Origin of the sequence: Candidatus Accumulibacter sp. ACC012 (assembly GCF_907163155.1) — a bacterium.
In the GTDB taxonomy this organism is placed as follows: Bacteria; Pseudomonadota; Gammaproteobacteria; order Burkholderiales; family Rhodocyclaceae; genus Accumulibacter; species Accumulibacter delftensis.
Genome location: NZ_CAJQUC010000002.1, coordinates 630966 through 674330, shown reverse-complemented (window position 1 = coordinate 674330; position 43365 = coordinate 630966). Strand labels below are relative to the sequence as shown.

Sequence of the window (43365 nt, the reverse complement as noted above, 5' to 3'; positions counted from 1 at the left end):
GTCTATAGGCTCTCACTCGCCGAACGGCACGCCCGCTATGCGGATCGCCGATGATCAGCGCCTCGCCCATCTTGATCCGCGGCAATTTTCTGCCGGCGACGGCAAAGCAGCGCGAGGATGGCACCCGATTGCCGCGTCGGCTGCGCCTCCTCGCAATGACGGTGTCGGTCGATGTGACGACGTCGGTCACTGTGACGCTGTCGGTCAATAAGGGCGGGCGGGGACGACTGGGTGTGGCGATGAGGGCAGGGCTGCGGCTGGCGCGGTGTGGTACTTGGCACCCGCCAGGCTCGCTGTCGAGGTCATCAGCTTCCGCTTCGGCCAGGGTATCGCGGCCATCCGGCGATTGATCATTTGCCCCGACAGCAGCCGTTAGGCTACCTAGGCCACCTGCGGCGATGCCATGCCTGCTGGCATCCTGTCGATATCGACCGCTGGACGCCAGGGCGCCGCGAATATTCATGCCAGGTTTGTGCGCTTTTACGCAGCAGTCAAGCGCCAACGGTGAGATGCTGAAGGCCTCCAAAATAGCCCAAGTGAGCGGCGTCGTGAAAATCCTTACCACCCTCGTCATGTCTGCTTCGCTGCTGTTGGCCGGGTGTTCAACGAATCAGGCCGGTTCGGAAAAACAGGCGAGTCAAGTTTCTGTGACCTATCGCTCGGACCCTCCGGGGGCGACCTTGACGCAGGTTGACGGCAGGGTTTTTGGCCAGATGCCGGTAACTTTGAGCTACCAGGTATCGGATGCAGATAGAGCCAGGGGCGAGGCGACATTTCTCGGCCTCACTGCGCACTGGCCGAGCGGCGCTAAAGACGCTTACCCAAAAATGACACTCCCGACCGGCAAACTATCGTCTGACATCGCCCGCACTGCTTTCACTTTCAAGCGGCCGCAAGATGCTCCCTATCTGATGACGGACCTCAACCATGCACGCAGCCTGCCGCCGCAAGCGGAACAGCTTGCCGCAGAGCAGGAGGTTTCTGAGGCACACCGCGCGCAGCAACAAGGTGAAGCGCGTGTCGCAAAGCAGGCGGCCGCCAAGGAACATAGCCGGCCGCCACAGGCGGAACCGGGCGTCGCAGGGCAGGATGCTTCTGCGTTAGAAGGGCGCGCCGCCGTTCTCCTTGCGCTTCTGAGCAGCCTGCAGCAACACGCGGAACAGCGTGCTGGAGAGCAGGAGACTTCTGGGTCCACAGGGGGCGGGTCAGATCTTCTCGCCCTCGTGAATAAGCTGGCGGGTGTGTATCTGGAGGCGGCGAAGGCGGTTCAGCCGCAAATCGCGGCGACGAACTGCTCAGCCTCGTCTGGCGGCGTGATCACCGACCCTGGATGTGCGCCCCGGTGATGATGGCGGTATCGCCCTGCGCTTGTTGTGCGGGGTAGGTGTGTCGCCGTCAGCCGCCGCCCGGAAACGCAAACCTTGGCCAGCGCCACGGCCCGTGTAGTGCCGTAGGCGCCGCTGGTGTCGTGTTGCTGGCAGGGTGGAGCGAATGAATCTCAGCTAGCGCATGGGTTGCGCGCTGCTTGCTGGAATGCTGAAAGTATCGTCATCAAACGAGCGCTACAGCCGCCCCCACGTCATTGCGAGGAGGCGCAGCCGACGTGGCAATCCAGTTCCATGCTCTTACTATTTCCCACCGCATTGACATGCGTGGCAAGGCGAAAAGCCAAACCTCTGGATTGCCGCGTCGGCTACGCTTCCTCGCAATGACGGAGGCTGGGAGATGCTTGCCGAAAGTCTCATCACGAGTGCAGCACTACACTAGAATGCTCCGTTGCCAGCCAAAGACGGCGGTGGCTTCTGGAGAAGGCGATCAATCTGCAGACATTCGATCTGAACGACATCACCCGTGAGCCCTCCGATGAACAACTCGATGCCTTGATGGAAGCCGTTGCCACCGAAGCACGCAGGCACTCGCAGATGGCGCGCGAACAATGGCTGATTCGCCTGCGCGCCGAGATCGCGGCGATAGAAAGGCATTCCGGCAAGAGCGCGTGACCGAAGGCGACAAGCCGGGCGAGTTGCCGCTGGGCAAACGCTGCGATGAAGGCAATCGTGAAAGTTGCCGATCGCGAGCGGCATGTCAGGACGCTTGGTTGCCTGGAACGGCAGCGCGAATTGCCGATTGTCTGACAGTGACATCGGCCGACTATGCGCCTGTTTTCGTGCCTCGAAGACGACCGAAAATTCGGCGCCATCTGGTTTTTTCTTTTCCGACAATCACCTTAAACCCCGGGCTTTCCCCGGGGATGCTTACTGGTTCAAGCGCGCCTTGACATGACTATCTGGTTCGTCTCCCGCCACCCGGGTGCCGTCGCCTGGGCAAAGCGGCAGGGCATCGCCGTTGATCGGCAGCTCGCCCATCTCGACCCGCAACAGGTTGCTGCAGGTGACACGGTTATCGGCACCCTGCCGATCAATCTTGCCGCCGAGGTTTGCGCGCGCGGAGCCCGTTACTACCATCTCACGCTGCGCCTGCCGTCCGCACTGCGTGGTACGGAACTCGATGCCGACCAGCTTGAGCAGCTCGGTGCCTGCATCGAAGCCTACCTTGTCGAACGCCGCAGCCCCTGAAGTGCCGCCGGCGCCGCGCGTGTGCTGTTGCGGGCCGGGTGGAGCGTAGGCATTCCAGCTACCGCACGGGGTTCGCGCTGCCTGCGGGCTTGCGCAAAGCGTGGTCATGAAAGAAGCACTACCGCAACTCGCAGGTCATTGCGAGGAAGCGAAGCCGACGCGCCAATCCAGAGGTTTGGCTCTTCGTGTGGTTGATGCGGCCGAAGGGCAGCGAGAGGTGGCACCGGATTGCCAGCTCGGTTGCGCCTCCTCGCAATGACGGTGTCGGTCACGGTGACGGTGACAGAGTTGGTCAATAGCGGCGTGCGGGATGGAGCCGGGCGTGGCGTGGCGATGCCGGCCGCGCTGCGGCTGGCACGGCCTGGCGCCTGGCAGCCTGCAGGCTTGCCGCTCAGGCGATTGCCGCGGGCAGCCCGGTCCACACGATTCCCTCCGGCAAGCTGGCGCGCCCGATGCGGCCCTGAAAGCCGCGCGTGGGCAGCGGGTAGCAGCGCACGTCGTCGTCGGCAAGTTCCATCAGCTCGGCAATCTCGTCCAGGCAGCGCTCCTTGTCGGCTTCGCTGCCGACCAGCAGAAAGATGCTGTACTCGAGCGGCGCCGCGTGCTTGCACATCTCGCGATGGATGCGCTGCAAGCGGCGCGGGTTGCTGATGTCGTAGCCGATCACGAAGGCCTGCAAACTATTCGTCGAAGTCATCATCTTCGCCTTCGGCCAGCGTATCGAGGCCATCCGTAGCGAGTGCCGGCAGCAGCGCATGCGTATCCTTGCGCTGCGCGGGCGGCGCATCGACGGAACCCGATTGGGTGATCGCTGCCGCCACGTCGGACACGCTTTCGGTGAGCAGTTTGCGCAGCCGCCCGGCCAGCGGCTCCCACTCGGCGTAGTAGCGGGCGCGTCCCGCCTTGCCGAGGAGGCAGCCGCCGTCGGTCTGTGAAAAATCGTCGGCGCGCAGTTTCTCCGAGCGAAAGAGCATCAGGGTGTGCTGATCGATCTCGACGCGCAGTGGTTCGACCAGATCACAGGCGAGCGACTCGCGGCCGAAATCCAGCGCATGATAGAAACCGACGAAAGGATCGAGCCCGGCGCCGTACAAGGCCAGGACTGCCTCAGCGTGCAGCAGCGTGTACGAGAGCGAGAGCACCGCGTTCACCGGGTCTCGCGGCGGCCGGCGGTTGCGGCCGGCAAACTTCAGGCGCTCGGGCAGCAGGTCGGCGAAGCCCTCGAAGTAGGCCGCGGCACCGGCGCCTTCGAGGCCGCGCAGCGAAGCAAGCGAATGCTGCTCGTCCACCGCCCCGATGCAGCTGGCGAGTTGCCGCAGGGACAGCGTCAGCAGATAGCGTGAACGCGGTTCGCTGTCGCGGCGGAGGGTGAGGAAGTCTGCCTGTGCGCGCAGCTTGGCTTCGACGATGGCCCGCGAAAAACGCAGGCAGAAGTCGGCGTCGAGCGACAGCCGGTACTGCGCCACTCGCCGCGCCGCGTCATTGTGCGGACGACCGAGCAGCATCGTCGGCAGCGCCTTGCGCCCGGAGAGAACGACCACCCCGATTCCACGCTCGCCGAGTTTGCCGAGCAGCGACGACGACAGCGTCACGTCGCCGCGGATGAAGACCCGCGATAAGGGCGCCAGCGGTACCGTGCCGATGCGCTCGCCGTTCTCGTAGAACACCAGCGCCTCGCCGTCCGCCTTCAGCGTCACGCAGCGCCGGTCAACATACAGACTGGTCATCGTTTCTCCCCCCTCAAACGATCAGAAAAACATCCGTCACCGGCTGCGTCGCCCGGCCCAACATGTCGCGCCGCATGCGCGGATCGAGCTGGAAGATGTGTGCCCGGTCTTCACTTAAAGCGAGCAATTCGGCCAGCGTGTTGCGCACTTCACGAAGTTCAGCCGCGGTCAGCCAGCACTCGAAGAACGATTTTTGACCACCGACCTTGTAGCCCATCAAATACCGGTGCACCCGCCGCAGCCGCTTCGGCTCGCAGATGTCGTAGCAGACCAGGTACAGCGTTCGCGCCACATCGTTCATGTCGCCACGATAGGCCTCCGTGGCACTCCTGTCAGGTCCGGCAAGCTTGCCGAAAATCACTGATCGATACAGGCGGAAAAATGCAGCGGCGGCAATCGTCCGTCAATCCCTTTGATTTCAGGGCTGGTTACTGACCTTGACGAGTGCTGTACAGTCGTCAATGAAGGGCTGTCTCAATCCCTTTGATTTCAGGGCTGGTTACTGACTCTTCTATTGTTGCACATGAATCTACCTGCAAAGTCTCAATCCCTTTGATTTCAGGGCTGGTTACTGACTCAATTCTGCGTATGCGTCCGTCCGGTCGCTTGTCTCAATCCCTTTGATTTCAGGGCTGGTTACTGACGGACTACGACGAAGTGTGCGTCGTAAGCCGCAAGTCTCAATCCCTTTGATTTCAGGGCTGGTTACTGACCGCTTTTTCGCTGCGCATTGGTCGTGGCCAACAAGTCTCAATCCCTTTGATTTCAGGGCTGGTTACTGACTCGTGGTAGATCGAGCGGTGCAGTAACCTTGATCCGTCTCAATCCCTTTGATTTCAGGGCTGGTTACTGACGACCAAAATTACCTTATTTACCGATGCCATTTGTCTCAATCCCTTTGATTTCAGGGCTGGTTACTGACGGATCGAAATTTCACATTCAGGGTGACGTACTTGTCTCAATCCCTTTGATTTCAGGGCTGGTTACTGACCTGACGACGAAGCAACATTCGACATGTGCGGCGGTCTCAATCCCTTTGATTTCAGGGCTGGTTACTGACTGCAGCTGCAGTGCGACATCCGCATTGCCCTGTATGTGTCTCAATCCCTTTGATTTCAGGGCTGGTTACTGACGTTGGTGTCGGCTTAATTCCGACGTGCTGCTGACGTCTCAATCCCTTTGATTTCAGGGCTGGTTACTGACCTTGTAGCTGAATACAATGATTGGATGATTGAGTCTCAATCCCTTTGATTTCAGGGCTGGTTACTGACCGCGCTTTAAGCGCACTGATAGCCGCATGCCCGTCTCAATCCCTTTGATTTCAGGGCTGGTTACTGACGCGGCAAACCGCGCCATTGGGCAAGGCGCACTTGTCTCAATCCCTTTGATTTCAGGGCTGGTTACTGACAAAAGCTCGACGAAACATTCCGTGTCGCAAATCCGTCTCAATCCCTTTGATTTCAGGGCTGGTTACTGACTCGCAGTCATTCCGCCAGTACAGGATCTAAAGCTGTCTCAATCCCTTTGATTTCAGGGCTGGTTACTGACGCTGCAGGCATTGCACGCAATGCTCGGCGATGAAGTCTCAATCCCTTTGATTTCAGGGCTGGTTACTGACGTCGCGGCCGGCGTTATCGACCTTCCCCCAGCAGGTCTCAATCCCTTTGATTTCAGGGCTGGTTACTGACCGTCATCGAATGGGAAATAAGCCATTACGAGATGTCTCAATCCCTTTGATTTCAGGGCTGGTTACTGACGTCGATCGGGATACGTAGAGCTGCGGCAAGCTGTCTCAATCCCTTTGATTTCAGGGCTGGTTACTGACCCGTAGCAATCAAGGCGTGCCAAGAGAAATGGCGGTCTCAATCCCTTTGATTTCAGGGCTGGTTACTGACCATGATGACCGTTGCAAATGTGTTTCTCGCGTTTCGTCTCAATCCCTTTGATTTCAGGGCTGGTTACTGACAAAAGCTTGTCATACGGTTGGCGAATTGCCAGGTCTCAATCCCTTTGATTTCAGGGCTGGTTACTGACGGTCATTGGCTGCTAACCACTACCTCCACTTTACGTCTCAATCCCTTTGATTTCAGGGCTGGTTACTGACGCAGAAATAGCCAACGTAAGCAGGTTTCCAAGGGTCTCAATCCCTTTGATTTCAGGGCTGGTTACTGACGCAGAAAGTTGCCGATGGGTGGAAATACGGCCCGGGTCTCAATCCCTTTGATTTCAGGGCTGGTTACTGACGGTATTACCATTGCGCAGTCGGTATCCGCAGGCGGTCTCAATCCCTTTGATTTCAGGGCTGGTTACTGACGTAGACGCCCTTCTGGAAGCAGGCCAATCGCGGCCTGTCTCAATCCCTTTGATTTCAGGGCTGGTTACTGACTGCACCTACAGATTTAATTCTTGTGTTTCAGACACTTGGCGCTGGCAGTCGCGGGGTTTGTCGAGGCTGTCAGAGGTGTCTTCGTGGCGGTCCCGGGCCAACTGGTATTGGCCGAGCCCGAAGCTTGCTTCCTTGCCGACATGCAGCCATTCTCCGAGTTGCAGGAAAGGGGCGAACGGTGCCAGGGGACCTTCGAGTCGCCAGGTGCCGATGACGCCACCGAGACTCATTTTCTGCTTTTGCCGGGACGAAAAGCGGGTCCAGTCAAGCCAGGTCAGACGCTTCTCTTCGCGGATCAGTGCAGCGGCAGTGCTGAGCGTCGCAAAGTCACTGGCCAGCGGGCCGTGAGCATGGAATTCGGCGAGCAGGCTCGCACGCCGGGTCAAGGCCATGAGCAGCGTGCGCGCCTGCAGTTTGTCGGGGGGCAGCGCGCGGCCGTTGTGCTGCAGGCGCAGCGGTGTTTCAAAGTGGAGCACGGCGGCGCCGGGCGTCGCGCTGTCGTCCGTGCCTTTCAGGACAACCGTCTGCGCATGCGTAGCGATCGTTCCGATTTCAGGGCGGTGAATCTCGTGCTCGCCGGCATCACCGCAATGGATGACGCGGCGCAGATCCGCCGTTCCGTCGCCGGCGCCGACGCCGCGCGCGAACGCGCGTCGCCAGGCCAGGATGATCAGCGGCAGTTCCTGCAGCGCCTTGCCGATCAGCACCTGGTGGAAGATCAGCGTTTCCCCTTCGGCGAGCACGCGGCTGCCCCATGCCGGCGGTTCGATGACGTAGGGCACCGGAAGCTGCGAGAACTGCTGCAGGCGGTGACTGGTCGGCGGGGGCGGCGCGAAGACGGCTGGATACGGGCAGGAAGCGATCAGCGGGCAAGCGGCGCAATCCTTCTGCCGGGTCATGCACGCAAGTTGGCGCAGCGAGTGGCCGAAAGCGCCACGCAGCATCGAGCCGGCGTAGTCAGGCAGACGAATCGGCTGCCTGACCTCGAATTCGAATCGGTAGCGGGCGACCGGGAAAGAGCTTGTCGTGTTCATGGCGCACGCAATGCCGACAATTTGAGTTTCTTGCGCTCGTCCTTGAGCTCGACCTTGACCACTTTCGGCAGCCATTGTTCGATCGCGTCGGCGACCGCCATTCGCTCCTCATGGGTCCAGGCGACGGCATCCCGCGCGAGTGTCCTCGCCGCGTTGTGGCACACGGCGTTGGCGTTTTCCTTGTTGCCGCGCAGTTGCTCGGCACGCGCGGCGAAATCGGCAATGAATTCTTCGACACGGCGGCGATTCGGGCTCATCTCGGCCAAAGCGCGAGCGTGGGCTTGCCGAGCTTCTACCTCGGCGCGGGCCGCCGCTTCCTCGGTTCGCTTGCGGCTGGCGAGCACGGCTGCGGCGGCAGCCCGCCGTTCGGCCTTCTCCTCAAGTAGCAGCAGGCGTTCCTGGTGTGCTTCGCGCAGCGGCCGGCTGTGCGCCGCGAGCCTCTGGCGGACGGCATCGGAAAGGTGGCGATGGGGGGCGTCGCAGGCGTCGACCCACAGCCAGCCAAAAGGCAGCAAGCCGTGGTCACCGGCCCTTGTGAGGCTGGCGTAGCGTTTTTCGGTACTATTCGCGCGAAAGTCGAACTGTTGCTTGCCGTCGACGCGTGCACCGAGAATCTTGATGCTGCGCACGCCGCCAAGGGTGACTGATTCAGCGCCCGAGTGACGGCCGACACGGAGCAGGAAGCCCTGCCGTGCCTTGATCAGGTCGCCGAGCTCTTCGCCGAGCAGGTGACTGATCATTTGTCGCCACTGCTGGTCGAGTCGCTGGCTGAGCACAGGATGATCCAGTTCTTCCTCCAGCTGCGGCCGGTAGAAGCCGTTGCAGGCATCGCACAGGGCATCCCACAGAATCGTCGCCCCAGGAGCAAAACGCATCTCGCCGAGGAAAGCGGCGGGCAGCGCCTCGGGGATCGTTTCGAGAAACACTTTCAGTTCTGGCGAAGGGCGTTCATCGGCACGGGGCGGGCGCTTCTTTTTGCTGATCGCGTAGAGAACACGTGTTGGCGGTGGCGTGCTCTCTTCCGCGGGGTGGGCATCAGCGAGGGCCAGCTTGCGAAAGGGGTCATTTTCGAACTTGCCGGCAGCGTACTTCAGCAGACGCTGTTCGAGGTTCTGCGATGCGCGTCGCTTGTCTGCCTTTTCTGCGGAGTTGAGCGGCAAGTCGGCGTTCAAGTGGTTAAGCCAGGCGGTGCGAATACTGCCTTTGAGCGAACTGCCAGGCAGGTAGGGCGTACCGTCCACCGGTCTGAAGGCGGTACGGGCCAGCTGAAAACTGTTGTACGTCGCTTCGCCGCTTGGGTCGCGTTGTGTCGGCCGACCTGCTTTTTCTGCGTATTCGCGGGCGAGCGCCTCGGCCACCACCACTTGCTGGCGTGACAGGTCGGCAAAGCGAGCCGCCGAGTCACGGAAAAAGCGCTGGATGGCGCCGACCGGCTCGTGCTGCTGCTCGGCCAGCGCGGCAAGCCGTTTGTGCTCGGCGTCGCTCAGCGCGAGCGACAGGTCGGCGGGTTCGAGGACATGCAGCAGACCCGCGTGGATGACGAAGCCACTCGGCTCATAGACATCGCCGCAACCGATATGGAGCGGCGATAGCGTCGAGATTGCCAGCGTGCGGCGATCGTTGCGTACCTGGGTAGTCACGGGGCAGGCTCCAGAGCAAGGGGGACAGTGGGGGCATAAGCCTGATGTACGGTGGCGGCTTCGGCCTTCGACAGTAGCCCCGCGCCACCGATGCCCTGGCCGATAAACAAACGTGCAGCAGCAAGACCGCCAGTGGGAACCAGAACGGCGCCGGTGGCGGCCAGAAGTACCGGTGTCTTGAACGGATGGGCGCTGAGCGCCAGCGCGTTGCCATGGCGACCGAAGCGCGTGAGTACGCGCCAGTAGCTCTCGCTGCCGACAAAGCCCTGACCTTGCGGCGCACACGGTGCCAGCGTCCACCAGGCATTCGCAGCGGCGGGGGCGGTGAAGGCCGCCGCTTCAATGTTTTGCAAGCTGAACTTGCCGAGGCCGACACTGGCATCGCGGCCAAAGCCGCCGCTGCCGAGCGCGGTCAGCAGCGAGCCCGCCTCGTCGGCGCTGACGCGCTCGCTGTCGAGGACCAGGTAGACGTCGATGCGCTGCTCCTTGGCGTGGAAGGTCTGGGCCACAGAGTAGGGTGCGAAAGCTCCTTCACCGGTGGTGCCGCTCAGACGGTTGAGCGTGTTGTGTGCCTGCACGCTTTGCTGTGGCGGCTTGCCGGCGTAGGCTTGCTGGTCATTGACGGCGCCTGCCAGTTGCTCGGCGAGAGCTTTGCCGGTTCGGTCGACGGGTAGCCAGTGCCGCTTCCTTGCCGCCTTGCGCTGGGCTGGATCGGCAACGGGCGCTGAAAAATGCTGCGGCAAGGTTGGTCGCGGCAGGTAGCCCGCCGGGAAGCCGTCGGAGACTACCAGCCAGGGACGGCCGCTGGTATAGCCGTCCAGGCGGCGGCCAAGTTCGGCCTCGCCGGCGGCTTCGCGCAGCGCCCAGCAGAGCTGACCGAACAGCGTGTCACCGGCCAGGGGCGTGCCGAGCGCCGTGTGCAGCGCCAGTGTGGCGCGATGAAGGGTGTGCGACATGACTCAGGCAGCCGTGGCGAAGGGTTGCAGAGTATCGAAGTCGGCCTGGATCGACTGCCCGTCGAGCGCCAGCCCGCTGAGAGCAAGCTTGCCGTAGCCGCGCGAGCCGGAGCCACCCAGGCTGTCCAGTTCGAGCAGTTTCAGTCCACGCAGCAGCAGCGGCAGCAGGTCCTCGTTGTCGATCACTTTCAGCGACAAGCGGAAGTCGAACTCGGCGCCAGCGATTACGCGCTCGGTGAAGCGTGGGTTTTCGGCAACACCGGCGATGCGGTTGATCGAGTTCTCGCTCTTGGCTTCGGTGCTCAGGAGGTTGCGGGCACGGATTCCTTCCACCCAGTCACCGTTCAGCGCGCAGTCCCAGAACGCACTGCGTGTCGGGCCGATCTGCTTGACCAGATCGTCGACCTCGCCGCCCGGCGCGCCACCGAACAAGCGCAGCAGATCGCGCGCCTCGGGTCTGTCGTGTTTGGCGAGGTGTTGAAACGAGAACGGATATCCGTTCGCTGGCGTCACCAGTCCGAGCTGCCATTCGAGCAGCGAGCGGATCTTGCCTTTCAGGGACGAGCCGGGGATGTAGGGCTGACCGTTAAGCGGGCTCTTGACGACCGGATTGTCGGTGCCGCCGATGCGCATTTCGGTGTCGCCGGCGCCAATATGCAGACCGGTCTTGAGGATCAGAGTGGCGGTGATTTGCTTGATTCGGGTGAGTTGCATGGTTTGTGCTCCGTGGCAGGTCAGGGACGAAGTGCCTTGAGAAATCCGAGGACGGCTTCGAAGTGAAGGCGAAAGTGGTCGAGGGCCCTGGCGCTGGTCGTGGCCTTGAGACATCCGCGAAACCACGTCTCGAATTCGCCATCGACCAGACCGCGCCCCTTGGCGTAGGCAACCTTGGCGTTGAGCATTCGAATGAAGGCGAGGTATTGCTCAAACTTGCCGTCGTCACCGGCGATACGTTCCTGCCAGCCGACCAGCTCGTCATAGAAGCGGCGAATCTGCGTCGATTTGTTCAGATGGCGAGCGGCCTGAGCGAGCCGGTTGGCGACCCGCTCGGCCTCTTCATTGAAGAGCTCGGCATCGGGTGGAAAGCTGGCCAGATTGATGGACATCGTTGCTTCTCCTTTTTGGTATCGTGTGTCATGTGCATTTCATTGTCAGCTGCGGCAAGCTTGCCGTAGCCGCTTGCCGATTACTCGCGCTGCCGGTAGAGCAGTACCGACAGCGGCAGGCGGTAGGCGCCCTTGTGCGTGCCCAGGGCGCCGCCGATTTCGCGGATGGCGTCCCGCAGTAGCTGTTCGCGGCGCGTGCGCGCGGCCTCGTCGCCCTTGACCCGGTCGCGAAAGAAGCGCGTCAGGCGGTAATGAAGCTGCGAGCGCCAGATGGCGTCTTCCGGCCGCGTGCTTTCGGCGCGGTCGGCCAATTGCAACAGTGCGTAGGCCAGGCCGCTGGAGAAGGTCGCACCGTGACTGTCGGCTCGCGCCATCAGATCTTCAAGGGCGGCCCGACGCTCTACCATCAGTGTCTGCCAGTCCGCCCAGCCGACGCTGCGCTGCCAGAGACTCACCGCGTTCTTGCCGGGACGGGCCTTGGCAGCGCTTAGTGCCGTTGCGGTGGAACGGCCGAGCTGGCGGATCGGCGTCTTTGGCTGCGTCATGGACAGCCCGGCCGAGAAGCTGATGTGCGGGTTGGCGACGTAGGCTGCGAACTTCTCGCGCAAGATGGTTGCGAGCGCGAGGGTCGACTCCCAGGGGCCGATCAGGAAGAAATCGTCGCCACCGGCAAAGACGGTGTAGGTATTGCGGTAGCGCGGGACGCCGTTCTCGTCATGGCCGTGCTCGCAGAACCACGGCAGCCAGAGGGCGAAGAAAGCGTTGATCTGCCGCGAAAGAGAGGCCATCTTGGCGAAGGTCGGCTTCTCGAGGCCGCGCTGGAAGAGGCTGCCCAGGTCATCGATGTCGCCCTTGATGGTGACCAGGGCGATCTCTCCCTGCCAACGTTCCCCAGCAGTCAGGCGGCGATCCTCGCAGGCGATGTGATGCAGCGTCTTGATGGTGGCAGAACGCAGCGGGTCGCCGTCGGTTTCGCGCGCGAAATCCTCTTCACCCTGCCACTTGCCGTACTTGCCGGCGGTCTGGACATCGCTGGCGGCGAAGCGCGGCACGTAGCTGTTGACGAAGCGTCGGGCATAGCCGCGCCAGAGCGTGCCGTCGGCTTCGGCGGCGTCGAAGTCCCAGACGCGCAACAGCGTCCCGTTGCGCGCGAGTTCGCCGTACTTGCCCGATTCCTCGCCGCTGCGGACGATCGCCAGGCGATAGCCGAAATAGTCGAGGCCGAGGACCGGCAGCGTGCTGGCGTCGCGGGCGACGAGCAGCCGCGCGTCGCGAGTCAGTTGCTCGCCAATCCGAATCTGGTCGTCAGCAAGCTTCGACAAGGAATAGCCGCGCTTAGCCGATGCCTCGCCATCGGCCGGGTGACGGCCGTTAATGGCGCAGACGCCGAGCGTATTGTCGAAGCTGTCGAGAAAACCGTCGAAAGCTGTCGTCGCCTTGTCGGCGCAGAGATCGAAGCGCTGGTGTTTGGCGGTGTCGAGCGCTGCGAACAGACGTTTGGTCAGGTCGCCGAAGCGACCGCTCGCGAAGTCGTTGCACGAAGCCGGCGTGCTGGCGAGGCCGACGCCGATCTCGCCGTAGGTGTGCGCCAGGCACCAATCGTTGAGCTCCTGCCGACAGTGGCTGACGGCAGCATGTGCTGTGGCGGTGTTCGGCGCGACGATCAGGAACTTGCCGGCGGCATTGATGATCTGCGCCGTCGGGGGTAGTTCGAGTGCTTCGAGCAGCTTCAAGGCGGCGCATTCGGCGAGCAGGGAAACCTGGAAGGAACGGCCACGCAGCAACTTGTGGGCGTTCTTCTGCGTTGCGCCGCCTTCGGCAAAGATGAAGTCCTGGATGCCGAAGAAGTCACCCTGGACGAGCAGGAACTTCGCGGCGGACCAGCCGTCGCGCAACGCACGCACGCTGCGCAGCTCTTCATCACTCTGCTCGTGGTGCCAGCGCCAGAGCGCCGTGGCCAGCGCGGCGGTGGCCTTGCTGTGATCGTAGAGCGAGACTTCCGGCTTGGTACCGAAAGCGGTTGCCGCGGGGATGGCGTGCGTGATCGTCAGCCACAGGCTGTCGAAGTGGTCCAACCACAAGGGCAGGGTGCTGACGTGAGCTTTTGGGATGTGGCGAATTCCGGCGAGTAGCGCTTCCCACAGCGTCAGGTACTCGGCGCGCGCAGCGGCGTTGTCGCGCGGGGTGCACGCGTCGGCGCGCTGCGGAAAGATGCTCGCCGGCGCCAGCGGCCGCAGCGCGTAGCGCCATTCGAGCTCGCCTTCAATGATCGGGCCGCGGCCGATCTGCTCGAAGAGTGTCAGCAGACGCGCGCGGTAGTGGTTCTCGCGTTCTTTCTTGTTGTTGTACTCGCTATCAAACTTGTCGCGTTCGAAGCCCGAGGCCACGCGATCTGCGGTGGCGACGATCCACTGCAGGAAGGTGTCCGGCCGATGGTGCGCGCTGGCGGCGTTGACCGCCGAGTCGGTGGCGTTGTCGTCGGTCGACGTCGAGAATGGCGGCGCGTCGCGGCGAAGATCGGGGAAATGTCCCGTCGCTTCGAGTTCGTCCCAGGCGAGGCCGGTGTAGGCGGCGTGGATATGGCTGTGATAGCCACGCCGCGGGTCGCTGCCCTCCTGGTGCCAGGGGCAATAGAGCGTGCGATGCGCATCGAGGCGACCGTGATGATCGATGCCGGCGCGCTCGGCGAGCTTGCCGACGTCGTGCAGGAAGGCGGCCAAGGCGACGCGTGCGGATTGTTCGAGAAGCTTCATGAGGGTCGGGGCTCCTGGTCAGGGCTGGAAGAGGTCTTTGCGCAGAGACTTGAGTGCGGCGCGCAGAGCACTCTCGTCGTCGAGCGTCCGCGCTTCCTGCCCAGCACGCGGGCGAACGCCGTGCGCCATGGCGTTGCGCAGGTTTTCGAGTTCCCTGAACGCCGGCTGCGCCTCCCTGGCGCTGCTCCTGGCCTCATCACGTTCCCTGAACTCGTTGGGGTTGACGCGGCGTACATTGCATGCCCCGGTGACAAAAGCCTCGTACATGAAGGTGGCCGCGCGCAGGTAATCGCCGCGCTCACGGTAGGCGTCGGCAAGCGTCAGCTCCCAATCGTTGCGCATCGGCGCACGAAACCAGCTGATGCGTTTGGCGAGCGTCTCGCCGAACAGCTCGCCGAGGGGACCGCGATGCGCTTCGACCGAGGGAAAAACGCTGTTCAGCTTTTCGCGCGCTTTCACCGGGTTGTTGGTTCGTTCAAAATAGGCGGCGCGTGCCAGCAGGTCGGCGCGACCTTTTTCCATGCCATCGGCGGCGAGCAGTGGCGAGAAGGCGCCGTAGTCGCCGTCCTTGTCGTAGCTGGCCAGGGCATCCACCCAGTCGAGCATCGCCAGCAGGCCGCCGAGCCGCAGCACCGGCGTTTCGCCTTCCGGCGTCGTCATCTCAAAGGCGCCGTAATAGAGTTCCTGGACCTTGACGCCGACGACGCGGGCCAGGTAGCGTGCGGCGACCAGCGCGAGCATCGGCAGGTGGCGAAAGCCGTGCGTGACGTCGATGTACAGCTCTTCTGCGGGGGGCACGACAGCGGCCAGCAGGCGCAGGATCCCGGCCTGTTCGGCGGCGTCTCGCGCATAGGGAATAAGCAGGCAGTCGACCGCTACGCCGAGGCGTTCACTGAGTTGCCGGCGCGGTAGCTCCAGCATGTCTTGGTCGACCTCACCGGTTTCGACAGCCGCCATCAGTTGCAGCACGGCCTCGTCGTCGGCACCCTCGCGATGAAAGAAGACGTCCCACATGCTGCTCGCCGTGCCGACGAGCACCAGGCGATCGGGCTTGAGGTATTCGGCCAGGGCCAGGCCAAAGAAGGGCACGCGGCGCGAAAAGCCATCGTCGAAACGATAGTTGGCCGTGCGGTAGCCGGTCTGCGGGTCAGCCTGGCCTTTCCCGAGAAAACTGATCAGTGTGCTCATGTCGGCATCCGGGCAGGGTGGCGGGCGGTGCTGGTGGTGGCGTTCATCTTCGTTTTCCTTGCTATTCCGGATGGCAGTTTATGCCAGATCCCATTCGACATTAGGGGAGTTTTCGATCTTGCCGTAACTGACCGCCGTCGGACGCAGGCCGAGGCTGTAGCGACGTGGACGGCTGCCACCGTCGCTGATCAGGTAGGCCTCGGCGGCGGGGCCGAGCTCGCGCCTGAGGATCTTCTTGAGTTTCGACAGGTGCGCCGAGAAGTAACCACCGTCCATGCCTTTGCGCAGGGCGCGTTCGGTCTCGTCGAGGTCTTTCATCGGCCCGGCGATCCAGCGCAACTCAACCAGATAGCGATTTTTCCAGTCGCTGTCGGGGAGTTCCTTGGCCGGCGCCGGCAATGGCTCTTCGCCGTGCTGCGCGCGACGGGCGAAGACGCTGAGCAGGGCGAGTTCGGCCGGCGGCAAGGAAAAGACTTTGCCGCCGGCCGCGACGCGGCGTGTCGCCAGGTCAATCTGCAGTCGTGCCGGCGCGAGGGCGCTGCGGGCTGCTGCGACGGTTTCGTTGTAGCTGGCGAGGCCAGTGAGCAGCGCTTCGGGCAGGCCGTGGCGCAGGCTGACGAAAGGCAGTTCGGCGAGGGTCACTTGCGCCTGTGCGCTGTCGACCAGGCGGCCACCGGGCATTTCAATGACCCGGCTCGATGGCGTCGGGTAGTAGAAGCCAATGCTGGACTCGAAAGGCTCGGAGACCAGGACATGTGACAACTGGTCCTGCGGGCGGCCGTAGAGCGACAGCGCATAGCCGACAAAAAAGCCCATGGTCTTGCGCCCGCCGGCGATCGACACGTGCAGCGCGCAGTCGGGGTCGGCGGTGAACTGGCGGATGAGGGCGGTGATGCCGTCGGCGGCGCGGCGGTTGTCGGCCGGCGAGCGGATGTCGTCGAGTGGCTTGCCGTCAGCGCCTTCCAGAACATGGATGGTGTCGCGAGTGAAGTGGATCGCCGGTAGCGCGTAGTCGTGGCAGAGGCGGTGGAACCAGCCCGGTTCGTCGGAGAGCAGTGCCAGGCGTGCTTTCTCGGCGCCGCTGCGCGTGGTGATCAGATGCACTTCGGTGGGGATGAACGCGGCGCCCGATGGCGCAACGGCGAGCGCGTACAGGGTCTCGGTGACAATTTGTGGCGAGAGGCCGGTGACGGCGACGAGAATGCGGCGTGGGTATGCGTGGGGGCTTTCGGTGGTCGTGAGCATGGCTTCGGCTGGGCGGTGGTTGGACTGGCGACCATTGTGCGTGCTTCTGTCTGCTCGGCGGCGGATGGCAAGCTTGCGATGCGGCGAGGATCGCCTCTGACGGGCGGCACTGCAGGGCTACCGGCCCTCCATTCATCGGCCCTCGATCCATCGGCCTTCCATTCCTGTCTGCGTTGCCGAAAGTCTCGTCAATAATGCAGCAGCGCTACAGCCGCCGACGCGTCATTGCGTCATTGCGCGGAGGTGTCGCCAACGGGCTCTGCGGAGGTTTGGCTCTGCGGCTTGTCGAGGCGACGGAAAGGCAGTGAGAGGATGGCACTGGATTGCCGCGTCGGCTGCGCCTCCTCGCAATGACGGTGGGTGTGGGAGGGGGGCCGGGACGGGAATAGGGAGGCCGGTAACGTGAGCCAGGCAAGCATCGGCCGTGCTGCACGTTCACCTTGCAGACAAGGGCTTACGCGGCCGCTCCTCTAGTCAAGGGTCGTTCTGTCATCGCCATTCCTGGACCTGCCCACCGCGGCTGCCCTGCGAAACACGGCAAGCATGGAAGGGCACGGCCTGCGCTCGACGCTTTCACGGCCGCAGCAGCTTTTCTCGCAGCCACCTGCCAAGGCGTGACGGGTGGAGGGTGGAACGGACAAGCCGGGTGCTCGGGTGCTTGGGGTCGATTTCGCACATCAGATCATAGGATTCTTGCGCCAGCTCCTGCTTGCCCTGGGCATGAAAGTAGCGCGCGAGAATACTCTGGAAGCCCAAGACCTCGGACAGGTGGAAGCGCACACGATCGGGGTAGAGCAGTCGTAGATCGAGTTTGTGCTCGAAGATCTCGGCGATCCTGGCCGTTTCGCCGCGACTCAGGCAGTCCTCGGCCCAGGCGATGCGGCCGAACAGGTAATCGGGGAAACGCTGCACCGTCTCCTCCCTGACGCGCGCGGCTTCGGCGTGCTCGCCCATGTTGTGGCAAGCGGCGTACAGGTAGTTGTACAGCTGGGCAATGTCGGGATACTGCTCGATGAGGACGCGCACCTCGGCCAGCGCTTCCCGTGGTCGGCTCTTCAATACTTTCGGGTAGAGGGCGTTGATCCGTTCCTGCACCTCGGCGGGCAGTTGGTCGAAGGCGGCGTCGGGGATGGGCTGGTCGGTGATTTCGTAGCTGCACACGGTCAGCGGCCCTGTCACTTCGCCGCTAAGGCCCGCGTGCTGGGGGTCGCCAGCGGTCAGGAAGTGGAAGCCCTTGGTTCCCAGGCGGCGGGTCAGGGTTTCCAGGATGTGCCGCGACTGCGCTGGCGTGTCTTCAGGCCCGCTGACGTACAGTGGCTTGTCGTCCTTGCCGTAGGTGTAGCGCTGCGCACACGTGGCGGCGTCGATGTTCCCGAAGAGGGCGGCGGCACGGGCGTAGTCGGCATGCGGGGCGAAGCCCAGATCGCGGGCGTAGGCGACCGCGCCCTCGATCAGCTTGCGCAGGCAGCCGGGATCGATCGCTTCGAGGTCGAGGCGCTGCGCGAAGGCCGCCCATTCGTCTGCTGAGAGGATGCCGGAGCGGGCCCTCTTGACGCCCAGGCAGTAGACGTCCACCACAAACGTGGCCATGGCCACCTGGCCGTTGGGCAGCTTGCGCGCCAGGGCGAGCATGCCGATGCCCTTGGCGAACAGGTTTTTGGTCGCCAGAGCCGCATGGATCGGCAGCAGCGGCGCCGGCGGCAGCGGCTGGGCGTTGCGCGGCTGCTGCGGCACAGGCTTGCGGGCGGCGTGGCTTTTGCGCTTCCTGGCGAGCATTTTCTGCCGGCGTTTTTCGTCGACGGTCATCGTCTTATCGCTCGCCGGCACGCGTTGCCGGGCAGGCCGGAATGCGCACAGCGTGCTGCGCACTGTCAGTGCGAGGGGCCAAGCCTAGCACCCTAGCCCGGATGTTGCACAAACGCTGCCCTGTGCCTCCCCCGGGGCTTGACTACGCATTTTTCGATTTCCAGGCGATAGTTCCCCCGACCCCGCAAGCGGGGAGAAGCGTGAGAAGTGGTTGATGGTCAGGGTGGGTGGCTGCCTCTCGTGGGCCAGACGTGGCGTGTTCATGGCGAAGCCGGCATGGGGCGCATCCGCTTGGCGGGGTAAAGCCTCTTGCAGAGCTGTGCCAGCAGCCCCTTGAGCGGGCAACTGCTGGGTAGCTGCAGCAGCACCCGGTCCTTGTACTGTTTGACGCGGACGGCGATCTTGAACAGCGCGAGGATGACGGTCTTGGGCTGTGCCGTCGCCAACGGCGTGCCTTGCAGCCCCAGGTGGCGCAGTTGCTGATGCAGAACGTAGGCCGCGGCGCTCAGCAGCAGGCGAGCGAAGTTGGCGAGGAAGGACGAAGCGGATGTCCGATCCGATTTCAGATCGCTTTTCACTTGCTTGATCAAATTCTCAGCCTGGCCGCGGCCACAGTAGTCCTGTTGGTAAAGCGTCCGCGGCGAGGGGCCACGCAAGGAGGTGACCACGTAGCGCTGATTGTCCTTGGCAGGCGTGATCGCGCTACCGGTCAGGACTTCGGCCTTGAGCACCACCCGGAAGGCGCGCGGCCAGGAGCGCGCCTGGTAGTCGAATTCACCGAAATGGCGCACCGCCGCGGCGGCCGGGCGCAGGCCCCGGGCGGCCAGCGCCCGATTCAAGGCGGCGTGTGCGCGCACGTTCTTCATCAAGCCCTCGGCCTGGCGCGTGAGGACCGGGTTGCCGGCCAGGCCGAAGATGAAATCTGCATTGCCATCGGCCTGAATCAACGCCATCAACTCGGGATTGGAGAAATGGCCGTCGCCACGTAGCAGGATATGGGTCTGCGGCCAGTGGCGCCGCAACACGGTGAGCACCCGCTTCATGATCATGGCGTTCTCGGCGCCGGTCGGGCGTTTGCCGGGGCGCAGGACGGCGCTCACCAGAGCGCCGGAGTGGGCCTCGAACACCAACAAGGGCAGGTAACAGTGGTGGCCGTAGTGGTGATTGTAGAAAGACAGGGCCTGCTGGCCATAGGTGGCATCGTCGGTGTGATCCAGATCCAGCGTGATCGTGCGCGGCGCTTCGGCGTAGCCAGCGATGAATTGCTCGACCAGAGCCTGCGCCAGTCGGTAGATGTCGCTTCGTCGCACGGCGCCCTCCAGACGCGAGAAGGTGGCACCGCTGGCCAGCGCCTGCTCGGCATCGAGCGGTGCCCGCCCGGCTGCCAGCTTGAACAGCGGGTCATGACGCAGGGCGTTGGCGTCGTTGCCGTCCTCATAGCCGCAGGCAATCTGAAAGACGCGCTGCGTCAGCAAATCGCGCAGCGGGTGGGTGATGTAACGAGGATCGCGGGAATCGGCAATCGCCCCGGTCAGGCGATCGATCAGGCCGATGCGACGATCGACGGCGCTCAGCACCAAGGCGCCCAGGTCCGAGGACACCTCACCGGCGCTGAAATCGGCGCGAACCGTGAAGCCCGCAGCGGGCGGGAGGTGGAGTTGTTCCGGGGTAAAATCCAAGGCTGGGCGAGTAGTGGTAGGCATTTTTTACGAACTGGTTTCTATAGAACTCCAATTGTATCAAATGTTTACGTGCTTACTCGCCCTCTTTATGCAACATCCAGGCTAGTACACGTTGAGCACACGCATGCCGAACTGCTTGCCGCCGGGGTGATCGAGGATGCGGATGCTTGCCTGGCGCGGGACGAAGCCGCGCGGCATCGGCAGGCTGCCGTGGGCGATTTCGTAGTCGCCGACTTTGATGGCAACCGGATCGAGCGCAATCGTCGTTTCGGTACCGCCGGCCGTTTTGCCGGCGATGTGCAATTGCATCACGCCGGCAAAGGGGGCGCCTTTCGCTTTGGTCCGTGTGAATACCATGTCATAGCCGAGCTGGTCTTCGTCGACCGTGAAGCGTGCGGCACGAATCCCGACAATGCCGTCGCGCGGGTCAGACGGCAGCGCGGCGAGCAAAGCCTCGACATGCTCACGCTGCTTGCCAAGATCGGCATGGTTGGCAGCGAGTTCGCCAGCCATGCGCGTCTGCGTGGCAAGGGCGTCTTCAAGCTGCTTATTGGCCTGCGCCAGTTCGGCGGCGAGACGCGAACGCTCCTGTTCTGCGGTATCCATGGCCGCGCGCAGCTGACTGGCCTCGGCGGCTGAGAGCTGCGGCGGCAGCAGTTGGTGCTGCGCGTAGAACAAAGCGCCGGCGCCGATCGCGATGCCGAAAAGCAGCAGCCACAGCCAGTTCGGGATCAGCTTGCGCGAGCGGCGCGATTCATAGCGATCGAAGACAACGGGTTTGGATCGTCCGAACATTGATTCTCGAATTCTCGAATTCTTGCATTCTTGCGTTAATGTGAAAGTCGCGCCAGCGACTCACGAAACTCCCTTCTCCCCTTGCGGGAGAAGGGGCAGGGGAAGAGGGAAACGGTCATGACTTTCATGATTTGGGGTGTCTCCACGTGTCATGACCGTTAATGTGAAAGTGGCATAGGCGCCTCAGGGAACTCCTGTCTCCCCTTGCGCCAGCAGGGCCAGGGCGCGCACCACGGTGCCCCGCAGACCCTGCCGATGAACCCGCTATCGATCACTTCCCGGGCCTCGAAGGACTTGAAATCCAACAAAACCGACGAGAGTGTATGAGCTTCGACCAAGAGGCGTCAATCTCTCGGATATGTAAAGTGGCCGCGGCGGATGATCCAGAGGTTTGGCTTTTTGTGTTGTCACCATGTCCATGCGGCGGGAAATGGTGAGACGATGGAACTGGATTGCTGCCACGTCGGCTGCGCCTCCTCGCCATGACCTGCGGGCTGGTGTGGCGGCGCATACGGTCCGCTTGCGCTTGTCGTGGCGGGTTTCGGCCGATTACATTGATGACCAGCACCAAAACTGCCAGGGCTGCCATGACCATTCTTCCCGTTAGCATCATCGGCGTTCCCACCGACGTCGGCGCCGGAACGCCGGGGGCCCGCATGGGGCCGGAAGCCTTGCGCGTTGCCGGCATTGTCGCGGCCATCGCCCACTTTGGTGTCGAGGTCAGGGACTGCGGCAACTTGGGCGGCCCAAGCAATCCCGATCTGCCGGCGGTCAATGGCTTCCGCCACATGCACGAAGTCGTGGCCTGGAACCGCAGCGTGCACGCTGCGGTTTACGCCGAGCTGCAGGACGGGCGGCTGCCGATCATGCTCGGCGGCGACCACTGTCTGGCCATCGGTTCGATCAGCGCCGTCGCCCGGCATTGCCGCGAGAATGGACGCCAGCTGCGGGTGCTGTGGTTCGACGCGCACGCCGATTTCAACACCGCCATCATGACTCCCAGCGGCAACCTTCACGGCATGCCGGGCGCTTTCCTGTGTGGTTACGGTCCATCGCCACTGACCGAAATCGGCGGCCAGGTACCGGCCCTGTTGCCGCGAGACATTCGCCAGATCGGCATCCGTAGTGTCGACGACGGTGAAAAGCGTTTCCTGGCTGAAATCGGGATTGAGGTCTTCGACATGCGCTATGTCGACGAGGTCGGCATGCGCGAAACCATGGAGCAGGCGCTCGCGGGCGTTGGTTCGGAAACGCACCTGCATGTCAGCCTCGACGTCGATTTCCTCGACCCTGAAATTGCGCCGGGAGTGGGTACCACGGTACGCGGTGGTCCGACCTATCGCGAGGCGCAGCTGTGCATGGAAATGATTGCCGATACCGGGCGGCTTCGCTCGCTCGATATTGTTGAACTCAACCCGGCGCTCGACCTGCGCAACATGACCGCAGAACTGGCCGTCGATCTGGTCGAGAGCCTGTTTGGCAAGAGCACCCTGATGCGCCTGCACCGGTAGCTCAGGGGCGGGAGGAGGGCGTTGCCGGCGGGAATCTGTCGCGCGGGGGCGGTGTTTCGCTCGGCTGGCTCGGGTCGCTTGTCTTGACAGTGGTGCTGGCACAGCAAAGGAGAAGACAGATGAATACGAAGACGAGATCTCGAAATCCTGGCCTGCTGCGGGCCTCCGTGACTTTCTCAGCGGCCTGCACAGGGCGGCAGCTGCTCGACTGGATTGAGTTGTAAGAAGTGAAGATCTCACGCGACTGTTACAAGTATCCCGGCCATGCCTTGCCGTCGGGACATTTTTTCCACCAATTGGGCGATTGCTGGGCGGCGATCGTTTTCGCTGCTGACCGGGCGAGCGTGATCGTCGCTGGAGCGGGCCGGCAACGGGTGAAATGACGGATAATCGTGAGCTTTCCGGCGGAGCTTGGTCGCCTTGCTGCCTGCGCTTCTCCTGAGTTCAAGGCTTTCCAATGGCGTCGCGTGCGAGCGCGCAACGCCTGACAACTAACGACGCTTCGGAGAACATACATGTTGACTTGCCGGGAGGTCACCCAATTGCTGTCCGAAGGGCAGGAGCGCCAGCTGACGGTCGGCGAAGGCCTGCGCCTGCGGGTGCATCTGGTGATGTGCCAGGGTTGCGCCAATTTCAAGAAGCAGATGAGCTTCTTGCATGCGGCCTGCCGTCGATTCGTCGTCGAGCCGGCAAGCAAAGAGCGTGGCGAGTAGTTTCCGACGGCTCTGCCGCTCTTGGAGTGACGAGTGATGAGTGATGGTTGCGCCCGCACCCCCTTGCTGTCGCTGATTCTGCCGGTGCTCAACGAAGCGACGACGGTCGTCGCGCAATTGACGAAGCTGCAGGCGCTGCGTGCCCGCGGTGCCGAGCTGCTGGTGGTCGATGGTGGCAGCAACGATGGCACGGTGGTGCTGGCGGCGGCCGGCGCCGACCGGCTCCTCGACGCGCCGCGCGGGCGAGCGCTGCAGATGAACGCCGGCGCGCGGGCCAGTCGCGGCGAAGTGCTGCTCTTCGTGCATGCCGATACGACGCTACCGCCTGACGCCGACGCGCTGATTCGCGCGGCGATTGCCGGCGGCGCGGTGTGGGGACGCTTCGACGTTTCTATCGATAGCCGCCATCCCCTGCTGCCGCTCGTCGCGGCGATGATGAACTGGCGCTCACGCTGGACCGGGATCGCCACCGGCGATCAGGCGATGTTCGTCCGCCGCGATGCTTTCCTGGCGGTTGGCGCTTTTCCGGAAGTCGCGTTGATGGAGGACATCGCGCTTTCCAGGCGGCTCAAAGCTATCGCCCCACCGGCGTGTTTGCGCGCCCGCGTGCGTACCTCCGGGCGGCGCTGGGAGCAGCATGGCGTGCTGCGCACCATCGTCCTGATGTGGCGATTGCGGGCGAGCTATTTTTTTGGCGCCGACCCGCAGCAGTTGGCCGTTCGCTATGGCTATTCTCCGCGCCAGCCCTGAGCTGCCGGCGCTGGCCGTTTTTGCGCGTGCACCGCAGGCTGGCGCCGCCAAGACGCGGCTGATTCCGGCCCTCGGCGCCGCCGGTGCGGCACGCTTGCAGCGCCGGCTGACCCTGCACGCGCTGGCGGTGGCCAGGCGTGCGGCCTTGGGTGGCGTCAGCTTGTGGGTTGCACCGGACGGCGAGCACCGCTTTTTTCGTGCCCTTCGTCGGTGCTGTGGAATCGAGTGTCGGGAGCAGTTCGGCGACGACCTCGGCGCTCGCATGGCGGCGGCTTTTGCCGCCCACGCCGGGCCGCTGTTATTGATCGGAACAGACTGTCCGGCACTGCAGTCGGAGCATCTCGCGGCGGCGGCCAGGGCGCTGAGTGACGAGCAGGCTGGCGGCAATGATGCCGTCTTCATTCCGGCTGAAGACGGCGGCTACGTGCTGCTTGGCTTGCGTTGCCCGCAGCCCGGGCTCTTTGAAGGCGTCGATTGGGGCAGCGAACGGGTCATGGCCCAGACGCGGCAGCGCCTGTTGGCGCTGGGCCTGCGCTGGTGCGAGCTGCCGGCTCTCTGGGACGTCGATCGGCCGGCCGATCTGACACGGCTGGCGACGCTTCCAGGTTTCGGGGCCAACAAAACTGATCGCCGCGCTGACCGCTGACGCCAGGCGCCAGCAACAACAGTTACCTGCTGCTGCTGGCGGTCGGGCGTCAGATCACCCGCTATTGCACCTGTTGAATACCGGCCAGTAGCCAGCCGCCCTTGCCTTGCCGCGGCTTGACGAGATGCCATACCTCGTCGATGGGCTCGGCGGCCGCGTCCTGCTCTTCACGAATCAGGCCGGAGAAACGGACGCTGACCACGTAGCGGTTGGCCTCTTCTGCGACGTCGAGCACTTCGGCTTCGATGGTCACCACGTCGGTTTCCTGCGGTTCGTTACCGCGCTCGGCGATGGTCATGCTGATCTCGGCAAACATTTCGGGAGTGGTGAACTCGCGGATGTCGTCGAGGTTGGCGGCATCATTGGCGGCCTGCAGTCGAATGAAGCTGACTTTGGCGTTGCGCACGAAGCCGGCGGCGTCGAAGTCAAGCGGGATGTTGCCACTGCTCGCGACGGGCGCTGCCGCTGCCGAAGCGGAGGCTGCACCAGCGAGAGCCGTTGCTACAGGCGTAGCTGGGGCGGCAGAGCTGCCGGAAAAGGATGCGTCGGTCGCCGCGGCGGGCTGCAGCGGTGATTCGCTGCGGCTGCGATTGGTCGCCCCGCTGGCGGGGCCGGCCGCAGCGTATTGCAGGCCGCCCGGAGCACCCAAGCCGGCCTGTCGGGCGGCGGCGCGGCGACGCATGATGAAGCCGATGACCAGTACCACGGCCATCACCAGCAGGCCCATCATCAGCATTGAGGCCATTTCCTCGCCGAAGCCGAGGTGCGAAGCCAGGGCCGCGAGTCCGAGGCCGGCGGCGAGACCGGCGAGCGGACCCATCCACGAACGTTTGGGTTGTGCAGCCGCCGCTGCCGTGGCATTGGCCGCGCCCGGTGCTGCGGCGGCAGACTTGTTGGTGGTCGTCGAGTCGCGCTGCATGCCCGAGGATTTGCCAGCGCCGAGGCGCTTGCCAGCGGCGTCGGCATCGCCGACGGTCAGTGTCAAGCCGAGAGCCAGAACGGCTGCCAGCAAGGAGAAGGTTTTCATGGTCGTCCTCTGAAGTCCCGATTGGAGAGCGGCAAGCATAGACCGACGAAATTCTGCAGAAAAGCAGAAATCTTTATAAAGATACATCGAAAATCCCGAAGTGTTCGCGCACCCGGCCGTGTTTGCCGACGGCGCCCGGCGAGGTAGCAGCGCCCGCTTGTTGGCGAGGCTCAGGAGGCATCCCCGGACGACCGTGGGCGTGCCCGTGAGGGTGCCGGTTGAACGGGCGTCTCGGCGGCAGCTTTACTACTGGTTTTTGCGGAGCGCCGTGGGGCGCGTTTGATGGCGCCGAAAACCTTGTCGCGCGCCTCCTGAATGACGGCGACGATTGCCGGATGACTCAGGCGCCGCTCGGTAGTGATCGCGAACAGCTGTTCGGCGATCGAGTCGATACGACCGATGGCCTGCACGCGATACTGATCGCTGACGTAGGCGGCGATCGCCGTCGGTGCGACGAAGAGACCGGCTCCGGCCTGGCCGAATGACTTGAGCAGCGCGCTGTCGTCGAATTCGCCGACGATGTGCGGGTGCAGGCGGCTGGCTTCGAACCACTGTTCAAGGCGCAAGCGGATCGCCACGTCGTCGCCGGGCATCAGAAAGGGCGCGCCGTTGAGCAATGCCGGAAAGCTGCCATTCAGGGTGTCGAGCAAGCCGGGTGCGGCGAAGACGGTGAGGTCGCTTTCGCCGAGTGGGTGGCTGTAGCCGCGCACGTTCAGGTTCGCCGGCATTGGTCGGTCGGCGATCACCATGTCCAGGCGATGCACGGCGAGGTCGGCGAGCAATCCGGTCAGGCGTCCTTCACGACAGATCAGGCGTACTGCCTCCGGCAGGTGCAGCACCGGTTCCACGAGCCGCAGGGCGACCGACTTGGCCACCGAATCGGCAATTCCCACGGCGAAGGGCAGGCTCTGGGTCATCGTCTGGTCACGAGCAACCTCCAGCAACTCATCACCAATGGCGAATATCTCTTCGGCGTAGCTGAGGATGCGCCGCCCGGCGCCGGTGAGTTCCAGGCCGCGGCCGACGCGGCGAAACAACTCGACGCCGAGTGATCCTTCCAGCTCGCGCAACTGGCCGCTGACTGCCTGCGGCGTCAGGTGCAGTTGTTCGCAGGCGCGAGCGATGGCGCCGCACTTGGCGACCATCCAAAAGTAACGCAGGTGCTTGTAATTGAGCGAAGCCATGAGTGTCCGTAAAAAATAGGCAGGCAAGACGGGCAAGAAAAACAGGCAAGATAAAATGATCTATCGAGACAGTATATTCGATTGGTCGGATGTCTCGGCATATCCTAGACTGCCTCTTCCGATCAACGCAAGAGAGGAGACAAGCATGCATATCGACACCCAAGCCAGGGGCTTCGAGCTCAGCCCGGAAGTGCGCGATCACGTCCAGCGGCGCCTGGGCTTCTCGATCGACTGGGCATACGACCGCGTCAATAGTGTCTTGGTTGTTCTATCCGATATCAACGGGCCGCGCGGCGGCAAGGACAAACGCTGCCGCATTCAGGTCGCCGTTGCCGGCGCGGCCGACGTGCGCATCGATGACACCCAGGCCGATCTCTACCTGGCCATCGATCGCGCTGTCGATCGTGCCGGGCGGGCGCTGGCCCGCCAGGTAGCGCGGCAACGCCAGCGGCAGCCTGGCCGCAGCAGGGACGCCCGCGCGGCTTTGGCCGTGGGTGTGCCGCCGGCAGAGGCCACTACAACGACCGTTTGAGCCGCCTGCGGCGTACCCGCAGCGGCTTGAAATCTTTTCCCAACAGGAGTTCAGAATGAGTACCTTCAATATCCAACCTGCGGCCCGTACCGCAACGAGCAGTGGCCAGTCGGTCATGGCCACCAATACGGTGATTCGCAACACCTACCTGCTGCTGTCGATGACGCTGCTGTTCGCTGCGCTCACCGCCGGCGTCTCGGTGGCCCTGAAGCTGCCGCATCCCGGGTTGATCGTCACCCTGGTCGGCTACTTTGCTCTGCTCTTCCTCACCAACCGGCTGCGCGACAGTGGCTGGGGCGTAGCCTCGGTGTTCGCCCTGACCGGCTTCATGGGTTACACCCTGGGGCCGATCATCGGTCATTACCTCGGCCTGGCCAATGGCGGCCAGACGGTGATGATGGCCATGGCCGGCACGGCGACGATCTTCGTCGGTCTGTCGGGCTATGCGCTGACGACGCGCAAGGACTTCAGCTTCATGGGCGGGTTCCTGATGGTCGGCGTACTGCTCGCTTTCCTGGCCGGGCTGGGGGCCATCTTCTTCGAGATTCCGGCCCTGTCGCTGACCGTCTCGGCGGCCTTCGTGTTGTTGATGTCGGGTCTGATCCTCTACGAAACCTCGAACATCATCCACGGTGGCGAAACCAACTACGTAATGGCCACGGTGACCTTGTTCGTCGCCATCTTCAACCTCTTCACCAGCCTGCTGCACCTGCTGGGTTTCATGAACGGTGACGATTGAGTCGGTCGCCGGTTTTGACCTGCGCTGTGACTGACTGAAGAGGCTTTGCTAGCGCTTTTTGGTAGCGTTTCTCGACGGCGGCAACAGCGCTGCATTGCCGTCCGGCAGGGCCGGTGGTCACCGGCCCTGCCGCCTGGCTGGCCATCATGGGCGGCCAGCCAGGCGGCCACGAGTGCGTTGGGGTGGGGCAAAGTTCGCTATAATCCGCTGCGAACCGTTCTCATCTTCACCTCTTCACGCTACCACAGGCAGGCCCCAGGGAGCCTCTCCCATGCGCAACGAATCGCTGACCCCGGAGGCCATTCCGGATTCGCTGGTCGGCTTCACTCCGCCGACTTCACCGGCCAGCTCGCGGCATGCCGACGGAACGCTGGTGGACAAGTACGGCCGGCACGTGACCTATGTTCGCCTGTCGATTACCGACCGTTGCGACTTCCGTTGCTGCTACTGCATGGCCGAGGAAATGACTTTCCTGCCGCGGGCGCAGGTGCTGACGCTCGAGGAATGCCTGCGCCTGGCCAGTACTTTTGTCGATCTCGGCGTGACCAAACTGCGCGTCACCGGCGGTGAGCCGCTGGTTCGTCAGAACGTCGTCTGGTTGCTCGAACGACTCGCCGTGCTGCCCGGTTTGAAGGAGCTGGTGATGACCACCAACGGCTCGCAGCTCGATCGCTTTGCGCCGGCCCTGCTGGCCGCAGGCGTGAAACGCCTCAACATCAGTCTCGACACCCTGCGTGCCGAGCGCTTCAAGGCGATCACGCGCGTCGGCGAGCTGGCCAAGGTGCTGCGCGGTCTCGATGCTGCGCAGGCGGCCGGTTTCCAGCGCCTCAAGCTGAACACGGTGATGATGCGTGGCACCAACGACGATGAGTTCCCGGAGATGGTCGAGTTTGCCGTCGCGCGGGAGATCGATATTTCCTTCATCGAGGAAATGCCGCTCGGCGAAATCGGCCATGGTCGCCAATCGACCTACATCAGCAGCGAGGAAGCAATGGCGCAACTGGCGGAGCGTTTCGTGCTGCTGCCGTCGACCGAAAGCTCGGGTGGACCGGCGCGCTACTGGCGCATTCCGGGAAGCTCGACGCGCGTCGGCTTCATCTCCCCGCACAGCCACAATTTCTGCGACAGCTGCAACCGCGTGCGCATTACCGCGCGCGGCGAACTCTACCCCTGCCTGGGCAACAACGACGCCAGCCATTTGCTGCCGCTGCTGCGCGCGCATCCGACCGACGACCGCCCGCTGCGCGCGGCGATCGTCCAGAGCATGGGTATCAAGGCCAAAGGCCACGACTTCAGCAATCAGATGAACGCCCCGCAGGTGGTGCGCTTCATGTCCATGACCGGTGGCTGAGCGCTGCTGGCTGAAGGAAGTCTGCGTAGTCCGTAGTCCGTATGGAGCCATCGCTGCTCGCCAACCCGTCACTTCTCACCCTCTTTCAAGGCGAGTCGCCATGAGTCTCACTGCCCGTTTCAGCTGCCTGAGCGATTACGATCCCGACGCGCTGTCGGTCGAGCAGGCGCGTGCCTTCATTCGCAGCCAGCTCACCCCGGTGCGTACCCAGGAGCGAGTGGCGCTACGCAGCGCCCTGGGTCGCGTGCTGGCCAGCGACGTGATCGCGCCTTTCAATGTCCCGGTCCACGACAACTCGGCAATGGACGGTTACGCGCTGCGCCACGCCGATCTCGCGGGCAGCGGCGAGACGCGCCTGCGCGTGATCGGCACGGCGCTGGCCGGCAAGGTTTTCGCGGGCTCCGTCGGCACCGCTGAATGCGTGCGCATCATGACCGGCGCGCTGCCGCCGGCAGGATGCGACACCGTCGTCATCCAGGAGGTGGTCAAGCTCGACGGCGATCAGGTCATCGTCCCGGCCGGGCAGCGCGCCGGACAGAATATCCGCCTGGCGGGCGAGGACCTGGCTGCCGGCAAGCCGGCGCTCGCCGCCGGGCGCTTGATCCGCCCGGCAGAACTCGGCCTGATGGCGTCGCTCGGCTGTGCCGAGGTCAGTGTTTACCGCCGTCTGCGCGTCGCTTTCTTCTCGACCGGCGACGAGCTGTGCTCGATCGGTACGCCGCTCGCCGACGGCGAAATCTATGACAGCAACCGCTACACGATTTTCGGCATGCTCACTCGCCTCGGCTGCGAGGTGCTCGACCTCGGTGTCGTCGGCGACGATCCCGCGACTCTCGAAGCAGCCTTCCGCGACGCCGCCGCCGCGGCCGACGTGGTCATCACCAGCGGTGGCGTTTCGGTCGGCGAGGCCGATTTCGTCAAGCCGCTGATGGCGCAGCTCGGCGAAGTGCTGTTCTGGAAGATCGCCATGAAACCCGGCCGCCCGATGGCTTTCGGCCGCCTCGGCTCGCGCGGCGGCGGCGGTGATGGTGGTGATGGCGGTGATGAGCACGCGGCCTGGCTGTTCGGCCTGCCGGGTAATCCGGTCGCGGTGATGGCGGCTTTCTACCAGTTCGTCCGCGACGCGCTGCAGGCGCTGATGGGCGCCGATCCGCTGCCCGGCGTGCCGCTGCTGCCGGCGGTGAGCAGTGTGGCGATGAAAAAAGCCCCTGGTCGCACCGAGTTCCAGCGTGGCGTTCTCGGCCACGCGGATGGGAAATGGAGCGTCCGCCCGGCCGGTGCCCAGGGCTCCGGCGTCCTGCGCTCGATGTCCGAAGCCAATTGCTTCATCGTCCTCGAGCATGAGCGGGGCTCGGTCGCTGTCGGTGATGCGGTGCACGTGCAGCTCTTTGACGGGCTGGTCTGAAGCGCGCCGTCCCTGCTGAGCTTCCCGGGAAACCGGACACCGGGAAATCGGGGAGAGTGAAGTACAGGCTTTCGCCTGCCCTCCACTCTCCCCTATTCTCCTCACTTCCTCGCCTGGCTGAGGGGGCCGCGGTCTGGCGGGGATGATTCGCGGCAGGCTTCAATTTCTGGCGATTTTGTGACCACGTGGCGCTCTCCCGACTTTTTATCGCGCACCCCGATGGCCGTGCATTCCTCCATCCGCAGATGCGTCATGACCATGACGATACTCTCGAGATCTCAAGGCGTGCACAGCACCAGACGAAGATCCACCGTGCCGCGGTCGGCTCCGGCCGTCAGCTTGAAGCCAAGGTCCTGGGCCAGGTGCTGCATGCGCAGGTTGCCTTCCAGGGTTTCGCCGCGCAGTTCGCCGATGCCGCGGCTGCGCGAGCAGGTGATGAGGCTCTGCAATAGCAGGCGCCCGAGCCCCTTGCCCTTGCATCCCGAACTGACGACGATGGCAAAATCCGCGACGGCGTGGTCGGGATGGGACACGGCACGGATTTCTCCCAGTGAACGCTCGACACCGTCGCTGCCGCGCTCGATGGCCACCAGCGCCATCTCGCGATCGTAGTCAATCTGGGTGAAGCGAGCGAGCTGGGAGCGGGGCAGATGGCGCATCGCGGCAAAGAAGCGCATGCGTGCATCCTCTGGATCAAGGGAGCGAATGAGATTGCCGAGTGCGATTTCGTCCTCCGGTCGGATCGGACGGATCAACAGCTGCCGACCGTTCCAGTCCACTTGCTGCTCCAGTTCTTGCGGATAGGGGCGAATCGCAAAGCGTCGCAGGCCGTGCTTGCGGCCGCTTTTTTCGATGCGGATGCGGGTGTTCAAGGCAAGCACACCGGAGGTTTCGACATGCAGCGGATTGAGTTCGACGCCAAGCACCTCGTCGATATCGCTGAGCAGTTGTGACAAGCGCACCAGCGCCGTGCGCAGCGCTGATTCCAGCGCCGCACGCTCATTACCGCCAAGCTCCTCGGCAAAATGGCTGCGCGCCAGCAGGTCCTGGGCCAGGGTCGGGTTGAGCGGCGGCAGGGCGACGACGAAAGCGCCTTCGCCGGATCTTTTTGCAGCTGCGGCGGGACCAAGGAAAATCACCGGACCGAACACCGGATCGTCGGCAACGCCGAGACGCAGGGCAGGGGCGCCACTGCGTGCGGCGCTGGGTCGCAAGAGGTAGTTGCTGACGCGCTGCCCCGGGTGTTGAGTCTTGGCAATGCGGCGCAGGTCGCGAACGGCGGCATGGATGTCGGCCGGCGAGCGGAGTCCGGAGGCGAGCGCTGCAAACGGCAGGGCGTTGGCCAGGACCAGGCCGAGATCGACCGGATAGCCGATATCGTCAGCGCTGCGGATCGCCGCATCGATGTTGCGCGCCAGCTGATACTCGGCAGAGTCGATGCCGTAGGCGTGCAACAGGCGGCGCGCCTGGACCGGCGTCAGCGTCTCCATGCCGGCCGCGATCGCTTCAGCGACCACTGTACGGGCGGCAGTGGTGTCGGGGGAGAAGCCATCCGTCTGCGACGGCGGCATCTGCATCAGCAAGCGCCGATTGCGCTGGTAATCGACGATGCCGAGAAAAACGGCGATGGCCTTGCCCGGTGAGTCGTGGCTCAGGACCCCGTGCGCCGCCGCAATGCGCTGCGCCTCGAGCATTGCCGTACCGCCGACCCAGCAGGTGAACACGTTGCGCCCGCTGTCCTTGATCACTTTGCACAAGGCCGCGGCGATCGCCGTGCTTTGCGCAAACGGCGACGGCGAACAGACGGTGAGCACGCTGTCGGTGTCGCGGTCGTCGAGCACCGCAGCCAGCGCCGCCGCCCAGTTTTCCGCCGAAATGTTCGCCGGCAAGGCGAGCGGATTGCTCGCCGTCAAGCGCATCTGCAGGCGTTCGCCGAGGCGCTTCAGGGTGTCCTTGGAAAGTGTTGCCAGCTGGCCGCCGGAAGCTAGCAGCGTGTCAGCGGCAATCCGCCCGAGACCGTGACCGTTGGCCAGAATGGTCAGCCGTTCGACGCGCAGCGAACGCACCCGCGCCATCGCCTCGGCAGCTTCGAACAAGTCTCCCAGAGTGTCGATGCGCACCCAGCCGGCGCGGCGCAGCGCCGCCGCGTAGACCTCGCTGGCGGTAAACGGCTCGCTTGCTGGCTGCCTGCTCGCCATCCGTCCGCTGCGTAAGTAGACGACCGGCTTATTGCGCGCCGCGGCGCGCGCTGCGGACATGAATTTGCGTCCGCCGGTGATGGCATCGAACTGCACCAGGATCGACCCGGTATCCGGATCTGCCGCCAGCCAGTCGAGAGCGTCGGCGAGATCGATGTCGATGCTGGCACCCAGGTGCAACACCAATGAGAAGCCGATGCCCTTGCTGTCGGCGCGATCAAGAACGGCGGCGGTAATTGAAGCCGACTGGGTGAGCAGGGCGATTTTTCCGGGCCGGGCGACGATCGGGGCAACGCTGGCGTTGAGAGCATTCGGTGGCACGAGGAGACCGCCGCTCCCCGGTCCGAGGACGCGTAGCAGGTACGGTTGTGCCGCAGCGAGGATGGCCTTGTGAGCCGCCACGATCTGGCGGCTGTTCATCCTGTCGCGCAGCGACATGCCAACGATCACCGCCCGTGTACCGCGTGCCCCGAGTTGGCTGATGATCTGCGGGACGTGATCCGGCGCTGCGCAGACGACCGCCAGATCAGGCACCACATCCAGCCCGTCAAGACGCACATGGGTGCCGATCGCGAAGCGCCAGGCTTTCCTGGCGGTGACGGAAATGAGCGGCCCGGAAAATCCACCGGCGCCGAGATTGCGCAGCACCACCTCGGCGTAGCGGCTCGGCTCGTCGGGTTCGGCAACAATGGCCACCGACCGGGGACGAAAGAGGAATTCCAGATTCCGGATAGTCATTGGAAAGGTGCTGTGTTCTTTGCCAGAAATTGCTTTGCTGGCCGCAGGATGACGGCGCTCGGCAGCCGGCCATCAGCATACCTTCATCAACACCGAAGTTGAGAAACTGAATGCCGCCTGGGGTTCGTACTGGCGAGCTTCGTAAGGCGATTGCTCGAGCGCTGGCCAATAGCCATGTGCTGGCCGACAAGCAGCCGACAAGCAGCCGACAAGCAGCCGACAAGCAGCCGACAATCAGCGCGGCCGTTCTTGCAAATAGGCTTCAAGTGCAGGTTTCAGCTGGCCCGGCTTGAGCAACTTCTCGGTGAGCGCCAGCGCCTTCTTGACATCGTCCAGCGACATCTGGTTGGCCAGCACCTGACGGTTCTGCGCCGCCTGTGTTTTGCCCTTGCCGGCATAGGCCACCGAGACGTTGTACAGCGCCATGGCCAGGATCTTGTCCTGCGCCACGCCCTTGCCGCCCTGGTAGAGCACGCCCAGGTTGCTCAGCGCATCGATGTCACCCATCTCGGCGGCCGGACGATACCAGCGCGCTGCCTCGGGATAGTTCACCGCCATGCCGACACCGTGCTCGTACATCGCGCCGAGGTTGTACTGGGCATCGCTGTTGCCCTGCTTCGCGGCTTTCAGGTACCAGGCCGCCGCCAGTTTCAGGTCTTTCGTCACTCCGTAGCCGTTTTCATAGAATACGCCCATGCCGTACTCGCCACGCGCATCGCCGCTTTCAGCCAGCGGACGGGTTTCCTGCAGCGCCTTGGCGTAATCGCCGGCCGCGAAAGCCGCGGCGGCTTCGTCGAAGCCGGCCTGCGCCGGCGGTACGGTCAGTGCCAGGCTCGAACAGAGCAGCAGGCGCACGGCAGTCGTGCACGCTGCGCGAAGCAAGGAGGTGTCAATCATTTTCATGGCTGTCTGTCTTGATGTGGCATGTGCCATTTCATTTATGAATTCCAAAAAAAGCGCGGGGCGTTCGCTGAGGAAAGATGGAAACACCCCGCGTGCTTGATCGTTTCGGCGAATTACATCGGCGCGGCGCGCGCGCCGTGTTGGCGAACGGCGATCAGTCGGCGATGGCCTTGACCTTCATCGCCGTTTCCAACTTCTTGATGTCTTCCGGGGACAATTGCGGCCGGTCGATCTTGATCGTCAGTTTGTTGAACTTGGCGGTCAGCGGGAAGGGCGGCTTGTAGTCGGCGTCGTTGATGCCGGTGATGGTGTCCGAGCCGATGTCGAAGCTCTCGTCCCACTGCAGGATGACCGGAAGCGTTTTTTCCATCGTTTTGCTGGCCACCACCTTGCCGTCCACCTTCAAGGTACCGGTGCCACTCTTGCCGATGCCGGAGAAGTTGTTGAAGGCCATCGTGCCGACACCGAGTCCGTCATACTTGAAGTCGAATTCCAGAATGTGCTGACCGGGAGCGAGCGCCTGCGGGCCTTCCCAGGTGATCGATTCAAGCGCGAGCAGGTTCCAGCAGAACACCGGCTTGCCCTTGAGCAGGTAGAAACCCCAGCCCGCAAAACGCCCGCCGGAAGTCGCGATCATGCCCTCGGCCCCGCCTTCCGGCACGGTGATGTCCGCCGTCAGGGTGTAGGAGGTGTTGAGCAGGTAGGGCGCATCACCTTGCGGAACGCCGGTCATCGGCCGCGTGTAAACCAACTCGGAGAGACCCGCGGTGAGGCTCGGACGGGGAGACGCGACGCGGGCGCCGACCGACGCATCGAGCGGGAAGACCTGGTACTTGTTCGCTTCCGCGACGAACATCTGGCGCATCTCCTTGACCTTGTCCGGATGCTGCGCGGCGATATCGGCGGACTGGTTGAAGTTCGTGCTCAGGTCATAGAGTTGGAAGACCTGGTTGTTGAGCGGATCCGGGTTGGCGGCACTGAAAGCGTCCCAGGGCGCACGGTCGACCTTGGTGCTCAGCAGCCAGCCTTCGTTGTAAAGAGCCCACTGGCCCATCATCTCGAAGTACTGGATCTTGTGGCGAGATGGCTCCTTGGCGTTGGCGGCATCGAAGGTGTAGGCAAAGCTGGTGCCCTCGATGGGCTTCTGCTTGATGCCGTCCACGTACTCGGGCGCGGCGATGCCGGTGACTTCGAGCAGCGTGGGCACCACGTCGATGACGTGCATGAACTGCTCGCGCAGGCCGCCCTTGTCCTTGATGCGCGCCGGCCATGAGATGACCATGTTCTGGTTGATGCCGCCGAGCCGGGAGGCGTTCTGCTTGAACCAGTCGAAGGGTGTGTCAAAGGCCCAGGACCAGCCCGCCGACATGTGGTTGTAGGCGAATTCGGTGCCCCAGGCGTCGTAGAATTTCATCTGCATTTCCACCGGCGGGCGCACGCCGTTGAAGAACGCGACTTCGCTGAAAGTCCCTTCTGGTCCGCCCTCGGCGCTGGTGCCGTTGTCACCGTTCTGGTAGATGATCAGCGTGTTGTCGAGCTTGCCGAGGTCCTTGAAGCCCTGGATCACGCGGCCGATCTCGTGGTCGCTGTAGGCCACATAGGCAGCGAACACCTCGACCTGACGGATATAAAGCTTCTTCGCCTCGGGGGTGAGCTTGTCCCACGGGGTAAGGACGTCATTGGGCCAGGGGCTTAACTGTTCGTCCTGCGGAATGACGCCCAGCTTCTTCTGGTTGGCAAAAATGCGCTCGCGCAACTTCTCGTAACCGTCGTCGAAGAGATGCATGGCGTGGATCTTGTCCACCCACTCCCGGGTCGGGTGATGCGGCGCGTGCGTGGCGCCGGGCACGTAGTATAGAAAGATCGGCTGCGTGGGGTCGGTCTGGTGAATCCGATACATCCAGTCAAGGGCGTCGTCGGCCATGGCGGTGACCAGGTTCCAGGAGGGCTCCTTGCCGGTGACCGGCCAGATCGCGGCCTTTGCATCCGAGCGATCCATCTTCAGGCTTCCCTCATGACCCAGCCACGGGTAAATCTGCGTCGTGTTGCGGAAGAGGTTCGGCCCCCACTGGTTGGCGTCGCCGCCGACGAAGCCGTAGAAGTAGTCGAAGCCCATGCCCGTCGGCCACTGGGTGAAGGGCCCGACCTGGCTGGCCTGATAGGTCGGCGTGTTGTGGTCCTTGCCAAACCAGCTCGTGGCGTAGCCGTTGTCGCGCAGAATACGGCCGATGGTGGCATTTTCCGGGCCGATGATGCTGTCGTAGCCGGGGAAACCGGTGGCCTGCTCGGCAATCACGCCGAAGCCAACCGAGTGATGGTTGCGCCCGGTAATGAGCGCGGCACGCGTCGGCGAGCAGAGCGCGGTGGAGAAGATGCGGTTGTAGCGCAGCCCGTTGGCCGCGATGCTGTCCATGGTCGGTGTCGGGATGACGCCGCCGAAAGTGCTCGGCACGGCGAATCCGGCATCGTCGGTCATGATCAGCAGGACATTGGGCGCGCCTTTGGGCGGCACCACACGCGGCGGCCACCAGGGTTTGGACTGCAGGGCGTCATCCTTGATTACACCGCCGAAGGCCGGTTCTGGCGCCGGCAGTTGCTTGCCGCTGATGGTGGTGGTGGCACTGGGTGAACCCAGCGTGCCGGTAAGTTCCTGAGCCAGTGCGCTGCCGCTTAGGGCCGCCAGACTGAGCACGCAGGCGAGCACTTGGGCCCGGCGTTTAGTTTTGCGCATGTTTTTCTCCGTCAAAAAGGTTATGCATAGTAGCTTATCACTGGGGTAATGAAGGGCGATTGGCCCGGCATTGTCACCCACGCGTATTACAGCAGACTGACGCCAGGGGCAAGGGACGGGCTGTACGCCGAGAATTATTGCCGGCAAAGCGTGTTCAGAGTGCATTGGCGATGGCAGCAATGGCCCGCGCGACATCTTTGGCGTCGGTCGCGCAGCCACAGACCGAAACCCGCATGCGGCGTCGCCCGCGCCTGGTGGTCGCCCCGCGTTTGGCCACCTCGCGTGTAGTCGCCAATAGTCACCGTCGCCTTGCAGTCCCAGACAAAGAATCGCCCAGTTGGCGGCAAGTTATCGGACGGCGGGCAGGGTCGGCGGCACGATGCGCAGATAGCTTGGGCCGCCGCTGGCGTCGTCCCTGATCAGCTCGAAACGCGCCGGGCGGCTGCTTTCCGGTATGTGCTGGCGCAGGGTTTCAAGCCAGCGATCGAGTTCAGGCTGGTCGATGTGGCGGCTATAGACCGCCCATACCGTCCATACCGCGCCTGCCGGGCGGGTCGGCAGCCGGGCAGCGATGTCGGCCGGGTCGTCAGCGAGCGTGGCGCTGATGCCGGTGTCGACGCTGTTCTGGCGGGTCATCGGCGCAGCCGCCAGTGTTGCCGGGCGTGGCTGCTCTGCTGCCGTGCTGACCGGCTGCTCGGCTGGCATTTTGCGCTCGACCTGTTTGGCTTCCTGCCGGGCGATCTCGCCGGTGGCGCCCTCGCGTGCCGGGCCTTCTTCTTTCGGGGTGTTTGTAATGCCGCTTGCCGCCATCTTCGCCGGGCGGCTTGTCTGTTCCGTCATCCGGGCTGCGGCTGGAGGTGCAGGCTGCGCCGCGCGTGCGTCGGCGCGCGCGTCTTGTGCCATGCCGCTGCCGGGTGCGGCATGGCGTTCTCGTGCGGCGAGTTTGCCCTTGTCTTGCGCGCCTTGCCGCATGGCGCCAGGGGTTTGTTCCAGGGCGACTTGTGCTTCGGCAAGTGCGGGCTCCGCGTTTTGGCCAAGTTCCGCTTTCTTCGACGCGTCCTTCGTCAGCATTGCTGTCTGGAAAGCGTCTTGCACCGCGACTTGCTGCGCGTCGGGGGTGAGGGTGAGCACGAGTTGCGTGCTGATTGCTGCCAGCAAGCCAGCCAGTGCCGCCCAACGCAGGTCGAAGCAGCGAAAGCGGAGGAAGGCGCGATTCTTGACCGCGGTGGCTGCGGGGGCAGCTTGGGTGGCTGGCGCGGTAACTGCTTGCGCACGCAGCCATTCTTCGCTGGCCGGCGCAAGCGCGGCGCCAAGCATGGCTTGTGGACTATCGCCTTTGGCGATGCCCGTCAGGACGGCCTCGCGGCGGGGAGCTTGTGCAGATTCAATGCTGGCGGCCATCTTCAGGAAGTTGGCTTCCAGGCTGGCGGGTGGTTCAAAAGCCGAAGGAATGGCCTCGAGGCGCGCGGCTGTCTCTGGCGCTGGGCTGGGCGAGGTGGTTACCGTGGCGGCCGCCTGAGGTGGTGTGGCAATTGCCGTGGTCTGTGCAGCCTGTGCCGCTCGCGCAAAAACTGCCTCGAATTCAGCCTCGGCCGATGGGGTATAGGCGGGCAGCTCGCATAGCAAGCGGGCCAGGCGGTCTTCGCCGCGCAGAAACTTTTCGAAGGCCTGGCTCACCTGGATCACGCCTGTGCCTCCAGTTCGCGGCGCAGGCGGGTGAAAGCGTAGCGCAGGCGGCTCTTGACGGTTTCGAAGCCTTCGCCGACGGTGTGCGCGATTTCTTCCAGACTCATTTCGCTGAAAAAGCGCAAGACCACCACTTCGCGCTGATTGGCGGGCAGGGCGAGCAAGGCCTGGTGCACCCGGTCGAGATTCTGGCGCAGGGCCAGTTCGGCTTCCGGCGCGAGATCCTCGGTGGGCGCTTCGAGGCGGCTGTCGTCGAGTTCCGCGCGTTGCTTTTCGGCCGAAGAGCGGCGCAGGTCGAGCCACAGGTTGCGGGCAATCTGGAACAGGAAGGTCCGGAAGGCCGCTTGCGGTTTGTAATCCGCGCAGCGTGTCATCAGCTTCTCCCAGCTGCGCTGGGTGATGTCTTCGGCCTGGGCGACATTTCCCTGGCACTGCCAGGCGACGAAGTTGAAGAGCGCCCGGTTGTGGCGCCGGAAGAGCTCGCTAGCGGGTTTCTCGACCAAGCCGTTGGCAACCAGCAGCATCAGGTCTTCATCAGGCAGCGCGGCAAGTTCGGCGGCGGTCTTCATGGCGCGCAGTATAGACCGGCCGCTCCGCCCGCGGGCGAGCAGGCGCGCAAAGCGGGCACCAAGCGCTGCGAGCGGGTGCTGTATCAGCCCGCGGGCTTGCTCCCCAGGGCCGCCGCCAGATCAATCAAGCGCAGGAACTCGCCGCGGTAGCCGTACTTGTCGCTGCCGGTGTTGGCCAGCGCCAGCTTGCGGACGTCGGCATAGCGCCAGTCGCCGGTGTATTTGCCGCCGCGCAGAAGCTGTCCGTAGGCTGCCACGGCGCTGGCGAAGCGAAATTCGCTACTGGCGGCCTCGAACGTTTTGATTGCCTGGCGTTGTAGAGGGAAGTCGATGAGCTGGCTGGTGCTGCTTCCGGGCTGTTTATAGCGCAGCTTGAGGTGGCCGAGTTCGTTGCCCAAGGTGCTTTCGACGCTGGCTTGCGGGGTGTAGCGCAGCGCGTCGACGCTGGCCTTGCTGCCGGCCAGGGTCAGTTCGTAGAGTGCGGTGACGGTGTGGCCGGCGCCGATATCGCCGGCATCGATCTGGTCGTTGTTGAAATCCTCGCGCGCCAGCTGACGGTTCTCGTAGCCGATCAGGCGATACTCCTTGACCACGGAAGGATTGAATTCGATCTGCACTTTCACGTCGCGGGCGATGGTGGCCAGAGTGGAAGTCATCTCATTGACCAGTACCTTGTGGCCTTCCATCAGGCTGTCGATGTAGGAATAGGCGCCGTCGCCGACATCGGCAATCTGCTCCATCATCGCTTCGTTGTAGTTGCCGGTGCCGAAGCCGAGGGTCGACAGCGAGATGCCGGATTTGCGCTTTTCTTCGATCATGCTTTTGAGCTGGCGCGTGTCGGCGATGCCGACATTGAAATCGCCATCCGTAGCCAGCAGGATGCGGTTGATGCCGCTTTTGATGAAGCTCTGTTGCGCGGCGGCGTAGGCGAGTTGAATGCCGGAAGCGCCGGCCGTGCTGCCGCCAGCCTGCAGGGCATCGATCGCCGCGCTGATGGTGGCTTTTTCCGTGCCGGCCGTCGGTGGCAGGATCACCCGTGTTCCCGAGGCGTAAGTCACCAGCGAGATGCGATCCTCGGCGCGCATCTCGGCGACCAGCAACTTGAGCGAGGACTTGAGCAGCGGCAGCTTGTCCGCGCTGTTCATCGAGCCGGAGACGTCGACCAGAAAAACCACGTTCGCCGGCGGCAGGGCTTGTTTGGCGACATCCTGCCCCTTGATGCCGACGCGCAGCAGTACGCGCTCCGCATTCCAGGGGGCGGGTGCCATCTCGGTATGCACGGCAAACGGACGATCGTCTTTCGGCAATGCGTAGTCATACGGGAAGTAGTTGATCAATTCCTCGACGCGCACCGCGTCGGCGGGCGGCAATTGGCCGGCATTGAGCATGCGTCGCACATTGCTGTAGCTGCCGGTGTCGACGTCGATGCTGAAGGTAGACACCGGCGCTTCGGCGACCTGTTTGACCGCGTTGTCCGTGAGCTGGCTGTAGCGCTCGCGCGCCTCGGGCGGCATGGCTGCCATCGGATAGGCGGCCGGTGGCGGTAGCGTGGCGACGGGTCTCTGATCGGCGGCCACCCTGGCCGGTGTTTCGAGCTTCGCCTCGTTTGTCCTGCTCGCCTGGCTGGGCGAGACGTTTGTGGCCATCATCTCGGCCGGTTGTGGCGCCGCCTTGGCCAGCATCGGCGGGGCTGTCGGAGCGGCTGGGGTGGCTTGCGCGGTCGGGCGAGTTTCGCTCTCGGCCACGCGTCCGAGCGCAGATTGGTCGCTGCGTGGCTGTGACTGGGTGGGCGTGCCGTACTGTTGCGACGGCCCACAGGCGGCGAGCAGGCCGGCCAGCAGCATGACGAGCAAGCGGGATGGGGTGCGAGGTTTCATGGTCAGGCTCCTGTTTCTTGGTCCAAGTTTCGGTGCGCCGAGGCGCGATCTCTTGACGCTTTTTCGCATTCTTGGGTGACGAGTGCGTGAATGCGTGAATGCGTGAACGCGGATGCGTGATAGTGAAACGGACGAGAACAGAAAACCGGGTCAAGTCGAGCCTGATTTTTTTATCGGTCGGTCGCTCCGCGCTACTGCGGCCCACCGGCACCCTCCGGCTGGCGGATGGCTTCTACGTCAGGCGTACCGCTGACGATTCGATCGCGCACGCTCCTACATCTGCAGGCGGCCGGCGTAGCCAGTCATCTCCAGGTAGCCGCGGCCGCTGAGGGCGCCTTCGAGACGGACCAGACCTTCCCAATAGACGACCGGCAGCGGCCGGCTCGTTGCGAGTTCCTGATCGTCGAGTATCGGCCGCGTGCGTACACTCAGCTCGCCGAGACGGATTTCGATCTGCACCGGGTAGCTGGCGCGGCTGCGTGGCGAGGACCAGTTGCGGATCGGCGTGAAGACGACTTCGTCGGCGGCGAACTGGCGCATACGACCGTGGGCATCGCGCCAGGCGGCGTGCGCGAAAACGGTCGCGCCTCGCGCGTCGCGCATGCGAAAAGCCATCAGCGCGCCACCGTCGTCGAGGTTGATGCCCACCCAGTCCCAGCCGACGGCGCCGTCGCCAAGAATGGCGGTCGACCATTCGTGATCGAACCAGGCACGGCCGCTGGCCGCCTGGCGCTGGCCGTCGAGGACCAGCGAGCCAGTCACCTGCAGCTGTGGCCAGCTGACGTAGTGGCTGCTCAGATCCGGGGCGTGGCCTTTGCGGGAATAGCCGCCATCGCCCTGCAGCATTAACGGCTGCGATGGCGTCAGCGTGAAGTCGTACGAGAACTGGGCGCCCTGCATCTGCAGCCTGAAAACCTCACCCGTGCTGCGCTCCTCGCGGTGCATCCGCCAGGCGCCGATGTGTACGTCGCAGTCGCTGCTCGAAAAGCCGGCGCCAAGATTGGCGCGCGCGGCGCGTTCGCTGTGCACAAGACGCTCGCCGGGAATGGTCAGCGCGGCGTGTGCAAACAGGATCTGGTGTGCCGCAAGTGGCGAGCGCAGGTCTTCCGCGCTGCCCGGTCGGCTGCGAAAGAAGGTCAGTTGAAAACCGATATCGGTCCGTGGCGAGTCGAGGGCGCCGGTGACGTACCACCATTCGGTACGAAAATCCGGATGCGCGCCGTGGTCACGCGGGAAAGCCAGTTCGACGCCGCGGCTGACCGGTGCATAGGTGACCGGCGGTCGCACCGGTGCCGCCAGGGCCAGCGTCGGCAGGAGCAGGGGAGTGCACAGGAAGCTGCGGCGACGCACGGGTGGGTTTCCTTCCGCCTACTGGGCGTTGGCCAGGACCTGGGCGACCGGCAGGCGGGTCGCCTGGCGCGCCGCGTAGCGACTGGCGAGTACCGCCGCCGCCAGGGTGATGGCCGCGCCGGCGAAGACCACGGCCCAGGGAATCGCCAGCGTCATTCGCCAGTGAAAAGCCTGCGGATTGACGACATGCGTCAGGATGGCACCGATGGCGATCCCGCAGGCCAGGCCGATGAGCAGGCCGACGGCGGCGATCAGCGCACCTTCGAGCATCACCGCGTGGCTCAGCATGCGGCGGTCGAAACCCAGCGCGCCGAGCGTCGCCAGTTCACGGGCGCGCAGCCAGACGCTGGCGGCCAGCGTCACCGCCAGTCCGAACAGACCGATCAGCATCGCGGCGGCTTCGAGCGCGTAGGTCACGGCGAAGCTTTTGTCGAAAATCGACAGGCTCAAGCGGCGAATGGCGGCGCTGTCGGCGACTTCCAGGCCGTACTGCTCGGCCCAGGGCGCCAGCCAGGCGCTGGCCTGCGCTTCCTGCCCGGGCAGCGTCCACAGCGCCAGGTC

The 43365-nt window shown here is 63.8% G+C and carries 35 protein-coding genes and 1 CRISPR repeat array (1 of these 36 cut by a window edge); of the genes, 10 read left to right on the top strand and 25 right to left on the bottom strand.

The features are described 5' to 3' along the window. The coding region (locus QZ648_RS03530) for a hypothetical protein (protein WP_291996120.1) at positions 1 to 463 on the bottom strand (463 nt) is incomplete at its 3' end. Here QZ648_RS03530 and QZ648_RS03525 point away from each other — a divergent pair. Beyond that, positions 462 to 1346 (top strand): hypothetical protein, encoded by an 885-nt coding sequence (locus QZ648_RS03525; RefSeq protein ID WP_291996119.1) that lies wholly within the window; start codon positions 462 to 464, stop codon positions 1344 to 1346. The two genes, QZ648_RS03530 and QZ648_RS03525, sit on opposite strands and share 2 nt — an antisense overlap. A gap of 933 nt (positions 1347 to 2279) precedes the next feature. Next, the gene (gene csx16 / locus QZ648_RS03520) at positions 2280 to 2576 is read left to right on the top strand and encodes a CRISPR-associated protein Csx16 (protein WP_169068385.1); all 297 of its coding nucleotides are present in this window, start codon (positions 2280 to 2282) and stop codon (positions 2574 to 2576) included. A gap of 391 nt (positions 2577 to 2967) precedes the next feature. Here the strand turns inward: csx16 and QZ648_RS03515 are convergent, their stop codons facing one another. From QZ648_RS03515 to QZ648_RS03450, 14 genes are all read right to left on the bottom strand, one after another. Beyond that, complete coding sequence (locus tag QZ648_RS03515; RefSeq protein WP_291996118.1) at positions 2968 to 3273, bottom strand: CRISPR-associated endonuclease Cas2; 306 nt, start codon at positions 3271 to 3273, stop codon at positions 2968 to 2970. Next, positions 3257 to 4303, bottom strand: coding sequence for a CRISPR-associated endonuclease Cas1 (gene cas1 / locus QZ648_RS03510; RefSeq protein WP_291996117.1), 1047 nt, complete (start codon positions 4301 to 4303; stop codon positions 3257 to 3259). Before cas1 ends, QZ648_RS03515 begins: the two co-directional genes overlap by 17 nt. A 13-nt stretch (positions 4304 to 4316) precedes the next feature. Beyond that, positions 4317 to 4664 carry a CRISPR-associated endonuclease Cas2 gene (gene cas2 / locus QZ648_RS03505; RefSeq protein WP_291996116.1) on the bottom strand — a complete coding sequence of 116 codons (348 nt, stop codon included), beginning with the start codon at positions 4662 to 4664 and terminating at the stop codon, positions 4317 to 4319. Positions 4665 to 4703: 39 nt separating this feature from the next. Beyond that, positions 4704 to 6689: direct repeats of the CRISPR family, unit length 36 nt; unit sequence GTCTCAATCCCTTTGATTTCAGGGCTGGTTACTGAC. 5 nt (positions 6690 to 6694) lie between these two features. Further along, a complete protein-coding gene (gene cas6 / locus QZ648_RS03500; RefSeq protein ID WP_291996115.1) occupies positions 6695 to 7723 on the bottom strand; it encodes a CRISPR system precrRNA processing endoribonuclease RAMP protein Cas6 in 1029 nt (342 codons plus the stop codon). Next, positions 7720 to 9363 (bottom strand): type III-A CRISPR-associated RAMP protein Csm5, encoded by a 1644-nt coding sequence (csm5, locus tag QZ648_RS03495; RefSeq protein WP_291996114.1) that lies wholly within the window; start codon positions 9361 to 9363, stop codon positions 7720 to 7722. Before csm5 ends, cas6 begins: the two co-directional genes overlap by 4 nt. Further along, positions 9360 to 10319, bottom strand: coding sequence for a hypothetical protein (locus QZ648_RS03490; protein WP_291996113.1), 960 nt, complete (start codon positions 10317 to 10319; stop codon positions 9360 to 9362). The genes csm5 and QZ648_RS03490 overlap by 4 nt, the downstream gene beginning before the upstream one ends. 3 nt (positions 10320 to 10322) lie before the next feature. Further along, the gene (gene csm3, locus QZ648_RS03485; protein ID WP_169067649.1) at positions 10323 to 11033 is read right to left on the bottom strand and encodes a type III-A CRISPR-associated RAMP protein Csm3; all 711 of its coding nucleotides are present in this window, start codon (positions 11031 to 11033) and stop codon (positions 10323 to 10325) included. A gap of 20 nt (positions 11034 to 11053) precedes the next feature. Next, a complete protein-coding gene (csm2, locus tag QZ648_RS03480; protein ID WP_169067650.1) occupies positions 11054 to 11425 on the bottom strand; it encodes a type III-A CRISPR-associated protein Csm2 in 372 nt (123 codons plus the stop codon). An 80-nt stretch (positions 11426 to 11505) separates the two neighbouring features. Continuing rightward, positions 11506 to 14178 (bottom strand): type III-A CRISPR-associated protein Cas10/Csm1, encoded by a 2673-nt coding sequence (gene cas10, locus QZ648_RS03475; protein WP_291996112.1) that lies wholly within the window; start codon positions 14176 to 14178, stop codon positions 11506 to 11508. A gap of 18 nt (positions 14179 to 14196) precedes the next feature. Continuing rightward, complete coding sequence (csx2, locus tag QZ648_RS03470; protein ID WP_291996111.1) at positions 14197 to 15366, bottom strand: TIGR02221 family CRISPR-associated protein; 1170 nt, start codon at positions 15364 to 15366, stop codon at positions 14197 to 14199. Between the two features lie 78 nt (positions 15367 to 15444). After that, the gene (gene csm6, locus QZ648_RS03465) at positions 15445 to 16611 is read right to left on the bottom strand and encodes a CRISPR-associated ring nuclease Csm6 (protein ID WP_291996110.1); all 1167 of its coding nucleotides are present in this window, start codon (positions 16609 to 16611) and stop codon (positions 15445 to 15447) included. A 573-nt stretch (positions 16612 to 17184) separates the two neighbouring features. Beyond that, a complete protein-coding gene (locus QZ648_RS03460; RefSeq protein ID WP_291996109.1) occupies positions 17185 to 18417 on the bottom strand; it encodes a hypothetical protein in 1233 nt (410 codons plus the stop codon). 260 nt (positions 18418 to 18677) lie between these two features. Then, on the bottom strand, positions 18678 to 20120 hold the full coding sequence (locus tag QZ648_RS03455) for an IS1380 family transposase (RefSeq protein ID WP_169068687.1): 1443 nt from the start codon (positions 20118 to 20120) through the stop codon (positions 18678 to 18680). Between the two features lie 81 nt (positions 20121 to 20201). Continuing rightward, positions 20202 to 20894, bottom strand: a complete 693-nt coding sequence (locus tag QZ648_RS03450) for a hypothetical protein (protein WP_291996108.1) — start codon at positions 20892 to 20894, stop codon at positions 20202 to 20204. Between the two features lie 587 nt (positions 20895 to 21481). Here QZ648_RS03450 and rocF point away from each other — a divergent pair. The 4 genes from rocF to QZ648_RS03430 all read left to right on the top strand — a co-directional run bounded on the left by rocF (position 21482) and on the right by QZ648_RS03430 (position 24514). Then, a complete protein-coding gene (rocF, locus tag QZ648_RS03445) occupies positions 21482 to 22405 on the top strand; it encodes an arginase (RefSeq protein ID WP_169067691.1) in 924 nt (307 codons plus the stop codon). A 515-nt stretch (positions 22406 to 22920) separates the two neighbouring features. Continuing rightward, positions 22921 to 23118 (top strand): zf-HC2 domain-containing protein, encoded by a 198-nt coding sequence (locus tag QZ648_RS03440; protein WP_291996107.1) that lies wholly within the window; start codon positions 22921 to 22923, stop codon positions 23116 to 23118. Between the two features lie 36 nt (positions 23119 to 23154). After that, a complete protein-coding gene (locus tag QZ648_RS03435; RefSeq protein WP_291996106.1) occupies positions 23155 to 23868 on the top strand; it encodes a TIGR04283 family arsenosugar biosynthesis glycosyltransferase in 714 nt (237 codons plus the stop codon). After that, a complete protein-coding gene (locus QZ648_RS03430; protein WP_291996105.1) occupies positions 23843 to 24514 on the top strand; it encodes a TIGR04282 family arsenosugar biosynthesis glycosyltransferase in 672 nt (223 codons plus the stop codon). Before QZ648_RS03435 ends, QZ648_RS03430 begins: the two co-directional genes overlap by 26 nt. 61 nt (positions 24515 to 24575) lie before the next feature. On the opposite strand, the gene QZ648_RS03425 is transcribed toward QZ648_RS03430, so the two are convergent. Together QZ648_RS03425 and nhaR are read right to left on the bottom strand one after the other, a co-directional pair. Then, on the bottom strand, positions 24576 to 25541 hold the full coding sequence (locus QZ648_RS03425) for a TIM44-like domain-containing protein (protein ID WP_169067658.1): 966 nt from the start codon (positions 25539 to 25541) through the stop codon (positions 24576 to 24578). A gap of 170 nt (positions 25542 to 25711) precedes the next feature. Then, positions 25712 to 26725, bottom strand: coding sequence for a transcriptional activator NhaR (gene nhaR, locus QZ648_RS03420; protein WP_291996104.1), 1014 nt, complete (start codon positions 26723 to 26725; stop codon positions 25712 to 25714). A 145-nt stretch (positions 26726 to 26870) separates the two neighbouring features. Here nhaR and QZ648_RS03415 point away from each other — a divergent pair, with 145 nt between their 5' ends. The 4 genes from QZ648_RS03415 (at position 26871) to glp (ending at position 30752) form a co-directional block, all read left to right on the top strand. Continuing rightward, positions 26871 to 27257 carry an HPF/RaiA family ribosome-associated protein gene (locus tag QZ648_RS03415; RefSeq protein WP_169067660.1) on the top strand — a complete coding sequence of 129 codons (387 nt, stop codon included), beginning with the start codon at positions 26871 to 26873 and terminating at the stop codon, positions 27255 to 27257. Positions 27258 to 27312: 55 nt separating this feature from the next. After that, a complete protein-coding gene (locus QZ648_RS03410; RefSeq protein ID WP_169067661.1) occupies positions 27313 to 27996 on the top strand; it encodes a Bax inhibitor-1/YccA family protein in 684 nt (227 codons plus the stop codon). 271 nt (positions 27997 to 28267) lie between these two features. Further along, positions 28268 to 29347 (top strand): GTP 3',8-cyclase MoaA, encoded by a 1080-nt coding sequence (moaA, locus tag QZ648_RS03405; protein WP_169067662.1) that lies wholly within the window; start codon positions 28268 to 28270, stop codon positions 29345 to 29347. Between the two features lie 100 nt (positions 29348 to 29447). Next, the gene (gene glp / locus QZ648_RS03400) at positions 29448 to 30752 is read left to right on the top strand and encodes a gephyrin-like molybdotransferase Glp (protein ID WP_291996103.1); all 1305 of its coding nucleotides are present in this window, start codon (positions 29448 to 29450) and stop codon (positions 30750 to 30752) included. 278 nt (positions 30753 to 31030) lie between these two features. Here the strand turns inward: glp and QZ648_RS03395 are convergent, their stop codons facing one another. From QZ648_RS03395 to QZ648_RS03360, 8 genes are all read right to left on the bottom strand, one after another. Beyond that, positions 31031 to 33688 (bottom strand): GNAT family N-acetyltransferase, encoded by a 2658-nt coding sequence (locus QZ648_RS03395; protein ID WP_291996102.1) that lies wholly within the window; start codon positions 33686 to 33688, stop codon positions 31031 to 31033. Between the two features lie 234 nt (positions 33689 to 33922). Further along, positions 33923 to 34591, bottom strand: coding sequence for a tetratricopeptide repeat protein (locus tag QZ648_RS03390; protein WP_169067666.1), 669 nt, complete (start codon positions 34589 to 34591; stop codon positions 33923 to 33925). A gap of 154 nt (positions 34592 to 34745) precedes the next feature. Further along, positions 34746 to 37322: an arylsulfatase gene (locus tag QZ648_RS03385; RefSeq protein ID WP_169067667.1), complete on the bottom strand. Its 2577-nt coding sequence runs from the start codon at positions 37320 to 37322 to the stop codon at positions 34746 to 34748. Between the two features lie 348 nt (positions 37323 to 37670). Continuing rightward, positions 37671 to 39008 carry a hypothetical protein gene (locus QZ648_RS03380; RefSeq protein ID WP_169067668.1) on the bottom strand — a complete coding sequence of 446 codons (1338 nt, stop codon included), beginning with the start codon at positions 39006 to 39008 and terminating at the stop codon, positions 37671 to 37673. Further along, complete coding sequence (locus QZ648_RS03375; RefSeq protein WP_169067669.1) at positions 39005 to 39577, bottom strand: sigma-70 family RNA polymerase sigma factor; 573 nt, start codon at positions 39575 to 39577, stop codon at positions 39005 to 39007. The genes QZ648_RS03380 and QZ648_RS03375 overlap by 4 nt, the downstream gene beginning before the upstream one ends. Before the next feature lie 83 nt (positions 39578 to 39660). Next, positions 39661 to 41100: a VWA domain-containing protein gene (locus tag QZ648_RS03370; protein WP_291996137.1), complete on the bottom strand. Its 1440-nt coding sequence runs from the start codon at positions 41098 to 41100 to the stop codon at positions 39661 to 39663. A 627-nt stretch (positions 41101 to 41727) separates the two neighbouring features. Next, positions 41728 to 42804: a lipocalin-like domain-containing protein gene (locus QZ648_RS03365; protein WP_169067671.1), complete on the bottom strand. Its 1077-nt coding sequence runs from the start codon at positions 42802 to 42804 to the stop codon at positions 41728 to 41730. A gap of 18 nt (positions 42805 to 42822) precedes the next feature. Next, positions 42823 to 43365: the final stretch of an FtsX-like permease family protein gene (locus QZ648_RS03360; RefSeq protein WP_169067672.1), read on the bottom strand. 2118 nt of this gene lie beyond the right edge of the window; the window shows 543 of its 2661 coding nt (coding positions 2119–2661); the start codon falls outside the window, past its right edge — the gene reads right to left on this strand; the stop codon is at positions 42823 to 42825.

Bases quoted from the DNA above. Each gene is read 5' to 3' on its own strand.
- QZ648_RS03525 (WP_291996119.1), top strand. From the start codon at position 462: ATGCCAGGTTTGTGCGCTTTTACGCAGCAGTCAAGCGCCAACGGTGAG.
- csx16 (WP_169068385.1), top strand. From the start codon at position 2,280: ATGACTATCTGGTTCGTCTCCCGCCACCCGGGTGCCGTCGCCTGGGCA.
- QZ648_RS03515 (WP_291996118.1), bottom strand. From the start codon at position 3,273: ATGACTTCGACGAATAGTTTGCAGGCCTTCGTGATCGGCTACGACATC.
- cas1 (WP_291996117.1), bottom strand. From the start codon at position 4,303: ATGACCAGTCTGTATGTTGACCGGCGCTGCGTGACGCTGAAGGCGGAC.
- cas6 (WP_291996115.1), bottom strand. From the start codon at position 7,723: ATGAACACGACAAGCTCTTTCCCGGTCGCCCGCTACCGATTCGAATTC.
- QZ648_RS03490 (WP_291996113.1), bottom strand. From the start codon at position 10,319: ATGTCGCACACCCTTCATCGCGCCACACTGGCGCTGCACACGGCGCTC.
- csm3 (WP_169067649.1), bottom strand. From the start codon at position 11,033: ATGCAACTCACCCGAATCAAGCAAATCACCGCCACTCTGATCCTCAAG.
- csm2 (WP_169067650.1), bottom strand. From the start codon at position 11,425: ATGTCCATCAATCTGGCCAGCTTTCCACCCGATGCCGAGCTCTTCAAT.
- cas10 (WP_291996112.1), bottom strand. From the start codon at position 14,178: ATGAAGCTTCTCGAACAATCCGCACGCGTCGCCTTGGCCGCCTTCCTG.
- csx2 (WP_291996111.1), bottom strand. From the start codon at position 15,366: ATGAGCACACTGATCAGTTTTCTCGGGAAAGGCCAGGCTGACCCGCAG.
- csm6 (WP_291996110.1), bottom strand. From the start codon at position 16,611: ATGCTCACGACCACCGAAAGCCCCCACGCATACCCACGCCGCATTCTC.
- QZ648_RS03460 (WP_291996109.1), bottom strand. From the start codon at position 18,417: ATGACCGTCGACGAAAAACGCCGGCAGAAAATGCTCGCCAGGAAGCGC.
- QZ648_RS03455 (WP_169068687.1), bottom strand. From the start codon at position 20,120: ATGCCTACCACTACTCGCCCAGCCTTGGATTTTACCCCGGAACAACTC.
- QZ648_RS03450 (WP_291996108.1), bottom strand. From the start codon at position 20,894: ATGTTCGGACGATCCAAACCCGTTGTCTTCGATCGCTATGAATCGCGC.
- rocF (WP_169067691.1), top strand. From the start codon at position 21,482: ATGACCATTCTTCCCGTTAGCATCATCGGCGTTCCCACCGACGTCGGC.
- QZ648_RS03440 (WP_291996107.1), top strand. From the start codon at position 22,921: ATGTTGACTTGCCGGGAGGTCACCCAATTGCTGTCCGAAGGGCAGGAG.
- QZ648_RS03435 (WP_291996106.1), top strand. From the start codon at position 23,155: ATGAGTGATGGTTGCGCCCGCACCCCCTTGCTGTCGCTGATTCTGCCG.
- QZ648_RS03430 (WP_291996105.1), top strand. From the start codon at position 23,843: ATGGCTATTCTCCGCGCCAGCCCTGAGCTGCCGGCGCTGGCCGTTTTT.
- QZ648_RS03425 (WP_169067658.1), bottom strand. From the start codon at position 25,541: ATGAAAACCTTCTCCTTGCTGGCAGCCGTTCTGGCTCTCGGCTTGACA.
- nhaR (WP_291996104.1), bottom strand. From the start codon at position 26,725: ATGGCTTCGCTCAATTACAAGCACCTGCGTTACTTTTGGATGGTCGCC.
- QZ648_RS03415 (WP_169067660.1), top strand. From the start codon at position 26,871: ATGCATATCGACACCCAAGCCAGGGGCTTCGAGCTCAGCCCGGAAGTG.
- QZ648_RS03410 (WP_169067661.1), top strand. From the start codon at position 27,313: ATGAGTACCTTCAATATCCAACCTGCGGCCCGTACCGCAACGAGCAGT.
- moaA (WP_169067662.1), top strand. From the start codon at position 28,268: ATGCGCAACGAATCGCTGACCCCGGAGGCCATTCCGGATTCGCTGGTC.
- glp (WP_291996103.1), top strand. From the start codon at position 29,448: ATGAGTCTCACTGCCCGTTTCAGCTGCCTGAGCGATTACGATCCCGAC.
- QZ648_RS03395 (WP_291996102.1), bottom strand. From the start codon at position 33,688: ATGACTATCCGGAATCTGGAATTCCTCTTTCGTCCCCGGTCGGTGGCC.
- QZ648_RS03390 (WP_169067666.1), bottom strand. From the start codon at position 34,591: ATGAAAATGATTGACACCTCCTTGCTTCGCGCAGCGTGCACGACTGCC.
- QZ648_RS03385 (WP_169067667.1), bottom strand. From the start codon at position 37,322: ATGCGCAAAACTAAACGCCGGGCCCAAGTGCTCGCCTGCGTGCTCAGT.
- QZ648_RS03375 (WP_169067669.1), bottom strand. From the start codon at position 39,577: ATGAAGACCGCCGCCGAACTTGCCGCGCTGCCTGATGAAGACCTGATG.
- QZ648_RS03370 (WP_291996137.1), bottom strand. From the start codon at position 41,100: ATGGCAGCCATGCCGCCCGAGGCGCGCGAGCGCTACAGCCAGCTCACG.